Origin of the sequence: Streptomyces sp. NPDC058691, from assembly GCF_042714775.1 — a bacterium.
Taxonomy (GTDB): Bacteria; Actinomycetota; Actinomycetes; order Streptomycetales; family Streptomycetaceae; genus Actinacidiphila.
Genome location: NZ_JBHXSO010000015.1, coordinates 1 through 56,713 on the forward strand (window position 1 = coordinate 1; position 56,713 = coordinate 56,713).

Annotated in this window: 49 protein-coding genes and 1 pseudogene (1 of these 50 cut by a window edge); 26 read left to right on the forward strand and 24 right to left on the reverse strand. The window is 71.8% G+C overall.

The features are described 5' to 3' along the window. Nucleotides 1-2,228: phosphodiester glycosidase family protein (locus ACFWVC_RS12820; RefSeq protein WP_384283301.1), on the reverse strand; the 2,228-nt coding region annotated here is incomplete at its 3' end. A gap of 376 nt (nt 2,229-2,604) precedes the next feature. Here ACFWVC_RS12820 and ACFWVC_RS12825 point away from each other — a divergent pair. From ACFWVC_RS12825 to ACFWVC_RS12835, 3 genes are all read left to right on the forward strand, one after another. Further along, nucleotides 2,605-4,113, forward strand: a complete 1,509-nt coding sequence (locus tag ACFWVC_RS12825) for an FAD-dependent monooxygenase (protein ID WP_384283304.1) — start codon at nt 2,605-2,607, stop codon at nt 4,111-4,113. Between the two features lie 61 nt (nt 4,114-4,174). Then, nucleotides 4,175-5,011 carry a phospholipid scramblase-related protein gene (locus tag ACFWVC_RS12830; RefSeq protein ID WP_384283306.1) on the forward strand — a complete coding sequence of 279 codons (837 nt, stop codon included), beginning with the start codon at nt 4,175-4,177 and terminating at the stop codon, nt 5,009-5,011. Nucleotides 5,012-5,138: 127 nt separating this feature from the next. After that, nucleotides 5,139-6,014: a sirohydrochlorin chelatase gene (locus tag ACFWVC_RS12835; RefSeq protein WP_384283311.1), complete on the forward strand. Its 876-nt coding sequence runs from the start codon at nt 5,139-5,141 to the stop codon at nt 6,012-6,014. 111 nt (nt 6,015-6,125) lie between these two features. Here ACFWVC_RS12835 and ACFWVC_RS12840 read toward each other — a convergent pair whose 3' ends face one another. After that, nucleotides 6,126-7,163, reverse strand: a complete 1,038-nt coding sequence (locus tag ACFWVC_RS12840; protein ID WP_384283314.1) for a lactonase family protein — start codon at nt 7,161-7,163, stop codon at nt 6,126-6,128. 78 nt (nt 7,164-7,241) lie between these two features. Further along, nucleotides 7,242-8,465, reverse strand: a complete 1,224-nt coding sequence (locus ACFWVC_RS12845; RefSeq protein ID WP_384283318.1) for a nitric oxide synthase oxygenase — start codon at nt 8,463-8,465, stop codon at nt 7,242-7,244. A gap of 502 nt (nt 8,466-8,967) precedes the next feature. On the opposite strand from ACFWVC_RS12845, the gene ACFWVC_RS12850 reads away from it, so the two are divergent. The 9 genes from ACFWVC_RS12850 to ACFWVC_RS12890 all read left to right on the forward strand — a co-directional run bounded on the left by ACFWVC_RS12850 (nt 8,968) and on the right by ACFWVC_RS12890 (nt 17,721). Then, nucleotides 8,968-9,498, forward strand: coding sequence for a (2Fe-2S)-binding protein (locus ACFWVC_RS12850; protein WP_384283321.1), 531 nt, complete (start codon nt 8,968-8,970; stop codon nt 9,496-9,498). Beyond that, complete coding sequence (locus tag ACFWVC_RS12855) at nt 9,485-10,474, forward strand: FAD binding domain-containing protein (RefSeq protein WP_384283324.1); 990 nt, start codon at nt 9,485-9,487, stop codon at nt 10,472-10,474. The genes ACFWVC_RS12850 and ACFWVC_RS12855 overlap by 14 nt, the downstream gene beginning before the upstream one ends. Continuing rightward, nucleotides 10,471-12,678, forward strand: a complete 2,208-nt coding sequence (locus ACFWVC_RS12860; RefSeq protein WP_384283328.1) for a xanthine dehydrogenase family protein molybdopterin-binding subunit — start codon at nt 10,471-10,473, stop codon at nt 12,676-12,678. The genes ACFWVC_RS12855 and ACFWVC_RS12860 overlap by 4 nt, the downstream gene beginning before the upstream one ends. 8 nt (nt 12,679-12,686) lie before the next feature. Next, nucleotides 12,687-13,172 carry an Lrp/AsnC family transcriptional regulator gene (locus tag ACFWVC_RS12865; protein WP_384283331.1) on the forward strand — a complete coding sequence of 162 codons (486 nt, stop codon included), beginning with the start codon at nt 12,687-12,689 and terminating at the stop codon, nt 13,170-13,172. 24 nt (nt 13,173-13,196) lie between these two features. After that, a complete protein-coding gene (locus ACFWVC_RS12870) occupies nt 13,197-13,868 on the forward strand; it encodes an HAD family hydrolase (protein WP_384283335.1) in 672 nt (223 codons plus the stop codon). Nucleotides 13,869-14,003: 135 nt separating this feature from the next. Next, a complete protein-coding gene (locus tag ACFWVC_RS12875; RefSeq protein WP_319658186.1) occupies nt 14,004-14,228 on the forward strand; it encodes a ferredoxin in 225 nt (74 codons plus the stop codon). Nucleotides 14,229-14,298: 70 nt separating this feature from the next. Then, nucleotides 14,299-15,660, forward strand: a complete 1,362-nt coding sequence (locus ACFWVC_RS12880; protein ID WP_384283723.1) for an NAD(P)/FAD-dependent oxidoreductase — start codon at nt 14,299-14,301, stop codon at nt 15,658-15,660. Then, complete coding sequence (locus ACFWVC_RS12885) at nt 15,657-16,886, forward strand: cytochrome P450 (RefSeq protein WP_384283342.1); 1,230 nt, start codon at nt 15,657-15,659, stop codon at nt 16,884-16,886. The genes ACFWVC_RS12880 and ACFWVC_RS12885 overlap by 4 nt, the downstream gene beginning before the upstream one ends. A gap of 85 nt (nt 16,887-16,971) precedes the next feature. Beyond that, a complete protein-coding gene (locus tag ACFWVC_RS12890; RefSeq protein ID WP_384283346.1) occupies nt 16,972-17,721 on the forward strand; it encodes a DUF4232 domain-containing protein in 750 nt (249 codons plus the stop codon). A gap of 150 nt (nt 17,722-17,871) precedes the next feature. Here ACFWVC_RS12890 and ACFWVC_RS12895 read toward each other — a convergent pair whose 3' ends face one another. Next, nucleotides 17,872-18,003 carry a hypothetical protein gene (locus tag ACFWVC_RS12895; RefSeq protein ID WP_384283351.1) on the reverse strand — a complete coding sequence of 44 codons (132 nt, stop codon included), beginning with the start codon at nt 18,001-18,003 and terminating at the stop codon, nt 17,872-17,874. 48 nt (nt 18,004-18,051) lie between these two features. Next, the gene (locus ACFWVC_RS12900) at nt 18,052-18,474 is read right to left on the reverse strand and encodes a YjbQ family protein (protein ID WP_384283354.1); all 423 of its coding nucleotides are present in this window, start codon (nt 18,472-18,474) and stop codon (nt 18,052-18,054) included. Nucleotides 18,475-18,568: 94 nt separating this feature from the next. Between ACFWVC_RS12900 and ACFWVC_RS12905 the strand changes: the two genes are divergently transcribed. The 3 genes from ACFWVC_RS12905 (at nt 18,569) to ACFWVC_RS12915 (ending at nt 20,606) form a co-directional block, all read left to right on the forward strand. Then, entirely contained in the window at nt 18,569-18,649 is an 81-nt protein-coding gene (locus tag ACFWVC_RS12905) for a putative leader peptide (RefSeq protein ID WP_384283725.1), read from the forward strand. A 356-nt stretch (nt 18,650-19,005) separates the two neighbouring features. Then, nucleotides 19,006-19,464 (forward strand): hypothetical protein, encoded by a 459-nt coding sequence (locus ACFWVC_RS12910; RefSeq protein WP_384283357.1) that lies wholly within the window; start codon nt 19,006-19,008, stop codon nt 19,462-19,464. 11 nt (nt 19,465-19,475) lie between these two features. Then, nucleotides 19,476-20,606: an NAD(P)-binding domain-containing protein gene (locus ACFWVC_RS12915; protein WP_384283360.1), complete on the forward strand. Its 1,131-nt coding sequence runs from the start codon at nt 19,476-19,478 to the stop codon at nt 20,604-20,606. A gap of 11 nt (nt 20,607-20,617) precedes the next feature. Here the strand turns inward: ACFWVC_RS12915 and ACFWVC_RS12920 are convergent, their stop codons facing one another. The 3 genes and pseudogenes from ACFWVC_RS12920 to ACFWVC_RS12930 form a co-directional block, all read right to left on the reverse strand. Next, nucleotides 20,618-21,640, reverse strand: coding sequence for a LacI family DNA-binding transcriptional regulator (locus tag ACFWVC_RS12920; protein WP_384283727.1), 1,023 nt, complete (start codon nt 21,638-21,640; stop codon nt 20,618-20,620). A gap of 59 nt (nt 21,641-21,699) precedes the next feature. Continuing rightward, nucleotides 21,700-22,972 (reverse strand): annotated as a pseudogene (locus ACFWVC_RS12925) (RNA-guided endonuclease InsQ/TnpB family protein). A 274-nt stretch (nt 22,973-23,246) separates the two neighbouring features. Further along, a complete protein-coding gene (locus tag ACFWVC_RS12930) occupies nt 23,247-23,567 on the reverse strand; it encodes an L-rhamnose mutarotase (RefSeq protein WP_384283363.1) in 321 nt (106 codons plus the stop codon). A 192-nt stretch (nt 23,568-23,759) separates the two neighbouring features. On the opposite strand from ACFWVC_RS12930, the gene ACFWVC_RS12935 reads away from it, so the two are divergent. The 3 genes from ACFWVC_RS12935 to ACFWVC_RS12945 are packed head-to-tail and all read left to right on the forward strand — an operon-like array spanning nt 23,760 to nt 26,649. Beyond that, on the forward strand, nt 23,760-24,524 hold the full coding sequence (locus tag ACFWVC_RS12935; RefSeq protein WP_384283365.1) for a (Fe-S)-binding protein: 765 nt from the start codon (nt 23,760-23,762) through the stop codon (nt 24,522-24,524). Further along, nucleotides 24,521-26,005, forward strand: coding sequence for a LutB/LldF family L-lactate oxidation iron-sulfur protein (locus ACFWVC_RS12940; RefSeq protein ID WP_384283368.1), 1,485 nt, complete (start codon nt 24,521-24,523; stop codon nt 26,003-26,005). Before ACFWVC_RS12935 ends, ACFWVC_RS12940 begins: the two co-directional genes overlap by 4 nt. Further along, nucleotides 26,002-26,649 (forward strand): lactate utilization protein C, encoded by a 648-nt coding sequence (locus tag ACFWVC_RS12945; RefSeq protein ID WP_384283373.1) that lies wholly within the window; start codon nt 26,002-26,004, stop codon nt 26,647-26,649. The genes ACFWVC_RS12940 and ACFWVC_RS12945 overlap by 4 nt, the downstream gene beginning before the upstream one ends. 25 nt (nt 26,650-26,674) lie before the next feature. On the opposite strand, the gene ACFWVC_RS12950 is transcribed toward ACFWVC_RS12945, so the two are convergent. From ACFWVC_RS12950 to ACFWVC_RS12965, 4 genes are all read right to left on the reverse strand, one after another. After that, the gene (locus ACFWVC_RS12950; RefSeq protein WP_384283378.1) at nt 26,675-28,327 is read right to left on the reverse strand and encodes a bifunctional 3'-5' exonuclease/DNA polymerase; all 1,653 of its coding nucleotides are present in this window, start codon (nt 28,325-28,327) and stop codon (nt 26,675-26,677) included. Nucleotides 28,328-28,372: 45 nt separating this feature from the next. Then, nucleotides 28,373-28,780 carry a hypothetical protein gene (locus ACFWVC_RS12955; protein WP_384283381.1) on the reverse strand — a complete coding sequence of 136 codons (408 nt, stop codon included), beginning with the start codon at nt 28,778-28,780 and terminating at the stop codon, nt 28,373-28,375. Between the two features lie 68 nt (nt 28,781-28,848). Further along, nucleotides 28,849-29,502, reverse strand: a complete 654-nt coding sequence (locus tag ACFWVC_RS12960) for a hypothetical protein (RefSeq protein WP_384283385.1) — start codon at nt 29,500-29,502, stop codon at nt 28,849-28,851. A 9-nt stretch (nt 29,503-29,511) separates the two neighbouring features. Continuing rightward, complete coding sequence (locus ACFWVC_RS12965) at nt 29,512-31,317, reverse strand: ABC transporter ATP-binding protein (protein WP_384283390.1); 1,806 nt, start codon at nt 31,315-31,317, stop codon at nt 29,512-29,514. 94 nt (nt 31,318-31,411) lie between these two features. On the opposite strand from ACFWVC_RS12965, the gene ACFWVC_RS12970 reads away from it, so the two are divergent. Further along, nucleotides 31,412-31,867 carry a MarR family winged helix-turn-helix transcriptional regulator gene (locus tag ACFWVC_RS12970; protein ID WP_384283395.1) on the forward strand — a complete coding sequence of 152 codons (456 nt, stop codon included), beginning with the start codon at nt 31,412-31,414 and terminating at the stop codon, nt 31,865-31,867. 60 nt (nt 31,868-31,927) lie between these two features. Here ACFWVC_RS12970 and ACFWVC_RS12975 read toward each other — a convergent pair whose 3' ends face one another. Further along, nucleotides 31,928-33,628 carry a carbohydrate-binding module family 20 domain-containing protein gene (locus tag ACFWVC_RS12975; RefSeq protein WP_384283401.1) on the reverse strand — a complete coding sequence of 567 codons (1,701 nt, stop codon included), beginning with the start codon at nt 33,626-33,628 and terminating at the stop codon, nt 31,928-31,930. Between the two features lie 769 nt (nt 33,629-34,397). Between ACFWVC_RS12975 and ACFWVC_RS12980 the strand changes: the two genes are divergently transcribed. Beyond that, the gene (locus ACFWVC_RS12980) at nt 34,398-36,230 is read left to right on the forward strand and encodes an ABC transporter transmembrane domain-containing protein (protein WP_384283406.1); all 1,833 of its coding nucleotides are present in this window, start codon (nt 34,398-34,400) and stop codon (nt 36,228-36,230) included. Beyond that, nucleotides 36,227-38,008 (forward strand): ABC transporter ATP-binding protein, encoded by a 1,782-nt coding sequence (locus ACFWVC_RS12985; protein WP_384283413.1) that lies wholly within the window; start codon nt 36,227-36,229, stop codon nt 38,006-38,008. Before ACFWVC_RS12980 ends, ACFWVC_RS12985 begins: the two co-directional genes overlap by 4 nt. Before the next feature lie 42 nt (nt 38,009-38,050). Here the strand turns inward: ACFWVC_RS12985 and ACFWVC_RS12990 are convergent, their stop codons facing one another. After that, a complete protein-coding gene (locus ACFWVC_RS12990) occupies nt 38,051-38,845 on the reverse strand; it encodes a metal-dependent hydrolase (RefSeq protein ID WP_384283419.1) in 795 nt (264 codons plus the stop codon). A 132-nt stretch (nt 38,846-38,977) separates the two neighbouring features. On the opposite strand from ACFWVC_RS12990, the gene ACFWVC_RS12995 reads away from it, so the two are divergent. Next, entirely contained in the window at nt 38,978-41,491 is a 2,514-nt protein-coding gene (locus tag ACFWVC_RS12995; RefSeq protein ID WP_384283425.1) for a DEAD/DEAH box helicase, read from the forward strand. Between the two features lie 73 nt (nt 41,492-41,564). Continuing rightward, on the forward strand, nt 41,565-42,431 hold the full coding sequence (locus ACFWVC_RS13000; protein WP_384283431.1) for an acyl-CoA thioesterase: 867 nt from the start codon (nt 41,565-41,567) through the stop codon (nt 42,429-42,431). Nucleotides 42,432-42,527: 96 nt separating this feature from the next. On the opposite strand, the gene ACFWVC_RS13005 is transcribed toward ACFWVC_RS13000, so the two are convergent. Beyond that, nucleotides 42,528-46,181: an Ig-like domain repeat protein gene (locus tag ACFWVC_RS13005; protein WP_384283437.1), complete on the reverse strand. Its 3,654-nt coding sequence runs from the start codon at nt 46,179-46,181 to the stop codon at nt 42,528-42,530. A 949-nt stretch (nt 46,182-47,130) separates the two neighbouring features. On the opposite strand from ACFWVC_RS13005, the gene ACFWVC_RS13010 reads away from it, so the two are divergent. Then, the gene (locus ACFWVC_RS13010) at nt 47,131-47,640 is read left to right on the forward strand and encodes a Dps family protein (protein WP_384283442.1); all 510 of its coding nucleotides are present in this window, start codon (nt 47,131-47,133) and stop codon (nt 47,638-47,640) included. Between the two features lie 64 nt (nt 47,641-47,704). On the opposite strand, the gene ACFWVC_RS13015 is transcribed toward ACFWVC_RS13010, so the two are convergent. The 4 genes from ACFWVC_RS13015 to ACFWVC_RS13030 all read right to left on the reverse strand — a co-directional run bounded on the left by ACFWVC_RS13015 (nt 47,705) and on the right by ACFWVC_RS13030 (nt 51,882). Next, complete coding sequence (locus ACFWVC_RS13015; RefSeq protein ID WP_384283446.1) at nt 47,705-48,598, reverse strand: DUF6397 family protein; 894 nt, start codon at nt 48,596-48,598, stop codon at nt 47,705-47,707. A gap of 171 nt (nt 48,599-48,769) precedes the next feature. Further along, nucleotides 48,770-49,198, reverse strand: a complete 429-nt coding sequence (locus ACFWVC_RS13020) for a DUF742 domain-containing protein (protein ID WP_384283451.1) — start codon at nt 49,196-49,198, stop codon at nt 48,770-48,772. A 6-nt stretch (nt 49,199-49,204) separates the two neighbouring features. Further along, a complete protein-coding gene (locus tag ACFWVC_RS13025) occupies nt 49,205-49,615 on the reverse strand; it encodes a roadblock/LC7 domain-containing protein (protein WP_384283456.1) in 411 nt (136 codons plus the stop codon). Next, nucleotides 49,612-51,882, reverse strand: coding sequence for a nitrate- and nitrite sensing domain-containing protein (locus ACFWVC_RS13030; protein WP_384283461.1), 2,271 nt, complete (start codon nt 51,880-51,882; stop codon nt 49,612-49,614). Before ACFWVC_RS13030 ends, ACFWVC_RS13025 begins: the two co-directional genes overlap by 4 nt. Before the next feature lie 205 nt (nt 51,883-52,087). Here ACFWVC_RS13030 and ACFWVC_RS13035 point away from each other — a divergent pair, with 205 nt between their 5' ends. Together ACFWVC_RS13035 and ACFWVC_RS13040 are read left to right on the forward strand one after the other, a co-directional pair. Continuing rightward, on the forward strand, nt 52,088-53,107 hold the full coding sequence (locus ACFWVC_RS13035) for an alpha/beta fold hydrolase (RefSeq protein WP_384283465.1): 1,020 nt from the start codon (nt 52,088-52,090) through the stop codon (nt 53,105-53,107). 37 nt (nt 53,108-53,144) lie between these two features. Next, nucleotides 53,145-53,573: a PPOX class F420-dependent oxidoreductase gene (locus tag ACFWVC_RS13040; RefSeq protein ID WP_384283468.1), complete on the forward strand. Its 429-nt coding sequence runs from the start codon at nt 53,145-53,147 to the stop codon at nt 53,571-53,573. 28 nt (nt 53,574-53,601) lie between these two features. Here ACFWVC_RS13040 and ACFWVC_RS13045 read toward each other — a convergent pair whose 3' ends face one another. From ACFWVC_RS13045 to ACFWVC_RS13065, 5 genes are all read right to left on the reverse strand, one after another. Further along, entirely contained in the window at nt 53,602-54,270 is a 669-nt protein-coding gene (locus tag ACFWVC_RS13045; protein WP_384283470.1) for a hypothetical protein, read from the reverse strand. 145 nt (nt 54,271-54,415) lie between these two features. Then, nucleotides 54,416-55,006, reverse strand: coding sequence for an ATP/GTP-binding protein (locus tag ACFWVC_RS13050; RefSeq protein WP_384283473.1), 591 nt, complete (start codon nt 55,004-55,006; stop codon nt 54,416-54,418). Further along, nucleotides 54,987-55,382: a DUF742 domain-containing protein gene (locus ACFWVC_RS13055; protein ID WP_384283476.1), complete on the reverse strand. Its 396-nt coding sequence runs from the start codon at nt 55,380-55,382 to the stop codon at nt 54,987-54,989. Before ACFWVC_RS13055 ends, ACFWVC_RS13050 begins: the two co-directional genes overlap by 20 nt. Before the next feature lie 15 nt (nt 55,383-55,397). Continuing rightward, nucleotides 55,398-55,820, reverse strand: coding sequence for a roadblock/LC7 domain-containing protein (locus ACFWVC_RS13060; RefSeq protein WP_384283479.1), 423 nt, complete (start codon nt 55,818-55,820; stop codon nt 55,398-55,400). Further along, a protein-coding gene (locus ACFWVC_RS13065) for a nitrate- and nitrite sensing domain-containing protein (protein WP_384283481.1) crosses the window boundary here: on the reverse strand, nt 55,817-56,713 show its 3' end. It continues 1,683 nt past the right edge of the window; only the last 897 of its 2,580 coding nucleotides appear in the window; its start codon lies beyond the right edge, outside the window; it ends in the stop codon at nt 55,817-55,819. The genes ACFWVC_RS13060 and ACFWVC_RS13065 overlap by 4 nt, the downstream gene beginning before the upstream one ends.

Here is a 56,713-nt window from a genome sequence, read left to right on the forward strand (position 1 = left end):
GGGTCGGGGGTCAGATCGGCCTGAGCCGGCAGGTCCATCGAGGTGGGGACGTCGGCCTCGATACGGTCCAGGACGAACGTGCCCGCCTTCTGCTGCGAGACGCTGGTGTTGATCCCCTGGAAACCCGAGATCGCGATCGGGAACTTCGTGCCCGCCGGGACCTGGAACGTCGCATACTGCCAGTCACTGCCGGCATTCAGGCCGGTGCCGTAGATGCCGTTGCTCTTGCCGGCCGAGTCCGTGTACGCGATGTAGGTGAGGCCGCTGGGCACGCTGATGCTGGACTTGAGCCGCACCCGCAGGCGCAGCGGCTGGCCGGGCACCGAGACGCGCTGGGCCGACGACGCCGAGGTGATGCCGACGTTGCGCATCGCGTTGAAGTCGATCCGCAGGCCCTCGGGGGCCTTGGAGAACGTCGTGGCCGCGGTGCTGTTGTTGCGCCAGCGGGCCAGCACGTCGTCGTCGAAGTCGTAGACCGTCTTGGTCTGCACGCCGATCGTGATCGGCAGCTGCGCCGACACACCATCGACCGAGATCTTCAGGATCGTGCTCGCGTTGGCGAGCGGGGTGATCCGCAGCTTGCCGCCCACGGACTTGATGTCCACGACATCGTGGTCGTAGTCCAGCGAGAGGTCCTGCGGGTCGATCGGGGCCGTGTAACCCTCGCCGTCGCGGCCGGTCACCGAGACGGTGGTCGCGTCGTCGGGCGTCGCGGAGGCGATCGACAGGAGCTGGGAGGACGGCTCGACGCTGGTCAGCGGGCCGAGGACGGAGACCGTCCCGTGCGCCTGCACGTCACCCGCGGTCGCGTCGACCGTGACCGGGCCGTGCGCCTGGGGCGCCGTGAGCGTGTCGCCCTCGACGGTCGCCTCACGCGCGGACCACTGCACGGAGTCGGAGTCCACCGTCACCGGCGTCTGGTGGTTGTCGACACCCGCCGCGGAAAGCACGCGGTGCAGCCCCGGGAAGACCTTCACATCGCCGTCGGCCGACGCCGCACCGGGCGCGGGCTTGACGACGAGCTGGTGCAGCTTGCCGTCGCCCTTCGCGACGAACACGCCGACGCCGTTGGGGTCGTTGCGCTCGTGGCCGTCGGACGGGACGTTGCGGACGGTCGCGTCGTCGTCGCCCAGCCCGCGGGCGACCATGGTGGACGAGCCGCCGCCGTCGAGGTTGACCGCGGTCTCCACGCCCATCGCGGCGAGGTCACGGGCTTCCTTGTCGATCCCGATGCCGCCCTTGCCGGTGCCGCCCGGGCCGTCCCAGGTGGCGAGGACGAGCGTCTTGCCGCCGTCCTTGAAGCCGAGCGCGGTGCGCGGGGCGATCGACGGGTCGAGGCCCTTGACGGGCTGACCGCCGGTGACGATGGTGCCACCGTGACCGATCGCGAACTGCATCGTCTTGGCAACGTTGTCAGCGAGCGAGTAGCTGAGTTCCGCCGGGTCGCCGGGCTGCAGCGCGCGGATCGCGGCCGCCGAGGCGCCGCGGCCGACGAGCACGAAGGCGTCGTCCGGGATCGCTCCAGAGCCCGCGGGACCGTTGGGGGTGACCGACACGACCGTGCCGTTCTTGACCAGGACCTCGGCGATCTGGTCGTTGGCGACGGCCGTCAGGCCGCTGTTGCGGCTGTAGGTGCCCCACGCGGGCGTGAACGCGACCATGCCGTCGACGGGGATGCCGCCGCCGTTCGCGGCGTTGATCGACAGGACTTTGTGGTCCGCGCCAGCGAACTTCGCCGTCGTGTTGACGGTCAGGTCCACGAGCTGGGCGACGCCGTCCTTGCTGACACCGACGTGCTTGCGGCCGCCGGAGATGTCGGCGGTCTTGACGAGCTGTCCGTTCTGGACCTCGCCGCCGAGCGCCGCGTTGGAGTTGCCGATGTCGAAGAAGTCGCCGTTCACGCCCGCGACGGCGCCGGCCTGGTTGACGGCCGTGCTGAGCGGCCCGCCGGAGGCGACCGGTCCGGAGCTGAGCAGATCCGTGCCGACCGCGCTGTTGGACAGGTCGACGGTCAGGAACTGCGCGTCGTACCAGCCCTTCTGGTCGACCGCCTTCACGTGCTGCAGGCCGATCCCCGGACCGATCTTCTCGGACGTGTTGATCAGCGGGATGCCGCCGGTGACGGGCGCGGGCCGGCTGCTGTCCGCGTACGCCACGGCAGGCGCGGCCGCCAGCGCGGTCGCCGTGGCGAGCACCACGAGCAGTGGCCTTGCACGCCGATGGTTCAAGACCATCATTTTCATGGAAACCTCGGGTCCTGAAGGGACACGGAGGCAACGCCTCCGCTACGCCCATGTCGATCATGGGTGCGGACCCGATTAGAGAGATCCAGTGAAGAGTGCACATGACATCTTCACGATCGGGCAGTGAACCCTGGCTGTGAGCTTGGGTCACCGGTCCACGGCCTGATGCTCCGTCAGAGACGGTGACGAAAAGCGTTCTGCATGGCCAGGCCATTCAACATATGTGTAATGAGTGGGAGTTGACATCACCCCACCGGCCGGCCCGGCGGCACGTCTCTGTTACTGTCCCCGCCGACAGGCCACTTCGGGGGCTCGGATCGACCGGCCGCGCCCATGGAATCACTCTTCGGCGGAGGAACGCATGGGAGAGGCCGTTGTCGTCGGTGCCGGGCCCACGGGCCTGTGGCTGGCGGCGGAGCTGTGCATGGCGGGCGTCGACGTGACGGTCGTCGAGAAGCGCGAGGAGCGTTTTCCCCATTCGAAGGGGTTCACGATCCACCCGCGGACCATGGAGATCTGGGCGTCGCGCGGAATCGGCCACCTCTTCCTCGACGAGGGCAGGAAGATCCCGAACTCCCATTTCGGCCTGCTAGACCGCCGCGTCGACTTCAGCACGCTGGACACCCCCTTCCCCCACATCCTCGTACTGGGGCAGCCGAGGGTGGAGGAACTGCTCGAGCAGCACGCCCTGAGGCTGGGCGTGGACATCAGGCGTGGACACTGCTTCGCCGGCCTGACGCAGGATGCCGATTCGGTGGTGGCCCGTGTGGAGACCGCGGGCGGGCAGTACACGCTGGAGGCCGACTACCTGGTCGGGTGCGACGGCGCCGCGAGCGAGGTCCGCAAGGCCGTCGGTATCGGCTTCCCTGGGACGGACTCCACCGCGTACACCTGGATCGCCGACGTCACCCTCGACGACCCGCCCGACGTTCCGTACTTCCAGCGGAACAGCGCCGCGGGCCAGGCACTCATCGTGCCCATGGGCAACGGCGTCCACCGCGTCGGCGGGGTCAACGCGGGCGAGGAGGGCGAGGACGACTGGACGGAACATGCCGGGGCGGAGGAGCTGCGCGTCCGCCTGGCGGCCATAGCCGGCTCGGACTTCGGCCTCCGCGATCCCCTCTGGGTGTCGCGGACGGGATCGGCCAACCGGCTCGCGGAGCGCTACCGGTGCGGGCGCGTCCTTCTGGCCGGGGACGCCGCTCACCGCATCTTCCCCGTCGGCGGCCTGGGCTTGAACGTCGGTCTCCAGGACGCCTGGAACCTGGGGTGGAAGCTCGCGGCCACGCTGCGGGACTGGGCGCCGGACGGTCTGCTGGAGACCTACCACGACGAACGCCACGCGGCCGGTGTCTCCCTGATGGAACTCGTCCGCGCGCAGACGTCGCTCATGACCGACTTCAGACCGGATCTGCTGTCCCTGCGGGCGGTGCTGAACCGGGCCATAGCCGACGTGCCCGCGTTCTCCTCGTCGCTGGCGATGGAGATGTCCGGGCTCGCCGTCGCCTATCCGCCGGGCGGAGAGCCCCATCCGCTCGTCGGCCACCGGGCCCCGGACCTCCGGCTCTCCGACGGCAGGGGGCTCTTCTCGGTTCTCGCCCCCGACCGGTACGTCCTGCTCATGGCCTCGAAGGCGGACGCGGAGGCCGCGTCCTTCCTCCCGGCCACCGCGCCCCGGCCTCAGGTACTGACGGTGGTCACGGACGAGCCCGGTGGCGCCCGGCCGGAGTGGGACCGGCTCCGCGCCGCGCTGATCCGTCCGGACGGCCACGTCGCCTGGGCCTCGCAGACCCGCGACGGCGCGACGCTCACGGCTGCCGCGACGGACGCGGTCGCCGCGGTCCGGCGGACCGGCACACCTGGGCGATGAACCGGCACCGCAACGGCGGACCGGCAACTGTCCTGACGGTGGCAGCCGTTACCCTGCCCGGGTGACGACGCAATCGAACACGCCGGCGGGCTGGTACACGGACCCGCACGGCGGTCAGAATCTGCTGCGCTACTGGGACGGATCCCAGTGGACGGAGCACACCCACGCGGGGCAGCAGCCCCCCGCGCCCACCAAGGAGAACCCCTGGGAGCTGGGGGTCGACGGCGGCCACGATCCCTCGCGCATCCAGCGGCAGGTGCAGCAGCAGGCGGGCCTCGCCGCGGGCGCCGCGGGCGGCGGCACCCTGTTCAGCGAGCCGGTCCTCGTGGTCAACCAGAAGGCCAAGCTCATCGAGCTGAACAACGAGTACAGCGTGTTCGACCAGAACGGCGGCCGGCTCGGCTCGGTGATCCAGGTCGGCCAGAGCACCGCGCGCAAGGTGCTGCGCTTCGTCTCCAGCGTCGACCAGTTCCTGTCGGTCCGCCTGGAGGTGCGCGACGCGCACGGGCAGCCGCAGCTGCTGCTCACCCGGCCGGCGAAGTTCATCAAGTCGAAGGTCGTCGTGCAGCGCCCGGACGGCACGACGCTCGGCGAGATCGTCCAGCAGAACGCCATCGGCAAGATCAACTTCGCGTTCGAGGTGAACGGCCAGAAGATCGGCGCCATCAAGGCGGAGAACTGGCGGGCCTGGAACTTCGCGATCGTCGACCACGCCGGGACCGAGGTGGCCCGCATCACCAAGACGTGGGAGGGCCTGGCGAAGACGATGTTCACCACGGCCGACAACTACGTGCTGCAGATCCACCGCCAACTGCCGGAACCCCTGCTCAGCATGGTCGTCGCCTCGGCGCTCACGGTCGACACCGCGCTCAAGCAGGACTCGCGCGGACTGGGCTGACCGGTGCCCGCGATACGGTGCCGGGCCGCGCGGAGCCGGCACCGTATCGGGACAGAACCGGACAGGTGACCCCTGCGAAGGACCCTCCCGAACAACAGCGCGCGCGAAGGCACTAGCATGCCTCGCCATGAGCACTGCCGAAGGCCCCGCACCCGGCCTGCCCGTTCGAATGCCGCGCCCCCGCCAGCCCGGGCGGCACCGGCGACCGGAAACGCTGACCACGCCCGAGGGCGCCCCCGCGCTGGTCCTTGCCGTGCCCGGTACGCCTTCCCCCGCGATACGCAGCCTGGCTGAGGAGATCGTCAGCATCGCGCGCATCGAGCTGGCCGGTCTCGACCCCCGCGTCGGCTACGTCGACGGTGACGGCGATGAGTACCCCTCGCTGGAGTCCGTGCTGGCCCAGGCGGCCACCGAGCGCGGCACCGACTCGCCCGCGGCGATCGTGGTCCCGCTGCTGGCAGGCCCGGAGCCCTCGGTGATGCGCCGGCTGCGGCAGGCCGTGATGGACAGCCGCTCCGCGGCCGAGGTCACCGATGTGCTCGGCCCGCACCCCCTGCTGGCCGAGGCGCTGCACGTGCGCCTGTCCGAGGCGAATCTGGCGCGTGCCGACCGCGCCCGGCTGTTCACGGTCGCCACGGCGGCCGACGGCATCATCCTGGCCACCGTGGGCGGCGAGGAGGCGGTCCAGGCCGCCGGGGTGACCGGTCTGCTGCTCGCCGCGCGGCTCGCCGTGCCGGTGCTGCCCGCCGCTCTGGACATCGAGGGCTCGATCGCCGAGGCCGCCGACCAGCTGCGTTCCTCCGGCTCGCTGACCCTGGCCCTGGCGCCGTACGTGGTCGGCCCGGAGGTGGCCCCCGAGGTGCTGCACGACGCGGGCAAGGAGGCCGGCTGCTCGGCCGCCGACGCGCTCGGCCCCTACCCGGCGATCGGCAAGCTCGTGGTGGCCAAGTACACGACCGCCCTGGGCATCCCCCAGTCGCCGGAGGGCGCCCCGATGCCCTGACGGCATACGCGTACGACGACGGCGTGGTGGCGTCGCCCCGGGCTCCGGGGCGGCACCACCACGCCGTTCTTCGTGTCGCGGACGTCTCGGACGTCTACGGGCCGGGGGCCGTCAGCCGAAGACGACGCAGGAGGCGGCGGGAACGGGCAGCGAGCCGGCGAGCTTGGGCGTGCCGGTGGCCGGGTCCACGTCGAACCAGCTGACGTCGCCCGAGCGTTCGTTGGCGGCGTACAGCCGCGTGCCCGCCGGGTCGAGGGTCAGGTGGCGGGGCCAGTCGCCCCCGCAGTCGACCGTCTCCAGCAGTTCGAGCGTGTCGCCGCTGTCGTCGAGGGAGAGCACGGCGATGCTGTTGTGGCCCCGGTTGGCGGCCCACGCGAAGCGGCCGTCGGGCGAGACGACCAGCTCGGAGGGGTAGTTGGGTCCCGTGGCGTCCTCGGGCAGTACGGAGACCTCCGCGATCGGCTTCAGCCGTCCCACCTCGGCGTCCCAGTGACAGACGGTCACGACGGAGGCCAGCTCGTTCATGATGTAGGCGCGGTCGCCGCGCGGATGGAACGTCAGGTGGCGCGGACCACTGCCGGACCGCAGGCCCATCTCCCGCTCGATCTCCAGCTCGCCCGTGGCGGCGTCGAGTTCGCACACCCGCACCGAGTCGGTGCCGAGGTCCACGGTGAGTACCCAGCGGCCGGCCGGGTCCGGCAGCACCATGTGGGCGTGCGGGCCGGTCTGCCGGTCCGGGTCGGGGCCGTCGCCCTCGTGCTCCATCACGTGCCGGGTCGCGCCGAGCGCCCCCTCGCCGTCGACGGGCAGCACGCTGATCGTGCCGGTGCCGTAGTTGGCGGTCAGCAGGTGGCCCTGGTGCAGGCACAGGTGGGTCGGCGAGCCGCCGCCCACCGGCACGGCCGCGCCGAGGAGTTCGGGGTGCGCGGGGTCGCTCAGCGAGTACGCGGCCGCGGCGCCGTTCTGCGGGTGCTCGACCACCGTGTAGAGGCGCGTGCGGTCCTCGGAGATGACGAGGAAGGACGGGTCGTCCACCGCGGCGTCGGCATGCAGCGCGGTCAGCGCTCCCGAGTCGGGGTCGACGGCCGCGGTGGTCAGCCCTTTGCCGCCCGCCGAGGTGAACGACCCGATGTAAACGTGCCCGGCCACTGCCGTACCTCTTCCACTGGTTGTACGTACGGCGGCTGAGAGTAACGCAGTGGCCGGAAACCGCTCCCGGTGCCCCCGTCACACCATCGCTTCGCCGCGGGCGAGGGCGAGCGCCTGCGGATGGTGGACGTACGCCGGGGTCCGTTCCCCGGTCTCGTAGTAGCGGTGGAACACGCCGGTCGCCGATCCCGACATCGGCGGCACGATCCACGACCAGTCGGCGGGCACGGTACGGCCCCTGCGCTCCTCGCGGTCGATGTGGGCGAGGAAGCGGCGGGACTCGGTGTGGTGGTCGGTGACGGTGGCGCCCGCGAGGTCGAAGGAGTGCAGCACCGCGCGGTTCAGCTCGACCAGGGCCCGGTCGCGCCACAGCGTGCGGTCCCGGGCCGTGTCCAGGCCGAGCGCCTGCGCGACGCGCGGGAGCAGGTCGTAGCGGTCGGTGTCGGCGAGGTTGCGGGCACCGATCTCGGTGCCCATGTACCAGCCGTTGAAGGGCGCGGCGGGATAGCAGACGCCGCCGATCTCCAGGCACATGCAGGAGATCGCCGGCACCGCGTGCCAGCGCAGCCCCCAGTCCGCGAGCCAGTCGAACTCCGGGTGTACGATGGGGACTTCGAACACCGCCTCGTCCGGCAGCCCGAAGCATCGCGGCTGCCCGCCGCCGGCGCCCTGGACGATGAGCGGCAGTACGTCGAAGGGCGTGCCGGCGCCGCCCGACCAGCCGAGGCGCACGGCCGCCTCGGTGATGCCGGTGTTGAGCGGATCGCCGACCACGGTGCCGTCCGGCGCGCGGTGGCCCGCGTAGCGGATCAACTGCTCGTTCCAGATCCGCGGGCCCTGCCGCTCGGGGGAATCCGGGGCGAAGACGGTGATGAGGGGGCGTATGCGGCCCTCGTTGGTGGCGGCCCGCAGATGGGCCACGGCCTCCGAGGCGACGCCTTCCGCGGTCGTGACGTGGCGCCGGTCGCGCACCTGCAGGGAGTTCCAGTACAGCCGGCCTATGCAGCGGGTGTTGTTCCGCCAGGCCACGCGGGCGCCAAAGACCAGTTCCTCGCGCGTGTGCCGGTACGTGCCCGTCTCCTCGATCTCGGCGAGCACCGCGGCCAGCCTGCCCCCCGGGTCCCCCGCCGCGGGGAACTCCGCGTGGAACAGCCGCACGAAGTCCGCGGCCCGGGCCCGTATGTCGGCGTCCTTACCCGTTCCGCCGTCCTCGTCCCGCTCCCCCGCCGGCTGCTCGTCCCCCGGCGCGGGGTGCCCGGCCGGGCACCCTCCCGTCGCCGCCTCCGGTTCCTCCATCCGCATGTGCTGCACTTCGGCGGGGGCGCGGCCAGCCCCCGCCGACGTCCGCTGATTCGTTCCTCCTGCACGGCGCAGAAACCCCAGCACGCCACGTACCCCCAAAGACGGTTCCCGCGCGGGCCGTGTCCCGTGACGGCCCGCGTATCGGACGTGAGATGGAACCGGTCTACTGCGAAGCCGGAACGTTCCATCCCGTCTTCCCGGGGTGGATACGACGCGAAACGGCGCGGATTGACTACGCGCGGGGCTGCGGGTGATTGCCTTGTGTCATCACTCGACAGCAGTGCGTGTCGATGCGTCTGCGGCGCACGGGCCGGACCGGGACGATGGTGCGCCGGACCGGTGGCCCATGCCGGAACACCCATTCGGCGTATATTGACAAGAAATGCGGGCATACCGAGACACAGCGGTTATTTGCCGCCTTCACAACGCCAGACGAACCTACTCACCGGATCCGCCCCGGAAGGGGCTCGAGTCGTATCCGACCCGTCCGGAGGAGGACGCGATGAGGGACGTGGCGAGCAAGCGGGACGTGGACGACCGTCCCGCGATCATCGAGCAGGTCGTGACACTCGACGTCAACGGCCGGTCGTACACCCTGCGCCTGGACACCCGGGTGACGCTGCTGGACGCCCTGCGGGACCGGCTGGGCCTGGTGGGCACGAAGAAGGGTTGCGACCAGGGCGCCTGCGGCGCGTGCACGGTCCACCTGGACGGCAGGAGAGTGCTGTCCTGTCTGACCCTGGCCGCCCAGGCCGAGGGCCGGGCGGTCACCACCATCGAGGGCATCGCCGGCGCGGACGGGCCGCACCCGGTGCAGCAGGCGTTCATGGACCACGACGGCTTCCAGTGCGGCTTCTGCACTCCGGGCCAGATCATGTCCGCGGTGGCGCTGGCGGCCGAGGGCCGGACCGGCTCCGACGAGGAGATCCGCGAGTTCATGAGCGGCAACCTGTGCCGCTGCGGTGCCTATCCCAACATCGTGGCCGCGATACGCGACGCGGCGTCCGCGGGAGGTCACGATGCGCACCTTTGAGTACGTGCGGGCCACGGCCACCCAGGAGGCGGTACGGCTGCTGGCGGACGACCCGGCGGCGGCCTGCCTGGCGGGCGGCACGACGCAGCTCGACCTGATGAAGGACGGGGTCCTGGAGCCCCCGCGGCTGATCGACATCACCCGGCTCCCCCTGCACGGCATCGAGCGCCGCGGTGAAGCCCTCCACGTGGGGGCGCTCGCCACCATGGAGGAGCTGGCCGCCGACGCCACGGTGGCCGAGCGGCTGCCCATGGTGCGCGAAGCCCTGCTGATGGGCGCGTCGGTGCAGTTGCGGAACATGGCCACCATCGGCGGCAACCTGCTCCAGCGCACACGGTGCCGCTACTTCCGCGACCCCGCGGTCGTCGCATGCAACAAGCGCTCGCCGGGCTCGGGTTGCGGCGCGGTGGAGGGCGCGGCGCGCATGCACGCCGTGCTCGGCGCGAGCGAGCGGTGCATCGCGCTGCACGCCTCGGACCTCGCCGTCGCCCTGGTGGCGCTCGACGCGGTCGTGCACATCCAGGGGCCGACCGACCGCCGCACCGTGCCGCTGACGGAGTTCTACTTCACCGCCGACGAGAGCCCCGAGCGCGAGAACGTCCTGGAGCACGCCGAGCTGATCACCGAGGTCGAGATCCCGCTGCCGCCGCCGTCCGCCCTGTCGGGCTACCTCAAGGTGCGCGACCGGATGAGCTACGAGTTCGCCCTCACCTCGGCCGCGGTGCTGCTCGTCCTGGACGGCGGCACGATCCACCAGGCGCGGGTCGGGCTCGGCGGGGTGGGGTCGAAACCCTGGCGGGCCTACGAGGCGGAGCACGTGCTGACCGGCGCGCCGGCCACCACGGCCACCTTCACGGACGCGGCCGAGGCGACCATGCGCGACGCCTGGACCGTCCCGGGCACGGCGTTCAAGGTACCGCTCGCCCGGCGCACCCTCGTCCGCGAACTTCAGACAGTGTCAGGAGTGACGGCATGAGCACCGTCGAGAGCAGGCCACTGGTCGGTGCGGGCATCAACCGGGTCGACGGACCTCGCAAGGTCACCGGCAGCGCCCCATACCCGATGGACTTCAACGTCCCGGGGCAGACTTACGGCGCCCTGGTGCAGAGCACGATCGCCGCGGGCCGGATCGTCCGCATGCACACCGAGGCGGCCGAGAGCGCTCCCGGTGTGATCGGGGTGCTCACCCACGAGAACGCCCTTGAGGTCGGGACGGGACCGATGACGGTGCTCGGGGCGTCGCCGGCGGCCCCGCTGCGGAACGACCGGATCATCCACCACGGGCAGCACATCGCCTTCGTGGTGGCGGAGACCCCGGAGCAGGCGAGCGCCGCGGCGCGCCTGGTGCGGGCCGACTACGAGGCCGCGGAGCCCATGTTCGACCTCCAGGACCCCCGTGCCGAGCAACTGGCCGACCCCTGGGGCATGGACCACTCCCGTGGCGACGCCGCCGCGGCACTGGAGTCCGCCGAGGTGACACTGCGGGCCACGTACACCACCCCGGACAACACCAACAACCCGCTCGGGCTGTTCGCCACCCTGGCCGTGTGGGAGGGCGACACCCTGACCGTCCACGACACCAGCCAGTGGCCCTCGATGGTGCGCACCACCCTCGCCATGGCCTTCGGCATCCCCGAGAGCTCGGTACGGGTCCTGGTGCCCTACGTCGGCGGCGGCTTCGGCGCCGGGCTGCGCGCGTGGCCGCACGTGGTCCTCACCGCCATGGCCGCCCGGATGCTGAAGCGCCCGGTCAAGCTGGTCCTGACCCGGCCCCAGATGTTCACCTCCATCGGGCACCGCCCGCACAGCGTGCAAACGCTCCAGCTCGGCGCCACGCGCGACGGCGAACTGGTCGCCATCGACCACCGCAGCCTCATCTCCCTGGGCATGGAGGACGGCGACTACGAGCCGTTCACCTCGGGAACCGCCTTCGCCTACCGGTGTCCCAATGTGACCACCAAGGACCGGCAGGCCCGGATCAACATCGCCATGCCGACGTCCATGCGCGCCCCGGCCGAGGCGCAGGGCAACTTCGCGGTGGAGTCGGCCCTGGACGAACTGGCGTACTCCCTGGGCATGGACCCGCTGGAGCTCCGGGTGCGCAACCACACCGACGTCGACCCGCGCAACGGGCTGCCCTGGTCCGGCAAGGCGATCCTGGAGTGCTACGAGGTCGGGGCGCGCCGCTTCGGGTGGTCCGACCGGAACCCCGAACCGCGCTCCATGCGCGACGGGAACTGGCTCATCGGTTACGGCATGGCCAGCGCGATGTTCCCGTACTTCGCGACGCCCTGCATGGCCGAGGCCACGGTCAACCGCGACGGCAGCGCTTTCGTGCGCAGCGCGGCGACCGACATCGGCACCGGCACGTACACCGTGATGGCCCAGCTGTCCGCGCAGGAACTGGGCCTGCCCCTGGAGAAGGTCCGCTTCGACCTCGGCGACTCCGACATGCCCGACTCGATGATGGCGGGCGGCTCCGGCCTGACCGGAGCGCTCGGCAACGCGGTCCACGACGCCTGCCGGCGGCTGATCCGCTCGTTCGCGGAACTCGCGCGCGAGGACGCCGAGTCGCCCCTGATGGGCCTGAACCCCGACGACATGGAGTGCGGCGGCGGCCGGGTCCACCTCGCCGGCCGGCCGGACCGCGGCGAGTCGTACGTGGACATCCTCGCCCGGCACGGGCTGCCCCAGCTCACGGCGACCGGGAGCAGTACCCCGCCGGCCGCCGACGACCTGGGCATGTCCCTCGCCGGCGCCTACGGCGCGAAGTTCGTGGAGGTCAGGGTCGACGCGGACCTCGGGCTCATCCGGGTCGCGCGGGTGGTGTCCGTGATCGACGGCGGCCGCATCCTCAACGCGACGACGGCCAGGAGCCAGATCATCGGCGGGACGGTCGGCGGCATCGGCATGGCGCTGTTCGAGGACACCGTCACCGACCCGCGCACCGGGCGCATCGCCAACGCCACGTTCGCCGACTACCTGCTCGCCGTGAACGCCGACGTGCCGGAGCTGGACGTGGCCTTCGTCGGCGAACCGGACCGCGGTACCCCGACCGGCACCAAGGGTGTGGGCGAGGTCGGCCTGGTCGGCATCCCGCCCGCGATCGCCAACGCCGTGTACCACGCCACCGGAAAGCGCCTCTACCAGCTGCCGATCACGCTCGACGCCCTGCTCTGAGCCGGCCCGTGCCCGCCGACGAGCTGGACGCCCGCATCCTGGCTCTGCTGCTGGAGCGGCCGCGCACGAGCGTGCGCGAATGCGCCCGCGTCCTGGGGATGGCGCGCGGGACGCTGCAGGCCCGCCTTGACCGGATGGAACGCGACGGGGTGATCACGGGCTACGAGCCCCGGCTGTCCCCCGAGGCCCTGGGCTACCGCGTGCTCGCCTTCGTGCACCTGGAGGTCGCCCAGGGGCATCTGGACGACACCGGCAAGGCGCTGGCCGCCGTGCCCGAGATCATCGAGGCCTTCTCCACCACCGGTGGCGGCGATCTGCTGACCCGCGTCGTGGCGCGCGACGCCGCGCACCTGGAGGACGTCATCCAGCGGCTGGCCCAGCTGCCCGGCGTCGTCCGCACCCGCACCGAGGTGGCGCTGCGGGAGCGGGTGCCGCAGCGCCTGCTCCCCCTGGTGGAGGAGGTCGGCAGGGCGGCGGCCGCCCGCACGCCGTGATCGGCGGCTTGGCATGCTGGAGGCATGACGCTCCCCGCCGTGATCTTCGACCTGGACGGCACGCTGGTCGACAGCGAACCGAACTACTTCGAGGCCGGCCGCCGGCTGCTGGCCGCCCACGGGGTCGACGACTTCACCTGGGAGCAGCACGCGCGCTTCATCGGCATCGGCACCCGCGAGACGCTGGAGACCCTGCGCGCCGAGTACGGGCTCAGTGCCTCCGTCCAGGAGCTGCTGGACGCGAAGAACCGGCTCTACCTGCGGCTGGCGCGCGAGGCGACCCACGTCTTCCCCGCGATGCGCGCGTTCGTCGACCTGCTGCGCGCGAAGGGGCACCCGATGGCGGTCGCCTCGGGGTCCTCGCGGGAGGCGATCGAGGCGGTGCTGGCGGGCACCGGGCTGGGCTCGGTGCTGACCACGGTCGTCTCGGCGGAGGAGGTCCCGCGGGGCAAGCCGGAGCCCGACGTCTTCCTGGCGGCGGCCGCGCGCCTCGGGGCCGACCCCGCGGACTGCGTCGTCGTCGAGGACGCCCCGCCCGGCGCGGAGGCGGCGCACCGCGCGGGCATGCGCTGCGTGGCGGTCCCGTACCTGCCGGCGCAGGCGGACGACCCTGCCTTCGCGACGGCCGGGCTGCTGGTCCGCGGTGGGCAGCACGGCTTCGACGCGCGGGCCGTGCACGCCTGGCTGACCGCGTGAGCGCGTAGCCGGGGCGCGCGGCCACGGCCCGTCGCTCGAATGGCGCGCGCGGTCCGCCGGCCTTATTGGTGGTGTGGGGCGCGCGCTCGTCGCCGTCCCCGCCCGCCACGGCCCGCAGCAGGAGGAGGCGGAACGGTGAAGATTGTCGTCGACCTCAACCGGTGCCAGGGATACGCGCAGTGCGCGTTCCTCGCGCCCGACGTGTTCGAGCTCCACGGCGAGGAGGCGCTGCTGTACGACGCGGGTCCCTCGGACGAGGAGTACGACCGGGTGTCCCGCGCCGCGGCCGCCTGCCCCGTTCAGGCGATCCTCGTCGAAGGGCCTGCCCGGGTGGCCGCGGGGGTGGGTTCCCGTGACTGAGCGGCTGACGGACCGGAAGGCCGACGGGCGGACGGACGGGCGGACGGACCGGCTTCCGCCGCCGGAGCGCATCGTGATCGTCGGTGCCTCGCTCGCCGGGCTGCGGGCCGCCGAGGTGCTGCGCGACGAGGGCTTCACCGGGTCGCTGACCATCATCGGCGAGGAGGCCGAACGGCCCTACGACCGCCCGCCGATGTCCAAGGCCGTGCTCCTCGGCCACATGCCCCCCGATCACGCCGCGCTGCCCGCCCGGCGCGAGGTGGACGCCCACTGGCGCCTCGGTGTCCCGGCCACCGGTCTGGACCTGGCCGCGCGGCGGGTGCTGCTGCGCGACGGCAGCCATGTGGAGTACGACCGCGTGCTGATCGCGACGGGCGTCCGGGCCAGGCCCTGGCCGGACGCCGCGCAGGCCTCCCTGGAGGGCGTGTTCACGCTGCGCACCATGGAGGACGCCCGGCAGCTCGTGGGACGCCTGGACGCCGGACCGCGCAGGGTGCTGGTGATCGGCGCCGGCTTCACCGGCTCGGAGATCGCCTCGGTGTGCCGGGAACGCGGCCTCCAGGTGACGGTGGCGGAGCGCGGGCCTGCGCCACTGGTCGGGGCGCTCGGCGGGGTGATCGCCGCCGTCGCCGCGGACCTGCAGCGCGAGCACGGCGTCGACCTGCGGTGCGGGATCACCGTCACCGAGCTGGTGGGGGACGAGGAGGGCCGGCTGCGCTCCGCGCGTCTGTCGGACGGCTCCGTCCTCGACTGCGACGTGGCGGTGGTGGCGCTGGGCGCGGTCCGCAACACCGAGTGGCTGCACGACTCCGGTCTCGGCGCCGGGCCGAAGGGACTCGCGAGCGACGCGGGCTGCCGGGCGTTCGACCTCAACGGGGTCGTGACCGACGACGTGTTCGTGGCCGGCGACGTGGCTCGGACCCCCCACCCGCTGTACGAGTACCAATTGCTGGCCCTGGAGCACTGGGGCAACGCGGTGGCCCAGGCCGAGGTGGCGGCGCACAACATGGTGAACTGCGGCCCGCGGCGGCGCCCGCATCTGGCGGTCCCGGCCTTCTGGTCCAGCCAGTTCGGGGTGAACATCAAGTCGGTCGGCGTGCCGTCGTTCTCCGACGAGGTCGCGGTCGTGCAGGGCTCGGTGGACAAGCGCTCCTTCGTCGCGGTCTACGGCTACCGGGGCCGGCTCACCGCCGCGGTCTCCTTCAACCAGAGCCGCTGGCTGGACTACTACCGCACCCTGATCGAGGCCGCCGCCCCCTTCCCGCCCGACCCCGGCACCTTCGACCGGCCGGAGGAGGTCCTGGTGCAGGCCGCGGACGTGCCCGACCCGTCCCAGCTCTCGCACGGCCCCACGGTCGCGGTCACCGGGCACCTGCCCGACGAGCGCCGCGTGGTCCGCGTCCCCCCGACCGTCCAGGAGGCCCGCGCATGACCAACGAGACGATCCTGAAGCGGATCAACGACTTCGCCAACCGCGCCGACCCGTACCCGCTCTACGCCGAGCTGCGCCGCACCCCCGTGGCGCGCCAGGAGGACGGCGCGTACCTGGTCAGCACATACCGCGAGATCAAGGGCCTGCTGCACGACCCGCGCATCAGCTCCGACCTGAGCCACCGTCTGCCCGGCGACCCGCAGGCGGCCCAGGCCGAGGGGCAGCCGCCGTCCTTCATCCGGATGGACCCGCCGGACCACGACCGGGTGCGCCGGCAGGCCATGCGGCCCTTCGGGCCGCCGCACACCCCGGACCGCATCGCGCGCCTGCACGACGAGATCGCGCGGGTCACCGAGGGCCTGCTCAACTCCCTGGAGGGGCGCAGCCGCATCGACGTCGTGGAGGACTTCGCCTATCCGCTGCCCGTGAGCGTCATCTGCCGGCTGCTGGGCGTGCCGCGCGAGGACGAGCACCGGTTCCGCGCCTGGGCGGACCGCATCGTGTCCTCCACCGGTGTGCGCACCCGCGGCAGCACCTTCAGTGAGGACGACGAACAGGCCCGCAAGGAAGCCATCACCGAGATGGGCGTCTACATGGCGGGGCTGCTGGAGGAGCGCCGCGCCAGCCCCACCGAGGACCTGATGTCCGGGCTGGTCCACGACGACGGCCCGGACGGGCAGATGGCGCCGATGGAGCTGATCGGCAGCATGGTGCTGCTGTTCATCGCCGGCCACGAGACCACCGTCAACCTCATCACCAACGGGATGCTCACGCTGCTGCGTTACCCGGAGGCCCTGGAACGGCTGCGCCGGGAACCGGAGTTGATGCCCTCGGCCGTGGAGGAACTGCTGCGCTTCGAGCCGCCGGTGCACATGCTGCCGCAGCGCACGCCGCTCACCGACATCGAGATCGCGGGCGTCACCGTGCCCAAGGGCTCGCCGCTGATCCTGGTCCTCGCCGCGGGCAACCGCGACCCGGGCCGTTTCGCCGACCCCGACCACTTCGACCCGGCCCGCGCCGACAACCAGCACTTCGGTTTCGGCAGCGGCATCCACAGCTGCTTCGGCGCGCCGCTGGCCCGCCTGGAGACGCAGATCGCGCTCACCGCGATGATCCGCCGGCTGGACAACCCCCGGCTCGCCGAGGACCCGCCCCCGTACCGGCCGAGTCCCGTGCTGCGCGGCCCGCGCCATCTGCGGATCGAGTGCGACGGGGTGCGTGCCTGAGCCGGACGGTGAACGGGCGATGAAGATCGTCCGATCGTCTCCCGTGGTGGGGCCGGTCGCGGGCCGGCGGCCCTATCGTGTCGCAGTGAGAAATCCCAGGCCCAGGGGCACGGCGGTCCTCGTCGTCGGCCTGCTGCTCGCGGCCGTCGCCGTGGGCTGCACGGTCACCCCGCCCGACCTCGACCCCGTCTCGGGGCCCCAGCCGTACGCCGCCACCGCGGGCGCGACCACGGGAACGGCCCCCGGCGCCCCCACGGGAGACCCGGGGCGGCACGCGGCGCCTCCCGCCCCATCACGGCCGCGAGCGGTCGCGTCACCCATGGGTGCCCGGGGCGGTGACAGCGCGGCGCACGCCGAACCGGACTGCGCCGCACGGGATCTGGGCCTGGGCGGCAACTACCCGCGCAAGGCCGTCCTCGGCAATCCCGGGGACGAGGCGATGGACATTTTGCTGAGCAACCGGTCCGGCGCCGCGTGCCTGCTGCGCGGCTGGCCGGGCATCACGTTCTACGGCGAGAACACCATCCTGCACTGCGACGCCGGGTGCAACGACGACGGGTTCATCGACCCGGTGTCACCGCGCCCGCTGTCGGTGACGCGCTATGGGCCCTCCCGGCCCGCTGCCGTCGATCTCGCGCCCGGGCAGAGCACGACATTCAGCCTCGTCTGGAAGTCGGCCACCGAAACGGTCTGCACCGGCGAGGACTTCTACAACCCGCCGTACGGCGCCCACGTCCTGGTCCCCGGCGACTCCGCGGCCCTGGACATCACGCCGCTCGACATCTCCCCCTGCCGGGGGAGAATCGCCGTCACCCCGTTCGGCGTCTCCGGCTGACGGCGCGGCGAGGGCCGCGCCGCCGGCCGGGGAGCTCAGGAGTCCTGCGGCGCAGGCGACAGGTGTTCGGAAGACCGCGGTGCCGTCCCACTGCTGGACCATCCGGTCGGACGAGAGGCAGCCCAGCACCCGGAAGTCGTCCTCGGCCACTCACCGGGCCCGGACGCGCCGGTACTCGGCGACGGACTCGATGCGCTGCGCAGTGGTGTGGAAGACGAAGGTCGCGTCCGGGGCGAAGGCCCGAAAGTAGTCGTCCAGCTGCCCTTCGGCGAAGGCGGCCACGAGGTCGTCGGCGGCTTGGAGCAGTTGAGCCTCATGACCCGCGAACCCTCAACCCAGGAAGCTCAACCGCACCTGGCGGCGGGGGTTGTCCCTGTTGGTGTCCACCAGGACCACGGACTGCCAGGTGCCGAGCTCCAGCGAGCCGCCGACCACCGGAAGGGTCGCGTGCGGCGGGACGAGGGCGGGCAGCACATGGTCACGGCCGTGGCCGGGGCTGCCGTGACGGTGCCGCCAGCGGTCGTCGGCCGGGAGGAGGTCGTGGAGCACGGCGAGCAGGTCGTCGTCGCTGCCGGAGCCGGTCTCGATGACGGCCACACCGGCGGTCGCGTGCGGGACGAAGACGTTGAGCAGGCCGTCGCGGCCGCGCGCCACGTCCCGGAGGAAGTGGGCGCAGGCGGCGGTCAGATCGTGGACGGTCTCGGTGCCGCCGGTGGTCACGTCCACAAGGCGGGTGGTGAAAGCGTCGGCCATGCGTCCATGGTGGCGCAGGGGCGGCACGAACGCGTCCCTGGGGCCGGGGCACCGTTGACGCTCTCCGGGCGCCGTCGCTACGGTCGTCGCCATGATGCGTCCGGTTCTGCTCACCACGCGCGGTCACATCGACCTGCTGCGGGTGGCCTCCGCGGTCTGTCCGTACGACCGCTGACGCCTCGACGCCTGTTTTCCCGGTTCACCGCGTTTTCCGCGTTTTCCGCGTCCATTGTGCGTGCCGTTTCACACAGCGCCTTTGCGCACGACAGGCTCGGGATCTGGCCGAATCCGTAGGCGGGCGCCGGGTGCCGGCCGCCGGATGCGCGCCGTCGGGTACTCCGCCGAACTCGCCACATGCGGGCCGCTGGAGAAGCCGGGCCGCGAATTCCCTGACGGGAGTACCCGCGGCGAGCGCGGGAACGGTGGCCGGGTACGGCCCTCCACGCGGGCAGCCGTACCCTATTGGTCTGGACCACTTCCCCGAACCGGGATAGTGTCCCGTTGCCCGTCCGTGCGCCGAAGGGAACCCACGTGTACGCACCGCACCGCGTCGCCGCCCTCGTCGACGCCTGCCTGCTGCCCGTCCCACGCACCCGGCGGCCACCGGAGTGGCTCCGGCGCGGCCTGGAGCTGGCGGGCGCGGTCACCATCGGCGTCCCCGCGGCGCTGAGCGGCGGGCCCGCCGTGACGGAACTGCTCCGCGACGAGGCCGGGCACGGCGCCGTCGTGATCAGCGAGCCGCTGGACACCGCCGAGGTCGTCGAGGGCTGGGGCGTGCCGGGCGCCGCCGTACTGGCCTGGCTCTCCGGGGTGGACCTGCTCCAGCTCGGTCCCGGCTGCGACGCGGGCGTCCAGGACGCCATCCGCACCGCGGCGGCACGCGCCGTGGCCGACGGCGACCTGCCCCTGGCCCGGCTGGAGGAGGCGGCGGCGCGGGTCGCACGGCTGCGGCGTGAGGCGGCCCCGGGAAGCTTCCCGGCGCCGTCGTAGTTGCTGGAATCGTGAACCACACGGACATCGGCGACATCACCGCCGGCAGGGCAGTCACCTCCGTCGAGGTTGTCGTCATCGGAGCCGGCCAGGCCGGGCTGTCGGGGGCGTACTTCCTGCGCCACGCCGGCATGGTCCCGGACGAGGACTTCGTGGTCCTGGACCACTCCCCCGGACCGGGCGGCGCCTGGCAGTTCCGCTGGCCCACCCTCACCTACGGCAGGGCGCACGGCGTGCACTCCCTGCCCGGGATGGAGCTGGAGGGCGCCGATCCCGAGCGGCCCTCCTCGGAGGTCGTCGCGGAGTACTTCGACCGCTACGAGCGCGCCTTCGACCTGCGCGTCCACCGCCCGGTCGACGTCTCGTCCGTACGGGAGGCGGGTGATGGCCGGCTCCTGGTCGAGACCGATGCCGGCACCTGGTCCACACGTGCCCTGATCAACGCCACCGGCACCTGGGACCGGCCCTTCGTGCCCCACTACCCGGGTCAGGAGACCTTCCGCGGGCGCCAACTGCACACCGCCGGCTACCGCGGCCGCGAGGAGTTCGCCGGCCGGCACGTGATCGTGGTCGGCGGCGGCACCTCCGCCGTGCAATTGCTGATGGAACTGCGTGAGCCGGGCGGCGCGGCCGCCACGACCTGGGTTACCCGGCGGCCGCCGGTCTACCACTCCGGCCCCTTCGGCGAGGAGCAGGGCCGCGCGGCCGTCGCGCTCGTCGAGGAGCGCGTCAAGCAGGGCCTGCCGCCGCAGAGCGTCGTCAGCGTGACCGGACTGCCCATGACGGAGGCCATGCAGCGCGCCCAGGAGCGCGGCATCCTCGTACGGCACCCCATGTTCGACCGCGTCACCCCGGACGGCGTCACCTGGGCCGACGGACACCATGTGCGGGCCGACGCCATCTTGTGGGCCACCGGCTTCCGGGCGGCCCTCGACCACCTGACGCCCCTGCGCCTGCGCGAACCCGGCGGCGGCATCCGCCTTGACGGGCTCACCCAGGCGGCGGCCGACCCCCGCGTCCACCTGATCGGCTACGGCCCCTCCGCCAGCACCATCGGCGCCAACCGTGCCGGCCGCAGCGCGGTCCGGGAGATCCGGGCACTTCTGCGCGCCACCCGCGCGGAGGTGGCCGTGGCAGGCTGAACCCTTCGGGCTCAGCACCCCGCGCGCCCCTTGCCGAGCGTGGAGCCACGGACGACCAACTCCGGCTGGAAGACGATGCGCCGGTGCTCGTGCTCCTCCGCGAGGTCGCCGGTCTCCTCTATGAGCAGGTCGGCGGCCGCCCGGCCCATCCGGTACGCGGGCTGCCGCACCGAGGTCAGCGGCACCGCGGCCGCCGCGGCGAACTCGATGTCGTCGTAACCGACGAGCGCGATCTCCTCGGGCACGGCGATCCCCGCCGCGTACAGCGCCTGGAGAACACCGAGCGCCAGCAGGTCGTTCGCGCAGAAGACCGCCGTGGGCCGGTTCGCCATGCCCAGGATCCGTGCGCCCGCGTCCCGCCCGGAGGCGACGTCGAGCCGGTCGGCCTCGATGTGCGCGAGCGCGTCCGCGGGCAGCCCCGCCGCGGTGAGCGCCGCCAGGGCGCCCGTGCGCCGGTCCTGGCACTGGGCCAGGTGCATGGGGCCGCTCACATAGACGATGCGCTCGTGGCCGCGCTCGATGAGGTGGTCGACGGCCAGCCGGCCGCCCTCGATGTCGTCGACGGACACCGAGCAGGCCTCCGCGCTCGGCACGACACGGTCCACGAACACGAAGGGGATGCCGTGCCGCCGGAACGACTCGATGTTCCGGCCACTGGTGTCCGCGGGCGTGACCAGCACCCCGCGGACCCGCTGCTCCGCGAAGAGCCCCAGGTACTCGGACTCCTCCGCCGGGCTCTCCGCGCTGTTGCAGAGCATCACCCCGAGCCCGGTCTCCCGCGCGGCGCGCTCCGCGCCCGAGGCGACGTCCACGAAGAAGGGGTTGGCCATGTCCAGCACGAGCAGTGCGATGATGCGGCTGTGCCCGGCCCGCAACTGGCGGGCGGACTCGCTGCGGACGTAGCCGAGTTCCTCGATGACCGACAGCACACGCGCGCGCGTGTCCTCGGAGACCATGTCGGGCCGGTTGATGACGTTCGACACCGTTCCGACCGAGACGCCCGCATGCCGAGCGACATCCTTGATCCCCACCATGCGTGTCACGGGTTCCGCCCTACCGCCCTCCGCGACCCGCCGCGGGTCGCGGGTTCATGCTACGCATAGTTGACATCCTCCCCGCCCTGATGGGCGGGGATTCCTGGCTCACGTGGGCTGGGGACCAGCGGTCCGCCAGCTCTTACACGATCGGCACCAGCCGGGTTGAGACCAGCCCGGACCAGCATCACGCGGGCGGAGTTCTTGTCCCTGGGGGACACGGCTCCGCACGCGGTGCAGGTGTAGGTACGTTCCGAAAGAGGAAGTGCGTGCTTGGTTCTCGCTCCGCACGACGCGCAGTCCATTGGTGGTGTGCGCGGGATGCACCAGGCGGACGTCCCGCCCGTGCTTACGACCCATCTCGATCAGAGCCGCCTTCGTCGCACCGATCGCCACATCAGCCGCCTTGCGGGCCATCGTGGACTTCGCCAGGAACTTCGGCCGGAAGTCCTCGACCGCAATCGCATCGTGGTCGGTCACCACGCGCTTGGCCCACTTGCGGGCGGTGTCCTGGCGCCGGCGGGCGATCTTCCTCGACACCTTCGCGGCGGCCCGGCGGGCCTTGCGGTATCCGCCCGTGTCGGGCTTGTTCTTCGGGGTGCGGCGCCGCGCCATCATCTTCTGGTACCGGGCCAGTTTCGCCGCGGCGGTCCTGCCGTGCTGGGCGTGGGGCAGGTCATGGGCGTCGCTGGTCGTGGTCGCAGTTTCGCGTACGCCCCAGTCGATACCGATCACCGCTCCGGTGGCGGGCAGCGGCTGCACCTGGACGGCGACGACGAAGGAGGCGTACCAGTGGCCGCAGCTGTCCCGGTACACGCGCACCGACGTCGGGCTCGCGGGCAGGTCGCGGGACCACACCACCGTCACGGCGATGCCTCCCGCCAGGTGCAGGCGCCCGCTCTTGAGCCGGAAGCCGCGCCGGGTGTAGTTCAGCGTTGGGGCGGCTTGGCGCTTGCGCTTGATGCGGGGCATTCCTGCCCGCTGCCGCATCGGCAGCCGGGCCGTGATGTCCTTCAGGGCCTTGGCGCGGGCCTTCGCGAAGTCCCGGACGGTCTGCTGCTGCGGCACCGAACTGCCTTCCCGCAGCCACGCCATCGACCGCCGGGCCCCGGTCAGCATCCTGTCGAGCTGCGCAGGGCCGCAACCGATCTTCTGCCCGGCACTCTTGTTCAGGCCGTGGACCTTGCGGGACACGGCCACGCACTCGTTCCACACCCACCGGCAGCGCGCCCACTCCGCCCCCAGGGCGGCACGCGCGGTGGACGACACACGCAGCCGGAAGGTGTACCGGGCATGCCCGGACCCCTCCTCGGCCGTCACTGTCGTCGTCATGCTTCGGAACCTAACAGCCCCCACTGACAACGGATGAGAGTGCAGGTCAGAACAGATGCGCAGAGAATTCCGCCGCTTCGCGGCTCCGGCCCAAGGACCCATTCCTCCCCGGCCTGAAGGCCCGGGCCTCCTGGGAGAAAACTGGTGATGACATCGGCGCCCACCGTGGTCGCACACCTGTCGCGGGGGTTACGCGCCGTCCTCCCCGCCGTGTCCGGGCCTTGCCGGCGGGGGAACCGGCGGCCCGCTCAACGACCGGAGCCCCGGCGCCTGCTCACGCCAGATGGAAGACCTCCGTCAGGGGCCGCATCGCCTCGTCGGGCCGGGCGCCGTCCAGCGCCTCGAAGAACTCCCCCATCTCCGCCTGCCAGCGCGCATTGACGTCCGTCTCCGCCATGGCCGCCTGCGCGGCCGCGAAGTCCTCCGTCTCCAGATAGCCCACGAGCAGACCGTCCTCCCGCAGGAAGAGGGAGTAGTTGTGCCAGCCGGTGGCGGACAGCGCCTCGCGCATCTCGGGCCACACGGAGGCGTGGCGCTCCTTGTACTCCGCCAGCCGGTCCGCCCGGACCTTCAAGAGAAAACACACGCGCTCCACGCTCGGTCCCGGCCTTCCCGAATCTGATATGAAAGGTTTCAATGAGATGCCAGGGACGTTAGGACACCCCGACATGGCTCGTCAATGCGCTGCGCCACCATGCGCAGACATCCGATCTCTGCTTCACAGCGATCGGCGGCTGCGGCAGTATGAGGGGCCTGCGGGCGGCCGCACCTACCGGGAGGAGGCCAGATGCGCGTAGCGCTCTTCGTGACCTGTGTGAACGACACGCTGTACCCGGAGACGGGCAAGGCCGTCGTCACGCTGCTGGAGCGGCTGGGGGTGACCGTGGACTTCCCCGCCGCCCAGACCTGCTGTGGCCAGCCGCAGTTCAACACCGGCTACCGGCATGAGACCGAACCGCTGATGAGGCGCTACGCACGCGCCTTCGAGGGGTACGACCACATCGTCACACCCTCCGGCTCCTGCGCGGCCATGGTGCGGGACAACTACCCGCGCATGGGCGACCGGGCCCGCGCCGAGGGACGCGGTGGCGAGCTGGCCGCGATCGCCGAGTCCGTCGTGCCACGCACCTACGAACTCACCGAATTCCTCACCGATGTGCTCAAAGTGACCGATGTAGGGGCCTACTTCCCGCACAAGGTCACCTATCATCCGACCTGTCACGGCCTGCGCATGCTCGGCCTGGGCCGCCGCCCGCTGGAGCTGCTGCAGCACGTCAAGGGCCTGGAACTGGCCGAACTGCCCGGCGCGGAGGAGTGCTGCGGCTTCGGCGGCACCTTTGCGGTGAAGAACGCCGCCGTCTCCGCCGCCATGGGCGCCGACAAGGCACGGCACATCACCGGTACCGGCGCCTCGGCCGTGTGCACCGTCGACAATTCCTGCCTGATGCACATCGGCGGCACATTGGCGCGGCTCGGCTCCGAGGTGCGTCCGGTCCACCTCGCCGAGATCCTCGCCTCCACCGAGGACCGCCCCTATGGAGGCATCCGATGAGCGGTACCTATCTGGGCATGCCCGCCTTCCCGGTGGCCGCCGAGGAGGCCGTGCGCAATGAGACGCTGCGCGGCAACCTGCGCCACGCCACGCACACGATCCGCGACAAACGCGCCAAGGCCGTGGCCGAGCTCTCCGACTGGCAGCAGTTGCGCACGGCGGGCAAGCGCATCAAGGACGACGTCCTGCGCCACCTCGACCACTACCTGGAGCGCCTGGAGGAGACGGTCACCGCCGCCGGGGGCATCGTGCACTGGGCGGCCGACGCCGACGAGGCCAACCGGATCGTGACGGAGCTGGTCAAGGCCACCGGCGAGACCGAGGTCGTCAAGGTCAAGTCCATGGCCACGCAGGAGATCGGGCTCAACGAGGCCCTCGCCGAGGCCGGGATCGCCGCTTACGAGACGGACTTGGCCGAGCTCATCGTGCAGCTCGGCGACGACCGGCCCAGCCACATCCTGGTGCCGGCGATCCACCGCAACCGCACGGAGATCCGCGACATCTTCAACGGCGCGATGTCGAACTGGGGCCGCCCCGCGCCCGAGGGCCTGACCGACACCCCGGCCGACCTGGCCGAGGCGGCGCGGCTGCACCTCCGGGAGAAGTTCCTGCGCGCCAAGGTGGGCATCTCGGGCGCCAACTTCATGATCGCCGAGACCGGGACACTGGTCGTGGTGGAGTCCGAGGGCAACGGCCGGATGTGCCTGACGCTCCCCGAGACGCTGATCTCGGTGGTCGGCATCGAGAAGGTGCTGCCCGCCTGGCAGGACCTGGAGGTCTTCCTCCAGCTGCTGCCGCGCTCCTCCACGGCGGAGCGCATGAACCCGTACACCAGCACCTGGACGGGCACGACGGACGAGGACGGTCCCCGCGCCTTCCACCTGGTACTGGTGGACAACGGGCGCACCGACACCCTGGCCGACGAGGTCGGCCGCCAGGCGCTGCGCTGCATCCGCTGCTCGGCCTGCCTCAACGTGTGCCCGGTGTACGAGCGGGCCGGCGGCCACGCCTACGGCTCGGCCTACCCCGGGCCGATCGGGGCCATCCTCACCCCGCAGCTGCGCGGCACGGACACCGCGCTGGACGCCTCTCTCCCCTACGCCTCGTCCCTCTGCGGCGCCTGCTACGAGGTGTGCCCGGTCGCCATCGACATCCCCGAGGTGCTGGTCCATCTGCGCGAGCGGGTCGTCCAGGGCGGCGAAGTGACGCGCGGCGGCAGCCGGGTCGTGCTGAAGCCCGCCAAGGGGCACGCGGCCGAGCGTGCCGCGATGCGCGCCGCGCGCTGGACGCTGGACCACCCCGGGGCGCTGCGCGCCGGTCAGCGGCTGGCCTCGCGCACACGCGGCCTGCACCCGCGCAGGCTGCCCGGTCCCGGCCGCGCCTGGACGGACACACGTGACATCCCGGCCGTCCCTGCGGAATCCTTCCGCGACTGGTGGCGGCGCACCCGGGGCGCCGAGAGCTCGGAGGGCACCAAATGAGCACCCGCGAACAGATCCTGGGCCGCGTCCGCCGCGCGTTGGCCGACGTCCCGCGCGAGGAGGCGCCGGGCGGCGGCCCGGCCGAACACGGTTACTTGCGCGTGCACGGCGAACGGGACCCCGGGCAGAGCGCGGATCTGCTCGCCGAGAACCTCGCCGACTACCGCGCCATCGTGCACCGCACGACCACCGGGGAGCTGCCGCTGCGTCTCGCGGCCCTGCTGTCCGCCCGGGGCACGCACAGCGTGGTCGTGCCGGCCGGCCTCCCCGAGGGCTGGCTCGCCGAGGCGAAGGACGTCGAACAGGTCGCGGACACCGCGGCATTGACGCCGTACGAGCTTGACGCCGTCGACAGCGTCGTCACCGGCTGCGCCGTGGCGATCGCCGAGACGGGCACCATCGTGCTGGACGCCGGGCCGGACCAGGGAAGGCGCAGGATCACGCTGGTGCCGGACCACCACGTGGTGGTCGTGCGCGTGCCGGAGCAGGTCGTCGACTCGGTGCCGCAGGCCCTGGAGCGGCTGGATCCGGCCCGTCCACTGACCTGGATCTCCGGGCCCTCGGCGACGAGCGACATCGAGCTTGACCGGGTGGAGGGCGTGCACGGCCCGCGCACCCTGGAGGTCGTGCTCGTCACGTCGTGACCGTCGTGCGGTCCCGCGCGCCGGCTCACTTCGCCTCCGCGTAGGAGCGCACGACATGGGTCTCCAGCGGAAAGGACACCGGCGTCGGCCCGAACAGCAGGCGGCGGGCCTCGTCCGCCGCCTCCGCGACGGCGTTCCCGGCCTCGGCGGCGAGTTCCTCGGGGGTGTGCACGATGACCTCGTCGTGCAGGAAGAAGACCAGCCGGGGGCCGTCGAGCGCGGCCAGGCGCCGGCGCAGCGACGCCAGCACGGCCAGCGCCCATTCCGCGGCGGTGGCCTGGATGACGAAGTTGCGCGTGAAGCGGCCCCAGGCGCGCGCCTGGGCGTCGCTGAGGTCCTGACGGTCGGCGGCGGGCGGCGGCGACGTGCGGCCGAGATGGGAGCGGACGACGCCCCCTGCCTCGCCGGTGCGCGCGGCGGACTCCACCAGCCGCATGGCGTCCGGGAAACGGCGCCGCAGCACCTCGAGCAACGGTCCCACCTCGCCGGTGGTCTGCCCGTACATGGCGCCCAGCAGGCCGAGTTTGGCCCGTGCGCGGTCGCCGCCGAAGGCCGTGCGGGCCAGGGCCGCGTAGAGGTCGCCCTCGGCCGCGGCGGCCGCCAGTCCGGGATCACCGGACAGTGCGGCGAGCACGCGGGGTTCCAGTTGCCCGGCGTCGGCCACGACAAGGCGGTGCCCTGGGTCGGCGACCACGGCGGCCCGCAACTGCCGGGGGATCTGCAGCGCGCCGCCGCCGCGGGTGGCCCAGCGGCCGGAGACGACGCCGCCGACGACGTACTCGGGACGGAACCGCCCTGCGGGCGCCCAGTGTTCACGCCAGGCCCAGCCATGGGCGCTGTGGATGCGGGAGAGCTCCTTGTAGCGCAGCAGTAGGGCGGCGGCGGGGTGCTCCACATCGCGCAGGACGTGGGAGCGGGTCGAGGTGATGTGCACGCCGACCCGCTCGAAGGCGGGCAGCAGTTGGGCGGGCGAGTCCGGGTTGACCGGGCGGCCCAGGGCCTCCTGGACGGCGGTGGCCAGTTCGGCGAGGACCTTCGGCCGGGCGCCCCCGGCCGGGCGCGGCCCGAGCAGCCCGATCAGCACCTCGTCGTGGGCGGCGGCGCTCCAGGGCACCCCGTCGTGGGTCATCTCCGCCGCGGCGAGCGCCCCGGCGGACTCGGCGGCGCACAGCAGGCGCATGCGGTCGGGGTGTTCGGACAGGGCGATGCGGCGTTGCTGTTCGGCGTGGACGGCGACCACGGCCTCCAGCGGGTCGGTACCGGGCGGGAGGTGGTGGCGGTCGGCGGCGAAGAGCACGGGCTGGTCGTCGGGGCCGCCCTCGGGCGCGTCGGGGGGCACGGGCAGCCCGCGCAGCCGGGCCCAGGCCGCGCCCAGGGAGCGGGGCAGACCGAAGCGTTCCTCCGCGCCGAGCAGCAGTGCCTCGACGAGCTTGAGGTCGTGGCACCGTGCGGGGCGGACCGGCAGCCCTGCCAGCAGGGGCGGGTAGATCTCGTCCGTGGCGGCCCAGACCCACCGCGGCGCCTGGCGCGCCTCGCGGTCGGCGACGGCCGCGGCGAGATCCGGCACGCTCTCCGGCGGGCCCGCCGGGGTGCCGTCCTCGCGCAGCCCTTGGAGCCGCCCGCCGGTCCCCAGTGGATCGGCGACGACGGCGACGGACAGGGTCCTCTGCGAGGTCACACACCGAGCGTAGGGCGGGGCACCGACAATGCCCCGGGACGGCGGTCAGCCGTCGGCGTCGCGGCTCACCTTCAGCGCCCACAGCACGAGCGACACCTGCAGCGGCAGCCGCGCGTAGGCGGCCTTGCGCAGCGGTGCGGGACGGTCGCGCCAGTCGCGGGCCATCTTCACGTTCGCGGGGAACACTCCGGCGAAGAAGCCGGCCGCCAGCAGCGCCCCGGCACGGCGGGTGCGCGGCAGCGCGATGCCGGCGGCGAGCGCGAGTTCCACCGCTCCGCTGGCGTACGTCCAGTTGCGGGCGTTGCCGGGCAGGATCTTCGGGACGATCGCGTCGAAGGGCCCGGGCACCACGAAGTGCGCGGTGCCCGCGGTGGCGAGCAGCCGGGCCAGCAGCCTGGCGGAACGGTCGGAACCACCGGAACGACCGGAACGACCAGAAAGGTGCTCTGCCATCGGGGACCTCCTGCGGATGTCGGCGCCGCGCCTCACGTTAGCGGCGGCCGCCGGGGCCGCGCGGCGGATCACCGGTCCCGGCGTGTGCGCTTGCTCACCCATCCTGGGAGGCGGGTCCGGCGGCCGGCCGGGCCTGTGAAGGGCGGGAGCTGCGCGAAGTCCGGGTCGGCGCGCAGGGTCCCGGACAGGTGCGCGAGCGCCGTGCGCACCCGGGTGAGCGGGTGGCCGGGGAAGCGCGCGTCGTACTCCGGGGCGTCGGCCCGGTGGAACGGCAGCCCACCGCGCAGCCCGGGCGCGTAGGGATGCGCCAGGAAGTACTGCTCGGGGCCGAGTTCGGCGAGCACCAGGGCCTCGCGCATCCCGGTGGGGCCGGCTTCAAAGGCCTGCACCTTCACCACGGCGCTGCAGGCCGCGCGCGGCAGGGTGTAGCTGCCGAGGAAGGCCAGACCGCTCGGCCGGTCCGGCAGCGGCACTTTGAGCACCTGGCGCAGCGCCGGCAGGCCGGCCACCTGGACCACGTCGGCCTCGATGAGGCCGCCGCCGGCGCCTGCCGTGACGTGGGCCAGCGCCTGCCGCAGCGGGACAGGCTCCTCCAGGGGCGCCGGTATGTCCGGCGGCAGGTCGAAGAAGTGCAGGCTGATCACATCGCCGTGGTCATCGGTCCAGGCGTGCTCGGCGACCTGCCGGTAACCCGGCAGGTCCGCGCCGTCGAGTGGTTGCATGGACAGGCATCATGCCGTAGGGGCGAGTTGGGCGTCGCGGCGCACCAGGGCCGCGTACCGGCCGTCGAGAGCGAGCAGTTGGTCGTGCGTGCCGCGTTCGGTGATCCGCCCGTGGTCCAGCACGACGATCTGGTCGGCGTCGCGGACCGTCGACAGGCGGTGCGCGATGGTGATGGTCGTCCGGCCGGCCGAGAGGGCGTCGATGGCCTCCTGGACGGCGTGCTCGGTGCGGGTGTCCAGCGCGCTGGTGGCCTCGTCGAGGATGAGGACCGGGGGATCGCGCAGAATGGTGCGGGCTATGGCCAGGCGCTGCTTCTCGCCGCCGGAGAAGCGGTAGCCGCGTTCGCCGACGACGGTGTCGTACCCGTCGGGCAGGCCCGCGATGTGGTCGTGGATCTGAGCGGCGCGCGCCGCGGCGACGATCTCCTCGTCGGTCGCGTCGGGCTTGGCGAAGCGCAGGTTCTCCGCGACGGACGCGTGGAAGAGGTAGGTCTCCTGCGAGACGACGCCCACGGCCGCCGCGAGGGTGTCGAAGGCGAGGTCGCGCACATCGGTGCCGTCGAGCGTGACCCGGCCCTCGGTGACGTCGTACAGGCGGGGCACGAGGTAGCTCAGCGTGCTCTTGCCGGAGCCGGTGGCCCCCACGACCGCGAGGCTCCCGCCGGCGGGCACGTCCAGGTCGATGCCCTCCAGGGTGTGCTCGGGCGAGGCGGAGTCGTAGGAGAAGCCCACGCCCTCGAAGCGCACGTCGCCGCGGGCGCGTGCGAACCGTACGGGATCGGGCCGCTCGGTGATGTCGACCGGCAGGTCGAGGTACTCGAAGATGCGCCGGAACAGCGCGAGCGAGGTCTGCACCTCGACGCCCGTGGACAGCAGGCCCACCGTGGGCCGGAAAAGGCCCTGTTGCAGTGAGACGAAGGCGACCAGCGTGCCGATGGACACGACCGTGCCCGCGCCGTGGACCACGATCCCGGCGGCCCAGTAGATCAGCGCCGGCATGGCGGCCATGACGATGCCGATGGTCGACATCCGCCACCGTCCGGCCATGTTGGAGCGCACTTCGAGGTCGACCAGGCGCTCGGACTCCTCCGCGAAAGAGCGGGTCAGGGACGCGGAGCGCCCCATGGTGCGGCCGAGCAGGATGCCGCTGACCGACAGGGACTCGGTGACGATGGCGGACATCGCGGCCATCTGCCCCTGCCGCTGGGTGGTGATCCTCTTGCGTTCGGTGCCGACCCGGCGGCTGATCCACACGAAGGCCGGGAGCAGCACCAGGGAGACCAGCGTGAGCCGCCACTCCAGGGCGAGCATGGCGACGACGCTCGCCACGACGCTGGTGAGGTTGGAGACCAGGGATGTCGCGGTGGAGGTGACTGTGGCCTGCATGCCGCCGATGTCGTTGGCGATACGGGACTGCACCTCGCCGGTGCGGGTCCGGGTGAAGAAGGCGAGCGACATGCGCTGCAGCCGCTCGTAGACGGCGGTGCGCAGGTCGTGCATGACGCGCTGGCCGACGGTGGTGGATATGAGCGTCTGGAGGACGCCGAAGACGCTGTTGAGGACGGCGGTGGCGATCATGCCGAGGGCCAGCAGGCTCAGCAGCCCCGTGCGGCCCTGCGGGATCGCGGTGTCGAGGATCGCCCGCAGCAGGAAGGGTGAGGCGACCGAGACGAGGGAAGCGGCGCCGACGAGCAGTCCGACAAGGGCGAGGCGGCCGCGGTAGGGGCGGAACAGGCCCAGGACGCGTCGTACGTCGGTGCGCTGGGCGGAGTCCTTGGGCGGTGGGGTCCACCGCGGGGAGTCATCGGGGTGCAAAGGGCCTCCGAAGGCGGGGGTACGGCAGGACGATGAGAGTGTAGTTCATTGTTACCTATACTCACAATGAACCGCATCCTGATATCCTCGGGCCATGGAATCGCGCAACTTCGCCGCGGACACCGACGAGTCGACCGGCCTCGCCGAACAGTTGCTTCGGCTGACCCGCCGGCTGCACCGCGTCCAGCGACGGCACCTGGAGCCGCTCGGCATCACCCCGGCCCAGTCGCGCATGCTGCGCAGCGTCGCGCACAGCGAGGAGGCGCCGCGGATGGCCGATCTGGCCCAGCGTCTGGAGGTCGTGCCGCGCGCGGTGACCACGCTCACCGACGCCCTGGAGGAACGCGGCTTCGTGCGCCGCGTGCCGGACCCGGCGAGTCGTCGCGTGGTGCGGATCGAGCTGACGGCGGAGGGCGAGGGCGCGCTGCGGCGCCTGCGGCAGGCCCGGCGGGAGGCCGCGGAGGAGATGCTGGCACCACTGGACGCGGCCCAGCGCGATGCCCTGACGGCGTTGCTCGCCGTCCTGGACACCGGGCCGGGCCACTGCTGAGACGCCAGGCTCACCGGGGCCGCACGCGCCCGGGTGGCGCGGGCGCGTGGGGTCCGGGTGTCAGGCGCGCCAGGTGTCGCCGAGCGTCACCTTGCCGCTCGCGGGGACGGTCGCCGTGCGGTTGGCGCCGGACTCCCAGGTGACGTTCCCGTTCGCGTCCTTCTTGATGTACTTGTACTCGAAGGACGTGCCCGCGCTCATGGAGACGTCCAGCTTCCACACCGGGTAGGCGGACGAGGACAACAGCGGCGCCGCGGCGGTGTTCCAGTTGCCGAGCGCAGCGTTGCTACCGGCCACATAGATGTTCTGGCCCATGACCGTGGTGGCGTTCACCGAGAAGGAGGCGCCGCTCGCCGGGGCCGTGCCGCCGCCGTTGCAGGGGGCGCCCACGTAGAGCGCGACCGCGTCGTTGGCGCCGATGGTGGCGGTGAAGGTGCCGTTCGAGGCGACGGTGTACGTGGCGCCGCTGTGCTGGACGTCGCAGTAGGTGCCGGCGGGCAGCGAGGTGGTGAAGGTCTGGCCGATGGAACCGCTCTCGTGGTTGATGGCCACGAAGCCCTTGCTGCCGCGCCCGAAGGCGATGGCGTTGCTGCCGTTGGACCACCAGTTGGTCACGGCCGTCCCGGCGACGGCGTTGCGGAAGCGGACCATGCCAGCGATCTGGGGCCAGGCGTGCTGGCACTTCCAGCCGTCGCTGTAGCAGGCGTTGACGGTGCCGCCGTTGGGCGGGCCGGAGTCGTTGTCGGAGAACTCGTAGCCCGAGTACACATTGGGCGAGCCGTAGGGCCAGGCGAGCATGTAGACGTTGGCCAGCGTGTAGGTCGCGCCGGCCTTGTAGTTGAGGGTCGAGCCGTTGCGTTCGGTGTCCCAGTTGTCCACAAAGGTGCGCGCCTGGCCGCTCGGCAGGTAGCCGGCACCCCAGGAGGCGCCCCAGTTGCTCAGGTAGGCCAGCTTCTCGTTGCCGAAGATCCGCTTGAGGTCGTAGGCGCCCTGGAAGGCGTCGACATCACCCGTGCCGGTGTACTCGCCCGGCTGGACGGCCTCGCCGGAACCGTAGATGACCTCCTGCGCCCAGAAGACCGAGGGGTTGCTGAGCTTGGCCTTGATGGCGGCGAGATCCCCGGAGGCGATGTGCTTGGCCGCGTCGATCCGGAATCCGTCGACGCCGAGGGAGATCAGGTTGTTCAGGTAGCCGGCGATGGTGGAACGGACGTAGTCGCTGCCGGTGTTCAGGTCAGCGAGCCCGACGAGTTCGCAGTTCTGCACATTGTCGCGGTTGGTGTAGTCGCTGATGCTGGACCGGCAGGAGTGGAAGTCCTGGTCCTGGTAGTAGCCCGGGTAGTTGTACTTCGAGTACGACGTCCCGCCGGTACCCGTTCCCGAACCCGCGCTCATGTGGTTGACGACCGCGTCCGCGATCACCTTGACGCCCGCCGCGTGACAGGTGTCCACCATGTTCTTGAAGGCCGCGCTGTCCCCCAGCCGGCCGGCGATGCGGTAGCTGACGGGCTGGTACGAGGTCCACCACTGCGCGCCCTGGATGTGCTCCGCGGGCGGCGAGACCTCCACGTAGCCGTAGCCCGCGGGGCCGAGGGTGTTCGTGCACTCCTTGGCGACGGAGGCGAATTTCCATTCGAAGAGCGTCGCGGTGACGTCCTTGCTCCCGGGCGGCGCGGCCTGGGCCGGCTCCTGCGACACGACGGCGAGGCCGGCCGTGGCGAGCAGCGCCGCCAGTCCCGCGCGCACGAAACGCGATCTCATGGTGCGGCTCCTTCGTTTTCGGGCACAAAGGTGCCCCGAAGACAGCCACGCGCCAGGCCATCGAGTGGGGGGCGGAGTTCCCGCCCGTGGGGACTCCGGATAGGAGACTGGCCTCGCGGGCGGACACCGTCAAGACATCGCGTGGAAAAACTTTCAACATCTTGCGGAAACAATCTGCGGTGCCGTTTCAGAAGGCAACGGATCAGCCGTGACCGCGTGCTGAGTGCCCGTCAGCAGGCCATGCGCAGTGCCCACCCCGCCGTGGCGCTCAGCCCGCCAGGGCGTCCCGGTGCCCCATCACCACCACCGGATGCCGCGCAGGACCGCTCGCGCTGCCAGCCCCCGGCCCGCCGCGTTTACAGGACCGCGGTGGACTCGGCCGACCGGGCGCTCTTTCCGAGACGGCCGGCACCTGACGGGAGCCGGGCGGGACGAGCGTGCGCAGCGCCCCACCGACAGCCGGTATCCGCGGACTCCGCGCGGAAGCCGACACCGACGGCCCGTTCCCGCCGGCGCGCGCCGGGCGGTCCTGCCCGGCGCATCCCGCCGACAGCGCGAGCGCCGCGGCCACCGCCGCCGCTCCCACCGTGCGCACCGTCCGGACCGTCGATGGCGCACGCATCGGTTCCCATCCTCGCAGTCCTCGGCAATGGAGCTCACGACCAGGGCGCGTTCCCCGTACCGAGGGAAAAAACCGGTTGAATTCACCAAGTCGGCAACGCGACCCTGGCACGTCTCCACTCACCCCCATCTCCGATGCCGGGACGCCATGTCGCTTCGTTCTCTCCCCCACGCCGATCCGGGTGTCCCCGACACCCGCTCCGGCTTCCGCCTTCTGCTCTGGCTCGAGAAGCGCCAGATCCGCGCCCAGGCGACGGCCACGTTCTGGGGCACCCTCAACATGGCGGCCGTGGCGGGCATGCCCGCGGCGGTCGGCCTGGCCGTCCAGGCGGTCGTGGACCGCTCAGGCGGGCGGCTCGCGCTCGCGGGCGGGCTGATCCTCGCGCTGGGCCTGATCTCGGCGGTGGGCGACACCATGCTGCACCGCACCGCCGTCACCAACTGGATCTCCGCCGCCGCCCGGGTGCAGCAGTTGCTGGCCCGCAAGACGGCCGAACTCGGCTCCGTGCTCACCCGGCGGGTGGCGGCCGGCGAGGTCGTCGCCGTCAGCACCGGTGACGTCGAGAAGATCGGCTGGTTCGTCGAGGCGCTCGCCCGCTTCGCGGCCAGCCTGCTGGCGACCGTCGGTGTGACGGTCGCCCTCGTCGTCTACCGGCCCGAACTGGGCCTGATCGTGGCGGCCTGCGTCCCCGTCCTGGCGCTCGCGGTGCTGCCGCTGCTGCCGCACGCGACGCGGCGGGCGGACGAGCAGCGGACCAAGGCCGGCAAGGCCACCGAACTCGCCTCCGACACGGTGGCGGGACTAAGGGTGCTGCGCGGCATCGGCGGCGAGGAGCTGTTCCTCACCCGCTACCGGCGCGCCTCCCAGGAGGTCCGGCAGGCCGCCGTGCGCAGTGCCAGGATGTGGTCCCTGATCAGCGCGCTCCAAGTGGCACTGCCGGGACTCCTGCTGCTCGCGGTGACCTGGTACGGAGCACGGCTGGCGCTGGACGGCCGGATCTCGGTCGGCGAACTGGTCACCGTCTACGGCGCCGTGGTCTTCCTGCTCTTCCCGCTGCGGGGCTTCGAGGAGATCGCGATGGCGTACTCCTTCTCCCGGCCGTCCGCCAAGCGCGCGGCACGGGTGCTGTCGCTGCGGCGGGACGCGGCCGGGCGGGACGGCGCCGGCACCGCGGACGCTGCGCCCTCGGGGGCGTCGCAGGCCTCGGGGGCGTCGCAGGCCTCGGGCGACCTGTACGACCCCGTCACGGGCCTGCTGGCGCCCGCCGGGAAGCTGACCGCCGTCGTGTGCGGCGACCCGGACGCGGCAGGCGCGCTGGCCGACCGGCTCGGCGGCCACAGCCCGGAACGGGCCGAGGAGGACCCCTCGGTGCTGCTGGGCGACACGCCGCTGGACGAGCTGCCGTTGGCCGCGGCACGGGCGGTCGTGCTGGTGCAGGACAAGGACCCGGTGCTGCTGTCGGGGACCCTCGCCGAACTGCTGGACGTGCCCCGCTCGGGCGCCGTGGCTCCCTCGGAGGCGCTGGCGGCCGCCCAGTGCGACGACGTGCTGGAGGCGCTGGCCCAGGCCTCCGTGGACGCGTCGGGCGACCCGATGCGCACCCGCATCACCGAGCGGGGGCGGTCGCTGTCGGGCGGCCAGCGGCAGCGCCTGGCGCTGGCCCGCTCGCTGATGGCCGACCCGGAGGTGCTGGTGCTCGACGAGCCGACCAGCGCCGTCGACACGCACACCGAGGCCAGGATCGCGCACGGTCTGCGGGCGCTGCGCGCCGAGCGGACCACGGTGGTCCTCACCTCCAGCCCGCTGCTGCTGGACCTGGCCGACCGGGTGGTCTTCGTCGAGGAGGGCTCGGTGCGGGCCTCCGGCACGCACCGCGAGCTGCTCCTGGCCGACCCCGGCTACCGCGCCGTCGTCACCCGGGAGACCGAACCCGGACTCCACCCGTTCGAGTCACTACGGAAAGCCGAGGAACACGCATGATCGGCGTGCCACCGCCGGACTACGATCCGGCCGCGCCGCAGCAGGCCAGTACCCTGCCGGTGGGCTCCCCCGCCACGGTGCGCGGCTACGTCAAGGAACTGGTCGGCCGCCACCGGCGCGCCTTCGTCACCCTCATCGTGCTGAACGCGGTGGCCGTCCTCGCCTCGATGGTCGGCCCCTACCTGCTGGGGCACCTGGTCGAGAGCCTGTCGGTGGGCGACAGGGATCTGCACCTCGGCCGCACGATGGCGTTCTTCGGCGCCGCCCTCGCCGTACAGACAGTCTTCGTGCGCGAGGTACGGCTGCGCGGCGCCATCCTGGGCGAGCGGATGCTCGCCGACCTGCGCGAGGACTTCCTCGTACGGTCGGTCGCGCTGCCGCCGGGCGTGCTGGAGCGGGCCGGTACCGGTGACCTGCTGTCCCGGATCACCACGGACATCGACCGGCTGGCAAACGCCATGCGCGAGGCCGTCCCCCAGCTGGCGATCGCCGTGGTCTGGGGCGGGCTGCTGCTCGGCGCCCTGACGGTCACCTCGCCCCCGCTGGCACTCGCCGTGCTCGTGGCGCTGCCGGTGCTGCTGCTGGGATGCCGCTGGTACTTCCGCCGCGCGCCGCGGGGCTACCGCTCCGAGGCGGCCGGCTACGCGGCCGTCTCGGCCGTGCTCGCCGAGTCGGTCGACGCCGGCCGCACCATCGAGGCCCACCGGCTGGAGGAGCGGCGCGAGGAACTGTCACGCCTGCGCATCCGGCAGTGGGTGGCCTGGGAGCGCTACACGATGTGGCTGCGCACCGTCCTCTTCCCGGTGATCAACGCGACGTACACCCTGATCCTTGCGGCCGTGCTGCTCATCGGCGGGACGCTGGTCCTGCGCGGCTGGGTCTCGGTCGGCGAACTGACCACGGGCGCGCTCTACGCGCAGATGCTGGCCGATCCGATCAATCTCATCCTGCGCTGGTACGACGAACTTCAGGTGGCCCAGGTCTCCCTGGCCCGGCTGGTGGGCGTACGGGAGATCGAGCCGGGCGCCGGCGACACCGAGGTGACGCCGGACGGCCGTGACGTCCACGCCGACGAGGTGCGCTTCGGCTACCGCGCCGGGAACGACGTGCTGCACGGGGTCACCCTCCGGGTGCGCCCCGGCACCCGGCTGGCCCTGGTCGGGCCCTCCGGCGCCGGCAAGTCGACACTGGGCCGGCTGCTGGCGGGGATCTACGCCCCCCGCACCGGTGAGGTCACCCTCGGCGGCGCCGAGCTGGCCCGGATGCCCGCGGAGCGGGTCCGCGAGCACGTGGCCCTGGTCAATCAGGAGCACCACGTCTTCGTCGGGACGCTGCGCGACAACCTGCTGCTCGCCCGCGCGGGGGCGGACGACACCGAGCTGTGGGCGGCCCTGACCGCGGTGGACGCCGAGGGCTGGGCGCGGGCGCTGGACGCGGGACTGGACACCGAGGTGGGCTCCGGCGGGGCCGCGCTCACCCCGGCCCAGGCGCAGCAGGTGGCGCTCGCCCGCCTGGTCCTGGCCGACCCGCACACCCTGGTGCTCGACGAGGCCACCTCGCTGCTCGACCCGCGGGCCGCACGGCACCTGGAGCGGTCGCTGGCCCGCGTCCTGGACGGCCGCACAGTGGTGGCCATCGCGCACCGGCTGCACACGGCGCACGACGCGGATCTGATCGCGGTCGTCGAGGGCGGCAGGATCAGCGAGCTGGGCAGCCACCACCAACTGGTGGAGGCGGACGGCGCCTACGCGGCGCTGTGGCGGTCCTGGCACGGATAGCCGGCCGCCACGGCGCCGCGCGCCGATCCGCGGTGGGGGTGCTCAGGCGCCGAAGACCAGTGCCCCCACCGCGCCCACGCCGCCGATCACGAAGAAGACCGGGGTCAGCACCTTGATCTCGACCTTGCTGCCCGCGCGGAACCGCATGGGCTTCGGGGTGCCCAGCGGGTACCAGCGGCGGCGCCCGATGGGGATGGGCCACAGCACGGGGCAGCCGGAGACCGTCAGGGCGTCGCCGAGGCAGTGCACGATGGAGCCGAGCACGATCGGGATGCCGATCCACAGGTACTGCTGACCGGGCTCGGTCAGCAGCCAGCCCTTGCCGCTCTGGGTGCTGTCCAGGGTGTCGGCGAGCACCCAGGCGCTGGTGGCACCGAGCAGCCAGACCAGGATGTCGCTGGACATCCGGGCCTGCCGCCACAGCAGTCCTTCGACCGCCAGAACGGCGTGCACGAAGAGGATGAAGACCACGGCCCAGCGGCCGCCGGCCCATGCCAGGGCGGAGGCGCCGGCGCCCATCATCACCGCCCAGAGCCATGTGTGGGTCAGGGTGCGGTGCCCGCCCTGGCGTATCGGGTCTCCGGGCTTGCGGGTCTTCCGGTACGCGGCGTAGGACAGCTTGTCGATGACTGAGCACAGCCATCGGGAAATCGGGCCGAATGCCCGGGAAATCGTGGCCGCCTTGTGATCCAGATCAGGAGCGAGGGCCGCACCGGCACAGATCAGCGCACCGACCACGAGGGTCGGCCAGGGCATCGGATGATTGAGCCCCGCGGCGACCGCACCTACTGCCAGCCAAGCTGCCGCTCCGGAGACAGAATGTGCCGGTCCCATCATGGCGTGTCCCGCCCCTTTCGACCCGCCCTGAAGCGGAGTTGACGTCCAATCGACGGCACACCATACCGTCGGGCGATCTTCGCTCGTACCGCCGGTTCATCCCCCGGACCCCGCGGCAGGCAAGATGGGGGTGTGACCCTTATCGATCAGCTCCCTGCCGAGGCCGACCCCGACGCCCTTTTCGAAGCTTTCGCCACCTGGGCGGAGGGCCGGGGCATCTCGCTCTATCCCGCCCAGGAGGAGGCGCTGATCGAGGTGGTCTCCGGGGCGAACGTCATCCTGTCGACGCCGACCGGCTCGGGAAAGAGCCTGGTCGCGGCGGGTGCGCACTTCGCCGCCCTGGCGCGTGACGAGGTCACCTTCTACACCGCGCCGATCAAGGCGCTGGTGTCGGAGAAGTTCTTCGACCTCTGCAAGCTCTTCGGTACCGAGAACGTCGGCATGCTCACCGGTGACGCCTCCGTCAACCCGGACGCACCCGTCATCTGCTGCACGGCGGAGGTGCTGGCGTCGATAGCGCTGCGCGACGGCAAGGACGCGGACATCGGCCAGGTCGTCATGGACGAGTTCCACTTCTACGCCGAGCCCGACCGCGGCTGGGCGTGGCAGATCCCGCTGCTGGAGCTGCCGCAGGCGCAGTTCCTGCTGATGTCGGCGACCCTCGGTGACGTCAGCCGCTTCGAGAAGGACCTCACCCGCCGCACCGGGCGGCCCACCTCGGTCGTGCGCTCGGCGACCCGTCCGGTGCCCCTGTCGTACGAGTACCGGCTGACCCCGCTCACCGAGACGCTCACGGAGCTGCTGGAGACCCGGCAGGCTCCGGTCTACATCGTGCACTTCACGCAGGCGGCCGCCGTGGAGCGGGCGCAGGCGCTCATGAGCATCAACATGTGCACGAGGGCCGAGAAGGACGCCATCGCCGAGCTCATCGGGAACTTCCGCTTCACCACCAAGTTCGGGCGCAATCTCTCCCGTTACGTACGGCACGGCATCGGCGTGCACCACGCCGGCATGCTGCCCAAGTACCGGCGCCTGGTGGAGAAGCTCGCCCAGGCGGGCCTGCTGAAGGTCATCTGCGGCACCGACACCCTCGGTGTCGGGGTCAACGTGCCGATCCGCACGGTGCTGTTCACCGCGCTGACCAAGTACGACGGCAACCGGGTGCGGGTGCTGCGCTCCCGCGAGTTCCACCAGATCGCCGGGCGGGCCGGCCGGGCCGGCTTCGACACCGCGGGGCTCGTGGTGGCCCAGGCTCCCGAGCACGTCATCGAGAACGAGAAGTCGCTGGCCAAGGCCGGGGACGACCCGAAGAAGCGCCGCAAGGTCGTCCGCAAGAAGGCGCCCGAGGGCTTCGTCGGCTGGTCCGAGACCACCTTCGAGAAGCTGATCGCCTCCGATCCGGAGCCGCTGACCTCCCGCTTCCGGGTGACCCACGCGATGCTCCTGTCGGTCATCGCGCGCCCGGGCAACGCCTTCGAGGCCATGCGCCGGCTGCTGGAGGACAACCACGAGGACCGCAGGTCCCAGCTGCGCCACATCCGGCGGGCCATCGCGATCTACCGTTCGCTGCTGGCTGGCGGAGTGGTGGAGCGCCTGGACGAGCCGGACGAGGAAGGCCGCATCGTCCGGCTGACCGTCGACCTCCAGCAGAACTTCGCGCTCAACCAGCCGCTGTCCACCTTCGCGCTCGCGGCCTTCGAACTGCTGGAGCCCGAATCGCCCTCCTACGCGCTCGACATGGTGTCGGTCGTCGAGTCGACCCTCGACGACCCCCGCCAGATCCTGGCCGCCCAGGAGAACAAGGCGCGTGGCACGGCGGTGGCCGCGATGAAGGCCGACGGGATCGAGTACGAGGAGCGGATGGAGCGTCTTCAGGACATCTCCTACGCCAAGCCCCTGGAGGAGGTGCTCTCCCACGCCTACGGCGTCTACCGCAAGAGCCACCCCTGGGTCGGCGACCACCCGCTCTCGCCGAAGTCCGTCGTGCGCGACATGTACGAACGCGCCATGACCTTCACCGAGTTCGTCTCGTACTACGACCTGGCCCGGACCGAGGGCATCGTGCTGCGCTACCTGGCGAGTGCCTACAAGGCGCTGGAGCACACCGTCCCCGACGACCTGAAGTCCGAGGACCTGCAGGACCTCATCGCCTGGCTGGGCGAGCTGGTGCGCCAGGTCGACTCCAGCCTGCTCGACGAATGGGAGCAGCTCGCCAACCCCGCGGAGATGACCGCCGAGGAGGCGCAGGAGCGCGCCGACCAGGTCAAGCCGGTCACCGCCAACGCCCGCGCCTTCCGGGTGCTGGTGCGCAACGCGATGTTCCGCCGGGTGGAGCTGGCCGCCCTGGAGCACTACACCGAACTGGCCGAACTCGACGCCGATTCCGGCTGGGACGCGGACGCGTGGGCGGACGCCATGGACGCCTACTGGGACGAGTACGAGAGCCTGGGCACCGGGCCGGACGCACGCGGCCCGAAGCTGCTGCAGATCGAGGAGCGTCCCCAGGAGGCCCTGTGGAAGGTCCGGCAGACCTTCGCGGACCCCGAAGGCGACCACGACTGGGGCATCTCGGCCGACGTCGACCTGACCGCCTCCGACGAGGAGGGACGTGCGGTGGTCAAGGTGACGGCGGTGGGGACGCTGTGACCGCGGCACCGGCGATACGCACGACCGCGCGGACCCGCGCCTCCGCCGCGCAGGAGCAGAAGGAGCACGCCCGATGACCAACCCCGCCGAACGGCTGGTGGACCTGCTGAACCTCGAGAAGATCGAGGAGAACATCTTCCGCGGTCAGAGCCCCGACGAGCGGATCCAGCGGGTCTTCGGCGGACAGGTGGCGGGCCAGGCGCTGGTCGCCGCGGGCCGCACGACGGACGGCACCCGGCCGGTGCACTCCCTGCACGCGTACTTCCTGCGGCCGGGCCGTCCGGGCGTGCCGATCGTGTACGAGGTCGAGCGCGTCCGCGACGGGAAGTCGTTCACCACCCGCCGGGTGGTCGCGGTGCAGCAGGGCCGGACGATCTTCACTCTGACCGCCTCCTTCCACTTGCCGGAGCCCGGGTTCGAGCACCAGCTGCCGATGCGGGAGGTCCCGGATCCGGAGAGCCTGCCGAGGCTCAGTGACGAGATCCGGGAACATCTGGGCGGGCTGCCGGAGCAGTTGGAGCGCATGGCGCGCCGGCAGCCGTTCGACATCCGCTACGTGGAGCGGCTGCGCTGGACCCCCGAGGAGATCGAGGGCGCGGAGCCGCGCAGCGCCGTCTGGATGCGCGCGGTGGGCCCGCTCGGCGACGATCCGCTCGTGCACACCTGCGCGCTCGCGTACGCCAGCGACATGATGCTGCTGGACGCCGTACGGGTGCCGATCGAGCCCCTGTGGGGGCCGCGCGGCTTCGACATGGCCTCGCTGGACCACGCGATGTGGTTCCACCGCCCGTTCCGGACCGACGACTGGTTCCTCTACGACCAGGAGTCCCCCATCGCCACCGGCGCCCGCGGACTCGCCCGTGGACGTATCTACGACCGCGAGGGCAGGCTGCTGGTCTCGGTGGTCCAGGAAGGGCTGTTCCGGAAGCACGAGGACTGACCCGGCGGGCGGGGACGACTCGGCGAGTCCGGCCTCGACGCCGGTGGGGGGAGGGGTCCGGTCGGCCCCTCCCCCCACCGCGTCAGCGGACCCGGATCAGGTCAGCGTCAGCTTCTTGTGCGCGGAAGTGCTGCCGACATAGTTCCCGTTCCCACCGTAGACGGCCGTGACCGTCGCCGTTCCCTTCTTGTTCGGCAGCTTGATCGTGAAGGCGTGAGTGCCCTTCGCGGCTGCCGTCAGGGTGACCTTGGTGGTGGCGGTCGTGTTGCCGACCTTGGCGGTCACCGTGATCGTGCCGGTCGGATAGGCGGCGCCGCTGTGGCCGCCGACCACCACCCGGACCTTCTCGGTCTTGCCGTGGGTCGCCTTGGTCCGGGACAGCGTGAGCGTCGTGGCCGACTTCGCCTTCGCGACCTTCAGGTTCTGCGTCGCGACGCCGCTGGGGGCGACGAAGTCGGTGCCGGTGAACTGTACCGACACCGTGTGGGTGGCGACGGACAGGGACGCCGGCAGCGTGAACTTGCCGGAGCCCGAGGCGCTGACCTTCGCGGACAGCGAGCCGGTTCCGTAACTGACCTTCACCGTGCCGCTGTCGGCACCCGCCACCGCGAAGATCCCGGAGACCGCGTGCCCGTAGGTGGTGGAGGTCTGTTGCAGCGACACGGCAATGGCGCTCTGGCCCTTGGTCAGGACGAGCTGCACGGCGTCGGAGGCCGAGGTGTCCGCGGTGGCGGTTCCCTCGAAGGACGCGGTGAAGTGGTACGTCCCCGCCTTGAATCCGGCCGGTACGGAAAGCGATGCCGTCCCGCCGGTGACCGTGCCGTGCCCGAGGACGGTGGTTCCGTCGCGGAACGTCACCACTCCGCCGTCGGTTCCGTCGCCGGTGACGGCCGCCTTCAGCGCGACCGCCTTGTTGATTCCAGGAGCCGCCGGGTTCAGGCTCAGGGTCGTCGACGTCGTGGCCAGCACGTCGATGTCCGCCGTCTCGGTGTAGCCCGAGCCGGCTCCGACCGCGGTGATGGTGGTGCCACCGTACGCCACGTCGGCAGGCAGCACGGCCTGGTACGAGACGGTGCCGTCGCTGTCGGCGACGGCGCTGCCGAGCGACGTGGAAGCGAGCGTGAAGGCCACGCTCTCGCCGCTGCGGTAGCCCGAGCCGCCGACCGTGAACGTGGCGCCCGGAGCGGGCTTGCTGTCACTGACCGTCAGCGTCCCCGGCTGCGAGAGCGCCTGGTGTTCGGCGCAGACGCCGCCTTGGACACCGACCGGGGGCACGGCGGGCGAGGTGCCCGTGACGCCGTCCTCCTCGCGGACCGTGAGGGTGCCGAAGTCCTGGCTGCCCAGGACCGCGTTGGTGGAGTTCGACACCCCGATCTTGTACGCGGTGGTCGGGGTCGCTCCGGCCACGGTGTCACCCGTCACCGGGACCGTCACCGCCTGGCAGGTCGTGCCGGGCTGGAAAGTGACGGGCTGCATGGCGAGGCCGACCTTGCCGGTGGCCGAACCGACCACGGTCAGGTATGCGGTGACCGGCGTCGTGCTCGGCTGCGAGAGGTAGACCGCGACATCGTCCGTGCCGGGGCCGCTGCCTTCCTCCGCGGTGGTCGACGCGACGTTGACCGTCGTCCGCGTGTGGGGGTCGGGGGTGCCCACGCCCTGGTTGTCGAAGCCCAGGTCCGACAGGTACACGCCGCCGGTGGTCACGGCGTCGACGCCGACGGCCGCGGTGAACGTGACCTTCGCGATGTGCTTGAGGTCCAGACCCGCCGTGGCCAGGGTCTCGGTGGGCACGTGCACCTGCTGCAGCACGATCTTGCCGAGGTTGGTCGACGGGCTGGCCGGCATCCTGGTGACGCCCCATGTGTTGAGGTCGGACACCAGATCGCTCCAGGTATGGCCGGAGGAGTCGGTCACACTCAGTGTCATGTCCGTCCCGGTGGTGACGCTCTCGTCCGGGGACATGTTCACGGTCATCTCTTCGTAACCGGACACGTTCTGCTGTGCGGCCGGGATGGTCACGCCGAGCGCCCCGGTGGTCGCCGTCCAGGTCAGGTGCGTCATCGGATTGAGCGGGACGTTCGGTGCGAACGACGCGGGAGTCCAGTAGGGCACCTGCTGGTTGGTGAGTGTGCTCCCGGGGTTGGTGCAGTACGGCAGGGGTTCGGGAACGGTGCGGCCGTACTTGTTGGCGCAGACCGTGGCGGTGGCCCCGGCCGTGGTGCCGATCAGCGGGCTGGTGCTCTTGAACGAGGTGATGTCCTTGCGCAGGGACGAGGGCTGCTCGGCCACGGTGCGTACGTCCGCGAAGCCCGCCACGGACGGCGGCTCCTGCTGCGTACCGTCGAACATCCCCTGGTACTGGGTCTGTCCGCCGAGGGTCAGCTCGAAGAACCCGGAGATGTAGGCCGCGCCGACCTGGTTCTGCTGTTCGGCCGTGAGCCGGATGTTCTTGCCCGAGGCGAGTGCGGTGGCGCTGGTGCCGCAGACCGGGTCGTTGGCGTTGGACCAGTCGTCCGAGCCGCCCGGGTACGGCGGAGTCCACGACGTGTTGTAGAAGTTGTGGTCGGTGCCCATGACCCAGATGTCGGAGCGCTGGACGTCGTCGGAGAACGTGTTGCCCCGCGAGTCCGCGTAGAAGTGCTGACCCTGCTGGTCGGACACGTCACCGTCGCAGTACGGCAGCAGCGTCGTGGTGACGACGTCCGGCAGCGTGGCACGGGTGAAGTCGATCGGGGCCAGGGCGAAGACCGACTTGATGTTCCACGGGTCCGCCAGTCCCGCGTTGAGGGTGCCCGCGGTCACCACGCCCTCGCCGCCGCGTGAGTGGCCCATGAGCCCGATCTTGCTGAAGTCCATGGTGCCGACGAGCTGCGAGGCCGTCAGTGTGGCGGCCGGGTGGGTCGCCTGGCCGGCGGTGAGCGCCTGGTCCAGCGTCACGTCCTGGTCGGTCGCCGCGTCGTGGTAGCTGACGGGCTCACCCTGGTTAGCCTTCTTGAGCATGGTCAGCGTATCCAGGACGAGCTGGCCGCGGGTGATCGCGCCGTCGTCCGGGGAGAGCTGGTTGTCGTTGGCGTTGATGGCGTTCGCGGAGATGGATACGACGGTGTAGCCGTCCGCGGCGAGTGCCTCGCCCGCGCCGTCGTACCCGGCGTAGCTGAGGATCGGCGACGTGCCCGCGGGGCAGGGCCAGCCGCTGGCGCCCCTGAGAGTCGTGAGGTTGTAGCAGGAGCTGTGGCGGCCGTGCACGAAGACCACCAGCGGGTGGGTGCCTGCGCCGCTGGGCAGGTAGATACGGCCTTCCAGCTCGCCGCGGATACCGCCGATGTCCGCCAACGGGATCGACTGCGCGCCGAAGTTGTAGTCGGCGATCGTGTACGGGGACGTGCCGTTGGTCGTCGGGTCCCCGGAGGTGGCTCCCGAACCGCCGACGCCGTTCGGGGTCGCCGAGAGCCGTTTCAGGGCCTTGGCCTGTGCGGCCGCCGACGGCAACGTTGTCGGGCCGGTGGCGGTGCTGTCACCCCCGCTGGACCACTGCCAGGTGATCGACTTGGCAGTGGCGAGCGAAGTGTCGGGAGAGGTGAGCGTGAGCGTGCGCCCGTCGGCGGACTCCGTGGCCGGACCGAGGTCGACACCGTCGGCCAGCAGTTCGGGGGCGTCGTTCTTGACGGGCAGTGCCGCGTCCATCGTCAGCGACACGACATAACCGCCCGCGGCCTGAGTGACGGACCAGCCGTCACCCGAAGCGACCACGGACGTACCGGAACCTTCGGAAGCGGATGCCGGGGACGCGGCGACCGACAGCGCACCAAGCGCCACGAGTCCCGCGACACCCCCGGCCAGCGGACGCAACAACCGCGCCCGCAGGGGATTGGATATTTCCACCAGTGCCAGACCTTACTCACGAGCGCACAGGCAGCGCCCGCCGTGAGGCGCGCGCCAGTCGGTGCAACGACGGCTACTGATCTATAGCCCGGCGAAAGGTTGACAGATAAACAAGTAAAATTGGACAAAGAAATTTTGATGTTGCAGCTTGTTGATCCTGGCGCAATAAATCCCCAGTGTCCCCTTTTGCTTGACTGGGCATCAGAACGGAATACCCGTCCGGTAATCGGTGCACACTATCCGATAGGGAATCACCTTCCCTTGATGGATTGCCGATCGCGCGCCGAACCGCCCTCGGGGGAGAGCTCGACCGCGGCGTGCGGGAACTCGCCCCCGCGAACGGTCTGCTTCAGCCCGAGCCGAGCGAACTGCCGGCAACCGTTTCGCCATTCGGACGGAGACCGGGAGGCCGGCGAAGCGCCAGGGTTCTCGCCCTTGGTCCGGGTTGGGTGACCCGCTCTGCTTGCCTTGGCGATCTGCGGCCTCGCCCGCCGTATACGATCCGTTGCCTCACGGTCGACAGCGGGCTGATCTGGAGGCCGGCCATCCCTCGAATGGCGTATCCCCAGGTGCTGTGCACATGATGGTCGTGTGAGGGCGATTTCGAGTTCTGCCTCCTCGCCGGGGTGCCTGCCGTAAGGAGGGCGGGGACGCCTGTCCGGGAGGCGGTGAGGAAAATCGTCCGTCCCTTTGGCGTGTGCGGACACCGGTGCATGAGCGGTTGGTGGCCGCTCGCCGCCAAACCGAATCACGTGACCCGCACGTTTCCTCTGTGCTCGATGTCCGGGGAAGGCATTTCTACCCAAGGAGCAGAGACATGACGTCGCACACTGTCCCACCGACTGCGCGTCTCTCCGAGCACGAAGCGGCCGTAGGGTTCACGGCGTCCCGGCAGATGTCAGAGGCCCTTCAGGCGATCCTTGTCGAGCTGGTCGAACTGCATCTGCAGGGCAAGCAGGCCCACTGGAATCTGGTCGGCCACAACTTCAGGGACCTGCACAAGCAACTGGACCACATCGTGGACGACGCCCGCGAAGCCAGCGACACGATAGCCGAGCGTATGAGGGCTCTCCACGCCGTCCCGGACGGGCGCTCCGACACCGTCGCGGCCACCACGACCCTGCCCAAGTTCCCCGAAGGAGAGCTGAGCGTGGCAGCCGTGGTGGACTCCATCACGACGCGCCTGCACGCGGCGACCGCGACCATGCGGCGCCTGCACGATGGCGTGGACGCCGAGGACCCGTCCACCGCGGACCTCCTCCACTCGATCATCGACACCCTCGAACAGCACGCCTGGATGGTCAGCGCCGAGAACCGCCAGGTCTGACGCACCGGCCCGCGGCCGGCGCGCGAGCTCGAAGCCGGCACGCGAAGTGGAGGGCTGAGCGGCGTCACGCTGCTCCGAGGCCCAGGAGCCGACGCCAGCCGCTCCTGGGGGCCCGCAGGGGCGGCTGAGGCGACTGAGGCGGCAGTGACGGTGCCGCCGCCGGGACCGCGAGACCGGGCGGCGGCTCGCTCCCCGGCCAGGGCGCCGGGCGAAGGGCGCGCGCCCGCAGCAAGGCATCGGCCAACGAGACCTGCGCGAAGGCGACCTCGTCGGGATGGTCCGCCACGATGTGGGCGTCGATCATCTCGCGCACGGCATACGAACCGGTGTGCCCGGACGGAAGTGCGGGCCGCAAGCGGCGCAGATACGCCCGCTCGTTCGGCTCCGGCACGGCCTCGGCCGCCGCCTCCGGACCCAGCAGTGCGGCCCAGGCGGCCGCCTCACCCCAGGCGTCGGCGGCATCCCGGACCATCTCCTCCACCCGCCGTGCCCGCCAGGCACGGGGGCGGTGGTCCTCGCCCTCGTCCAGCGCGTCCCGCAGTGCGGCCGGAAGACGGCCCGCGAGCAAGGCCGGCTGGGCGACCGCCAGTTGCCGCACCTCCTCGGCCAGATAGAGCCAGACGACGGCCCGATACCGGTTCACGTACCACCGCACGGGGCGGATGAGGCCGCCCTTGGCGAGTCTGGTGAACCGGTCGCGTGTGATGCCGATGAGCTCACCGCCCTCGACGCTTCCCACCAGTCGCAGCCGTTCCCTGAGGGCTTCCGGGAAACCCTCCTCGGCCCGCAGTCGTTCCACGTCCGACCGCACCACACGCCGCCGCCCTCCGGCCGCGGGCGTCGTGCGGATCTCTCCCACCTGCAGCGCGACCTCGAACTCGGCCGCCTCGAGGCCCAGTTCCTCCCGCGCGCGTCGCACGCCGAGTGCTTCCGCGACGACAAGCTCCTGCACACCCATGTCGGTCCCCCGTCTTCCATGACCGTTCGTCACTGACAGTCACGAAGGTAGAACATGGCACCGACACCCGGCATGGGCCTGTGGATAACTCGGTCACCCTCCGGGGTCACGGACGCCCCAAGCCCGGCGGCACGGTCCGCCACCACCGACATCCGGCCGCGGACGGCCGTCTCACAAGGCCCGCAGTCCGGCGATGACGTCCTGCAGCACCCCGACGTCCGGCAGTTCGGCCGGCGGGACGGGGCGGATGGCCCGCAGGTGGCCCTCGCGCAGCAGGTCGCCGAGGAGCACCCGCACCACGCCCAGGGCGAGGTCGGCCTCCGACGCGAGGTCGGCGACGGACAGCGGGCCGTCACGGCACAGGTCGAGCAGCGTGAGGTGCTCGTCGTCGAGGCCCTCCTCGGACACGGCGGCGACGGCTGTGTGGCCGGCGTGACCGGTACGGGCGGTGCCCGCAGCGATCATCACGGCTATCAGGTCGACGTCGCCGTCCGAGTCCGGCCGCGTACGGCCGCCGGTGATGGTGTAGGCGCGCACCATCGGACCGGCCTCGTCGTCATACCAGAGCGCGCCCTCGTCCTCCGGCGGGCTCGGCGTCATGCTTCATCACTCCCCAGGAGCCGCCGCGTCGTGCCGGCGCGGTGCGACACCGAGGTGCTCACCGACCCGGTGAACCATGAGGGTCATCTCGTAGGCGATCTGGCCGACGTCCGCCTGGACCCCGCTCAGCACCGACAGGCAACTGCCCTCGCCTGCGGCCGTGACGAAGAGGAAGCCGTCGTCGAACTCCACCATCGTCTGCCGCACGCCACCGGCGTCGAAGTGCCGGCCGGCGCCCTTGGCGAGGCTGTGGAACCCGGACGAGACGGCGGCCAGGTGCTCGGCCGTCGCGCGATCGAGACTCGTGCTCGCACCGGTCACCAGACCGTCGCTGGACAGCACGAGCGCGTGCCGTACGTGCGGCACCCGTTCCGTCAGGTCGTCCATCATCCACGTGAGTCCGTTGCTCACGGTCATCCCCCGCTGCCCCCGTTCTCCGCAGTCCCGTGCGGTGTCGCCGCGTCCCTGCCGCGGGCGAGGCCGCGCGTGAACGCCGTCATGGTGGAACGAGCCTCTTCCGGAGATCGTTCCCTTTCCGGTCCGCCGGCCGGCGGCTCGGCCGGGCTGTCGTGCACGGCGTCCTCCCTGAGCTGCGCTACGAGACTGGCCTGTCGCACCCGCTTGGGCAAGCCCGCCCCGGTGCGCCCGTCCTCCTTGGGCCGCGAGGGGCCGCGGGGTGTCCGCGGCGTGCGCGGGGCCTTGTCGGCGCGGTCGCCACCAGGCGGTTCCGCCACCGACCGGGGCCGCAGCACGTGCTCACCGGTCTCGGCGTCGTCCGACGCACCGTCGACCAGCACGGCCTGCGGAATCATCACCACGGCCACGGTGCCGTCGTACCGGCCCCGGCGCAACGCGACCTTCACCCCCTGGCGGGCCGCGAGGCGTCCGACCGTGAACAGCCCGAGGCGGTCGGTCTCCGGCAGGTCCGTACCGGCGGCGGCCTCGCCCATCGCGCCGTTGGCCTCGGCAAGGCGTTCGGCGCTCATGCCCAGACCGCGGTCCTCGATCTCCAGGACGTAGCCGCCGCCGACCACCTCGCCCCGCACCTCGACCCTGCTCTCGGGCGGGGAGAACGCGGTCGCGTTGTCGATGAGTTCGGCCAGCAGGTGGAGCACGTCGGCGACGGCGGAACCGACCAGCGCCACCCTGGGCATACGCCGTACGACCACGCGCTGGTAGTCCTCCACCTCCCCGACCGCCGCCCTGGCCACCTCCGCGAGCCGTACCGGGCGCCGCCAGGCGCGGCCCGGGGCGTTGCCGGAGAGGATCAGCAGACCCTCGGCGTGCCGCCGCATGCGCACGGCGATGTGGTCGACGCGGAAGAGGTCGTCGAGCTCGGCCGGGTCCTGGGAGCGGCGTTCCATTCCGTCCAGAAGGGTGAGCTGACGGTGCAGCAGTACCTGGCTGCGCCGGGCGAGGTTGGTGAAGACCGCCGACACCCCGCGCCGCATCCGCTCCTGGTCGACGGCCGCCTGCACCGCGGCGCGCTGGGCGGTGTTGAAGGCCCTTCCGACCTGACCGATCTCGTCAGCGCCCAGGCGCAGTTCGGGGGCGGCGCGAGCCACGGCCCCGTCGTCGAGTTCCTCACCGGACCGCAGGCGGTGCAAGACCTCTGGAAGCCGGGTTCCCGACAGTTCCAGCGCCTCGTTGCGCAGCAGGGTGAGCCGTCGGGCGATGCCACGGCCGATCAGGAGCGAGACCGTGAGGGACAGGACGACCGCGAGCAGGCCCGCGAGACTGACGGCGCCGGTCCTGAGGAGGACGCTCATGCCGTCGTCCCGAGCCTGGGTGCCGATGTCGCGGGCGGCCTCCAGATTGATGGTGCTGAGCACGGCGAGGGCACTGTCGGCGTTGGAGCGCCAGCGCTCGTACGAGACGACGTTCCCGACGTCCGCGGCGCCCGCGGAGCGCACGGCGGTCTCCATGGAGTCCAGCGACCAGGCGACGCTGCCGCCGTCGAACTGGTCGAGGCGTTCCTTGGCCGACTTGGCCAGTTCGGGGTCGACGATCGAATGCAGCAGCTTCCGGCCGTCCACTGTGCTGATGAAATCACGGTACTGACTGACCGTCATGGACTGGCCGGCCAGCACAGCGCTGATCATGGCGTCCTCGCGGGAAAGCAACTCCCTTGCGCGCACGAGCTCGATGACCAGTCCGCCCTGGTGGGCCACCTCGCCGCTCTGCAGGGCCGCCAGCGCGCCGCGCAACCGGAAGGTGGGGTCGATCACAGACGTGTAGCGGTGCAGCGCCATGGACCAGCCGATGCCGCGCTGCCGCACATCGGCGCGCAGCTGCCGCAGATCCTCCGCGGCGGTGACGAGTTCGGTCAGTCGTTGCGTCTGCACCCGGTCCAGTGGAGCGCCGCGGGCCTGCTCACGCGCGTGGTCGCGGACGACGGCGAGCAGCTGGTCGGTGCGCTTCTCGCCTTGTGTCAGCTCCGTGCCGCCCTGTGCGCCGTCGGAGGCGACATAGGTGACGGCGAGGCGTCGTTCCACCTGCAGCGCGCGGGCCAGATCGTCGGCCGGGGTGCCGTAGTAGCGGTAGGTCTCGGCGATCCCGATGAGGGCGAAGGCTCCGCGTACCGAGGTGTAGGTGCTGTACGTCCACAGACCCGCCAGCGACAGGAGCGGCACCATGATCAGTGCCACGAGTTGCGTGCGGATGGTGCGGGGGCGCAGGCGCATGCGTCAGGTCCTCGGTCGACCATGGGTTCGATACGGAAGGGCACAGTCTGGCCGAAGGAGGCCCCCTGACAGGCGGCGACTGTGACATGTCACAGCCCGGGACGGCCGCCGGCCGTCGAATCCCGTCGAATCGGCCGGATGCGCGTTCACGCCACGCTAACGATCCTGCATTGCCGCGGAAACGCCCGTGTCGCACGCTGGAGGGATGGAACGGGGACGAGTGGTGCGCCGCGTCATCGGTCCTGTCCCCGAGGCCGAGGACAGCCCGGGGAACATCCCCTTGGTCCATCGCGACATCCACGGCTACCGCCGCGCCTTCCGCGTCGGCGGGAGCGGCCCCCCGCTGCTGCTGATCCACGGGCTCGGCGACACCTCGGCTACGTGGTCGCACATCCTCCCCCGGCTGGGCCGGCACCACACCGTCATCGCACCCGACCTCCTGGGCCACGGGGAGAGCGAGCGACCCCGCGCGGACTACGCGGTCGCCGCCTACGCCTGCGGCATGCGGGATCTGCTGGGCGTACTCGAAGTGGACAGGGTCTCGGTCGTCGGCCACTCCCTGGGCGCGGGCGTCGCCATGCAGTTCGCCTACCAGTTCCCCGAGCGTTGCGAACGGCTGGTGATCGTCGGCGGAGGAGGCGTCGGACCCGAGGTGCACCCGTTACTGCGGCTCGCCGCGGGGCCCGGCTCGGAGGTCGCGCTGCCGCTGGCCACCTCACCGCCCGTCCGCCACGCCCTGCGGCTCGTCGCGCCCGTCCTGCGGCGCACCGGCGGCCTCGGGCTGGGCCGGCACGACTTCGACTACGTCCTGGAGCGCTACCTCGCCCTGGACAGCGGCAAGGCGCGTCAGGCGTTCCTGCGCACCTTGCGCGCGGGCGTGGACCTGCGCGGTCAGGTCATCACCATGATGGACCGCAGCTACCTGACGGCGGGGCTGCCCACCCTCATCATGTGGGGAGAGCACGACGGGGTCATTCCCGTACGTCACGCCGTCATGGCGCACGCGGCGATGCCCGGCAGCCGCCTGGAACTGTTCGAGGACGCCGGGCACTTCCCGCACCATGACGCGCCGGAGCGTTTCGTCTCCGTGCTGGAGGACTTCCTCGCCACGACGTCGCCCCAGGAGTACGACCCCGTGCACTGGCGACGCCTGCTGCGCCGGGGACGCACCGATGTGCCGCTCTACCAGGAGGCGGAGGCGCCGCACCCGTCCAGCGGCTCCTGAACGCCCCTTCGGTGCCCTGCCGGGGCAGGATGGGGGCATGGGACACAGGATGACCGAAGAAGAGTGGCGGGCCTTCGTGTCCGCCGGTACGCGGACGGGCAAGCTGGCGACGGTCCGCGCGGACGGGCGGCCGCACATCGCCCCCATCTGGTTCTTGCTGGACGGGGACGATCTGGTCTTCAACACCGGTGCGGGAACCGCCAAGGGGCGCAACATCACGCGCGACGGCCGGATCGCCCTCTGCGTGGACGATGACCGGCCGCCGTTCTCGTTCGTGGTTCTCGAAGGCCGCGCCGAGGTGAGCGAGGATCCGGGCCCGCTGCTGGAGTGGGCCACCAGGATCGCGGCCCGCTACATGGGGGAAGAGCGGGCCGAGGAGTACGGGAAGCGCAATGGTGTGCCCGGCGAGCTGCTGGTGCGCGTACGGATCGACAAGGTGCTCGCCGAGGCGGACGTGGCCGGCTGACCCGCAAGGGCGGGCCGGCCACGCCGGCTCAGTTGATCGGCTTGCCGCCGTTGGCCTTCTTGCCGTTCGCGGCCATCGCCCACCAAGTGCCGCCGACACCGTGACCGTTGGTGTCGCCGGCCTTGGTGTCGCCGGTGTACCAGTAGACGGGCCAGCAGTTGTACGACAGCTGCTTGGTGCCGTCCGACCTGGTGTAGGTGCTGACGAGCTTGGGGTTGAGGCCCGCGGCCTCGGCCTCCGCCTTGGAGACGGGCTTGGCCGGCGGCCACTTCTTCAGGCAGTCGCCCGTGCAGTTCGACACCATCGGCCAGTCGGTGTCCTTGTCGAAGCGGTAGAGCGTGCGCCCCTTGAAGTCGACCAGGATGTCGGCCAGCTTCGCGTCGTTGACGACCGACAGGATGGGCCACTTCTTGTCCGACGCCGCTTCCGCGTCGTCCCCGGAGCCACTGCTGTCGTCGCCGTAGCCGTAGCCGTCGTCGGAACTCGCGGAAGGACTCGCCGCCGACGGGTCGTCGTAGCCGTAGCCGTCCGAGGAGGAGGCACCGGGCTGGGCCGACTGGGCCGCGTTCTGCTGCTGGGCCGCGGGGGCCACATTGCTCGCCTGGTCGTAACCGGACGACGACCCGCTGCCGCAGGCGGTGACGAGGAGAAGGGCAGCGGCCGTTCCGGCGACTGCGGCACCGATCCGCTTGTGCATCTGAACTCCTAGCGCGATAGAGGCTCGGGGGCCGTGCGCCCCGCCTGCCCACCCGTACGCACCCTCCTCGGAAGCCTCTCAATGCACGGTGTTATTCATTTTTCGCCAAGCCGTTCTGCTAGGGTGCCCGCCTGCCGACGGGCCGTCAGCTCACCGACTCCAGCAGACGGGCCGCGTGCATCCGCCCCGCGTGCTCCACGAGCGCGACGAGCACGTCCCTGCTGGAGGTCCGCTCGCGGGCGTCGCACGTCAGCACAGGGGTGCCGTCCTCCAGATCGAGCGCCCTGGCGATGTCCTCGGGGCCGTGGTCGCGCGCCCCGGGGAAGCGGTTGACTGCCACCGCGAAGGGGATGCGCCGGTGCTCGAAGAAGTCCACCGCGGGAAAGCAGTCCTCCAGGCGGCGGGTGTCCGCCAGCACGACCGCGCCGAGCGCACCCCGGGCCAGCTCGTCCCAGAGGAACCAGAAGCGGTCCTGCCCCGGCGTGCCGAACAGGTAGAGCGACAGGCCCGCCCTGATGGTGATACGGCCGAAGTCCATCGCGACGGTGGTGGTCGTCTTGCGCTCCACCCCACCGATATCGTCTACGTCCCGCCCGACCTCGGTGAGCTGCTCCTCGGTGCGCAGCGGCCGGATCTCGCTCACGGCCCCCACCAGCGTGGTCTTGCCGACCCCGAAACCGCCGGCGATGAGGATCTTCAGCGCCATGGGCGGTGTGTCAGAGTGCCCGGAGTCCATCGATCACCTCTCGCAGAATGCTCACGTCAGGGAGTTGCGCCGGTGGCACGGGACCGCGGATCCGTACGCAGCCGAGCACCAGCAGGTCGCCGAGCAGGACGCGCACGACGCCCACCGGCAGGTCGGATTCGGCCGCCAGTTCCGCGACCGACTGGGCGTTGCGCCGGCACAGCGCGAGCATCGCGGCGTGCTCGGGGGAGAGCGACGGGTCGTCGGCCGCACCTGGTTCGGCCATCACCTGGGCGATCAGGTCCAGTCCCGCACCGGCCGTGCCGGGGCGGGTACGGCCGCCGGTCAGGGCGTACGGCCGCACCATGGGTCCGGCTTCGTCGTCGTACCAGTGATCGCCAGGACGACGTGAGTACCCGCCGTTCATCACCCCTCTGCCCGGTCAGCCGGCGGCCGGGCCGGCGGCCCCGAGGCGCGGCGGTGTGTGCAGGTGCTCGCCGACGCGCTTGACGAGTCTGGCCATCTCGTAGGCGATCATGCCGACGTCGGCGCCGGCAGTGGTGAACACCGCGAGGCAGGAACCCTCGCCCGCGGCTGCCACGAACAGGAAGCCGTGGTCGAGTTCGACCATGGTCTGCCGGACCGGCCCTGCGTCGAAGTGCCGGCCCGCGCCCTTGGCGAGGCTGTGGAAGCCCGAGGCGACGGCCGCCAGGTGCTCGGCGTCCTCGCGGCTGAGTCCGCGTGAGGCACCCACCGCCAGGCCGTCGCCGGACAGCACCACGGCGTGGCGGACCTGGGTGACCCGGTCGGTGAGGTCGTCCAGGAGCCAGTCCAGCTCACCGGACCGGTTCGATGCGTCGATCATCCGTGCTCTCCTTCGCGGAATGCCCTGCCGGGGGTACGGCCGGTGTCGGGGTCGCCGTTGTCCGGCGTCGTACGCGGGCCGTCGTGGCCGCGGGTGGCGCCGTGGCCGTGCTCGGGCGGCGGAGCGGCCCGCAGGGGACGGAGGGCGGCCCTGTCCCCGTCCCCGTCGGCCTCGTGCGGCAGGGCGCCACCGCCGCGGATCCAGCCGCTGCGATAGGCCGCCACGGTCGCGCGTGCCTGCTCGGGGGAGCGTTCGGGCGCCTCCCGTGCCGGCCCCGTGGTCGAGGTGCCGTCCGCAGCGGGCCGTTCGAGCAGTTGCGGCGCCAGGCTGGCCCGCCGTACCCGGCGCGGGAGCGGGCCGTCCCCGTCGGGCGTCGGCGCCGGGGTCGGCTCGGGTGCGGCGGAGGCCGGCGCGGGGGCGGGGGCGGGGGCCGACGCGGGGGCGGCCGTCGGCACGGAGGCAGGCTCGCGTCGGTCCGGCACCGGGCGAGGCGTGGAGGGGCGCGGTGGTCCGTCGCCGGTGCCGCGCGGGGACGCCATCGCCGCGGGCACCGGCTCCTCGGCCAAGGCGCCGTTGCCGTGGACCGTGGGCGCCGCGACCCTCGTTCCGGGCGCCCTGGTGGCGCCGGCTTCCTCTGCGCCCGTCTCCAGCAGGGCGCTGGGCAGCAGGACGACAGCAGTGGTGCCCCCGTACGGCGAGGGTCGCAGGGCGACTTTGACGTCGTGCCGGGCGGCGAGCCGGCTCACGACGAACAGGCCGAGCCGATCGCTGTCGAAGAGGTCGAGCGCCTGGGACTGTCCGATGCGGCGGTTGGCCTCCGCCATGGCCTCCCCGCCCATGCCGAGCCCGCGGTCCTCCACCTCCAGGACGAAGCCGTTGCCGACCTGCTCGCC

Excerpts from the sequence above, each read along its gene's own strand:
- ACFWVC_RS12825 (WP_384283304.1), top strand. The coding sequence starts at position 2,605 with ATGGGAGAGGCCGTTGTCGTCGGTGCCGGGCCCACGGGCCTGTGGCTG.
- ACFWVC_RS12835 (WP_384283311.1), top strand. The coding sequence starts at position 5,139 with ATGAGCACTGCCGAAGGCCCCGCACCCGGCCTGCCCGTTCGAATGCCG.
- ACFWVC_RS12845 (WP_384283318.1), bottom strand. The coding sequence starts at position 8,465 with ATGCGGATGGAGGAACCGGAGGCGGCGACGGGAGGGTGCCCGGCCGGG.
- ACFWVC_RS12850 (WP_384283321.1), top strand. The coding sequence starts at position 8,968 with ATGAGGGACGTGGCGAGCAAGCGGGACGTGGACGACCGTCCCGCGATC.
- ACFWVC_RS12855 (WP_384283324.1), top strand. The coding sequence starts at position 9,485 with ATGCGCACCTTTGAGTACGTGCGGGCCACGGCCACCCAGGAGGCGGTA.
- ACFWVC_RS12860 (WP_384283328.1), top strand. The coding sequence starts at position 10,471 with ATGAGCACCGTCGAGAGCAGGCCACTGGTCGGTGCGGGCATCAACCGG.
- ACFWVC_RS12870 (WP_384283335.1), top strand. The coding sequence starts at position 13,197 with ATGACGCTCCCCGCCGTGATCTTCGACCTGGACGGCACGCTGGTCGAC.
- ACFWVC_RS12885 (WP_384283342.1), top strand. The coding sequence starts at position 15,657 with ATGACCAACGAGACGATCCTGAAGCGGATCAACGACTTCGCCAACCGC.
- ACFWVC_RS12900 (WP_384283354.1), bottom strand. The coding sequence starts at position 18,474 with ATGGCCGACGCTTTCACCACCCGCCTTGTGGACGTGACCACCGGCGGC.
- ACFWVC_RS12905 (WP_384283725.1), top strand. The coding sequence starts at position 18,569 with ATGCGTCCGGTTCTGCTCACCACGCGCGGTCACATCGACCTGCTGCGG.
- ACFWVC_RS12920 (WP_384283727.1), bottom strand. The coding sequence starts at position 21,640 with ATGGTGGGGATCAAGGATGTCGCTCGGCATGCGGGCGTCTCGGTCGGA.
- ACFWVC_RS12935 (WP_384283365.1), top strand. The coding sequence starts at position 23,760 with ATGCGCGTAGCGCTCTTCGTGACCTGTGTGAACGACACGCTGTACCCG.
- ACFWVC_RS12940 (WP_384283368.1), top strand. The coding sequence starts at position 24,521 with ATGAGCGGTACCTATCTGGGCATGCCCGCCTTCCCGGTGGCCGCCGAG.
- ACFWVC_RS12945 (WP_384283373.1), top strand. The coding sequence starts at position 26,002 with ATGAGCACCCGCGAACAGATCCTGGGCCGCGTCCGCCGCGCGTTGGCC.
- ACFWVC_RS12955 (WP_384283381.1), bottom strand. The coding sequence starts at position 28,780 with ATGGCAGAGCACCTTTCTGGTCGTTCCGGTCGTTCCGGTGGTTCCGAC.
- ACFWVC_RS12960 (WP_384283385.1), bottom strand. The coding sequence starts at position 29,502 with ATGCAACCACTCGACGGCGCGGACCTGCCGGGTTACCGGCAGGTCGCC.
- ACFWVC_RS12970 (WP_384283395.1), top strand. The coding sequence starts at position 31,412 with ATGGAATCGCGCAACTTCGCCGCGGACACCGACGAGTCGACCGGCCTC.
- ACFWVC_RS12975 (WP_384283401.1), bottom strand. The coding sequence starts at position 33,628 with ATGAGATCGCGTTTCGTGCGCGCGGGACTGGCGGCGCTGCTCGCCACG.
- ACFWVC_RS12980 (WP_384283406.1), top strand. The coding sequence starts at position 34,398 with ATGTCGCTTCGTTCTCTCCCCCACGCCGATCCGGGTGTCCCCGACACC.
- ACFWVC_RS12985 (WP_384283413.1), top strand. The coding sequence starts at position 36,227 with ATGATCGGCGTGCCACCGCCGGACTACGATCCGGCCGCGCCGCAGCAG.
- ACFWVC_RS12990 (WP_384283419.1), bottom strand. The coding sequence starts at position 38,845 with ATGATGGGACCGGCACATTCTGTCTCCGGAGCGGCAGCTTGGCTGGCA.
- ACFWVC_RS13000 (WP_384283431.1), top strand. The coding sequence starts at position 41,565 with ATGACCAACCCCGCCGAACGGCTGGTGGACCTGCTGAACCTCGAGAAG.
- ACFWVC_RS13010 (WP_384283442.1), top strand. The coding sequence starts at position 47,131 with ATGACGTCGCACACTGTCCCACCGACTGCGCGTCTCTCCGAGCACGAA.
- ACFWVC_RS13015 (WP_384283446.1), bottom strand. The coding sequence starts at position 48,598 with ATGGGTGTGCAGGAGCTTGTCGTCGCGGAAGCACTCGGCGTGCGACGC.
- ACFWVC_RS13020 (WP_384283451.1), bottom strand. The coding sequence starts at position 49,198 with ATGACGCCGAGCCCGCCGGAGGACGAGGGCGCGCTCTGGTATGACGAC.
- ACFWVC_RS13025 (WP_384283456.1), bottom strand. The coding sequence starts at position 49,615 with ATGACCGTGAGCAACGGACTCACGTGGATGATGGACGACCTGACGGAA.
- ACFWVC_RS13030 (WP_384283461.1), bottom strand. The coding sequence starts at position 51,882 with ATGCGCCTGCGCCCCCGCACCATCCGCACGCAACTCGTGGCACTGATC.
- ACFWVC_RS13035 (WP_384283465.1), top strand. The coding sequence starts at position 52,088 with ATGGAACGGGGACGAGTGGTGCGCCGCGTCATCGGTCCTGTCCCCGAG.
- ACFWVC_RS13040 (WP_384283468.1), top strand. The coding sequence starts at position 53,145 with ATGGGACACAGGATGACCGAAGAAGAGTGGCGGGCCTTCGTGTCCGCC.
- ACFWVC_RS13045 (WP_384283470.1), bottom strand. The coding sequence starts at position 54,270 with ATGCACAAGCGGATCGGTGCCGCAGTCGCCGGAACGGCCGCTGCCCTT.
- ACFWVC_RS13050 (WP_384283473.1), bottom strand. The coding sequence starts at position 55,006 with ATGGACTCCGGGCACTCTGACACACCGCCCATGGCGCTGAAGATCCTC.
- ACFWVC_RS13055 (WP_384283476.1), bottom strand. The coding sequence starts at position 55,382 with ATGAACGGCGGGTACTCACGTCGTCCTGGCGATCACTGGTACGACGAC.
- ACFWVC_RS13060 (WP_384283479.1), bottom strand. The coding sequence starts at position 55,820 with ATGATCGACGCATCGAACCGGTCCGGTGAGCTGGACTGGCTCCTGGAC.